The 56,251-nt window shown below is 68.8% G+C and carries 46 protein-coding genes and 1 pseudogene (2 of these 47 running past the window's edge); 21 read left to right on the forward strand and 26 right to left on the reverse strand.

Annotation, left to right across the window (positions count from 1 at the left end; genetic code table 11):
• Positions 1–363, forward strand: partial view of a YbaK/EbsC family protein gene (locus AUL32_RS12005; protein WP_062115205.1) — the 3' portion only. Its footprint begins 138 nt before the window's first position; only the last 363 of its 501 coding nucleotides appear in the window; its start codon lies beyond the left edge, outside the window; the stop codon is at positions 361–363.
• 165 nt (positions 364–528) lie between these two features.
• Positions 529–1,095, forward strand: coding sequence for a GNAT family N-acetyltransferase (locus AUL32_RS12010; protein WP_062115208.1), 567 nt, complete (start codon positions 529–531; stop codon positions 1,093–1,095).
• Positions 1,096–1,568: 473 nt separating this feature from the next.
• Here AUL32_RS12010 and AUL32_RS12015 read toward each other — a convergent pair whose 3' ends face one another.
• Complete coding sequence (locus AUL32_RS12015) at positions 1,569–3,626, reverse strand: thioredoxin domain-containing protein (protein ID WP_062115211.1); 2,058 nt, start codon at positions 3,624–3,626, stop codon at positions 1,569–1,571.
• A gap of 123 nt (positions 3,627–3,749) precedes the next feature.
• Between AUL32_RS12015 and AUL32_RS12020 the strand changes: the two genes are divergently transcribed.
• On the forward strand, positions 3,750–4,121 hold the full coding sequence (locus tag AUL32_RS12020) for a hypothetical protein (protein ID WP_062115214.1): 372 nt from the start codon (positions 3,750–3,752) through the stop codon (positions 4,119–4,121).
• Between the two features lie 277 nt (positions 4,122–4,398).
• On the opposite strand, the gene AUL32_RS12025 is transcribed toward AUL32_RS12020, so the two are convergent.
• Entirely contained in the window at positions 4,399–5,088 is a 690-nt protein-coding gene (locus tag AUL32_RS12025; protein ID WP_244497840.1) for a PadR family transcriptional regulator, read from the reverse strand.
• Between the two features lie 249 nt (positions 5,089–5,337).
• Between AUL32_RS12025 and mnmE the strand changes: the two genes are divergently transcribed.
• Both mnmE and AUL32_RS12035 read left to right on the forward strand, forming a co-directional pair.
• A complete protein-coding gene (gene mnmE / locus AUL32_RS12030) occupies positions 5,338–6,660 on the forward strand; it encodes a tRNA uridine-5-carboxymethylaminomethyl(34) synthesis GTPase MnmE (protein ID WP_082659593.1) in 1,323 nt (440 codons plus the stop codon).
• Between the two features lie 2 nt (positions 6,661–6,662).
• On the forward strand, positions 6,663–7,175 hold the full coding sequence (locus AUL32_RS12035; RefSeq protein ID WP_062115217.1) for a GNAT family N-acetyltransferase: 513 nt from the start codon (positions 6,663–6,665) through the stop codon (positions 7,173–7,175).
• Here the strand turns inward: AUL32_RS12035 and AUL32_RS12040 are convergent.
• On the reverse strand, positions 7,172–7,729 hold the full coding sequence (locus tag AUL32_RS12040; protein ID WP_062115219.1) for a Uma2 family endonuclease: 558 nt from the start codon (positions 7,727–7,729) through the stop codon (positions 7,172–7,174). The two genes, AUL32_RS12035 and AUL32_RS12040, sit on opposite strands and share 4 nt — an antisense overlap.
• 131 nt (positions 7,730–7,860) lie before the next feature.
• Between AUL32_RS12040 and mnmG the strand changes: the two genes are divergently transcribed.
• From mnmG to AUL32_RS12060, 4 genes are all read left to right on the forward strand, one after another.
• The gene (mnmG, locus tag AUL32_RS12045) at positions 7,861–9,744 is read left to right on the forward strand and encodes a tRNA uridine-5-carboxymethylaminomethyl(34) synthesis enzyme MnmG (RefSeq protein ID WP_062115221.1); all 1,884 of its coding nucleotides are present in this window, start codon (positions 7,861–7,863) and stop codon (positions 9,742–9,744) included.
• 58 nt (positions 9,745–9,802) lie between these two features.
• Entirely contained in the window at positions 9,803–10,465 is a 663-nt protein-coding gene (rsmG, locus tag AUL32_RS12050) for a 16S rRNA (guanine(527)-N(7))-methyltransferase RsmG (protein ID WP_244497843.1), read from the forward strand.
• A 73-nt stretch (positions 10,466–10,538) separates the two neighbouring features.
• Positions 10,539–11,351, forward strand: coding sequence for a ParA family protein (locus AUL32_RS12055; RefSeq protein ID WP_061973243.1), 813 nt, complete (start codon positions 10,539–10,541; stop codon positions 11,349–11,351).
• Positions 11,352–11,439: 88 nt separating this feature from the next.
• On the forward strand, positions 11,440–12,423 hold the full coding sequence (locus tag AUL32_RS12060) for a ParB/RepB/Spo0J family partition protein (protein WP_062115226.1): 984 nt from the start codon (positions 11,440–11,442) through the stop codon (positions 12,421–12,423).
• Between the two features lie 211 nt (positions 12,424–12,634).
• Here AUL32_RS12060 and AUL32_RS12065 read toward each other — a convergent pair whose 3' ends face one another.
• From AUL32_RS12065 to leuS, 5 genes are all read right to left on the reverse strand, one after another.
• Positions 12,635–13,546 (reverse strand): LysR family transcriptional regulator, encoded by a 912-nt coding sequence (locus AUL32_RS12065; RefSeq protein ID WP_082659595.1) that lies wholly within the window; start codon positions 13,544–13,546, stop codon positions 12,635–12,637.
• Between the two features lie 24 nt (positions 13,547–13,570).
• Positions 13,571–14,011: a lysozyme inhibitor LprI family protein gene (locus AUL32_RS12070; RefSeq protein ID WP_156421447.1), complete on the reverse strand. Its 441-nt coding sequence runs from the start codon at positions 14,009–14,011 to the stop codon at positions 13,571–13,573.
• A gap of 235 nt (positions 14,012–14,246) precedes the next feature.
• On the reverse strand, positions 14,247–15,293 hold the full coding sequence (gene holA, locus AUL32_RS12075; RefSeq protein WP_062115232.1) for a DNA polymerase III subunit delta: 1,047 nt from the start codon (positions 15,291–15,293) through the stop codon (positions 14,247–14,249).
• 28 nt (positions 15,294–15,321) lie between these two features.
• A complete protein-coding gene (locus AUL32_RS12080) occupies positions 15,322–15,891 on the reverse strand; it encodes a hypothetical protein (RefSeq protein WP_062115235.1) in 570 nt (189 codons plus the stop codon).
• Entirely contained in the window at positions 15,878–18,511 is a 2,634-nt protein-coding gene (gene leuS, locus AUL32_RS12085; protein WP_062115238.1) for a leucine--tRNA ligase, read from the reverse strand. The genes AUL32_RS12080 and leuS overlap by 14 nt, the downstream gene beginning before the upstream one ends.
• 393 nt (positions 18,512–18,904) lie before the next feature.
• On the opposite strand from leuS, the gene AUL32_RS12090 reads away from it, so the two are divergent.
• Positions 18,905–19,573: a YggS family pyridoxal phosphate-dependent enzyme gene (locus AUL32_RS12090; protein WP_062115241.1), complete on the forward strand. Its 669-nt coding sequence runs from the start codon at positions 18,905–18,907 to the stop codon at positions 19,571–19,573.
• 28 nt (positions 19,574–19,601) lie between these two features.
• On the opposite strand, the gene AUL32_RS12095 is transcribed toward AUL32_RS12090, so the two are convergent.
• The 3 genes and pseudogenes from AUL32_RS12095 to AUL32_RS26435 form a co-directional block, all read right to left on the reverse strand.
• On the reverse strand, positions 19,602–20,222 hold the full coding sequence (locus AUL32_RS12095) for a DedA family protein (RefSeq protein ID WP_062115245.1): 621 nt from the start codon (positions 20,220–20,222) through the stop codon (positions 19,602–19,604).
• Positions 20,223–20,359: 137 nt separating this feature from the next.
• A complete protein-coding gene (locus tag AUL32_RS26430) occupies positions 20,360–20,503 on the reverse strand; it encodes a hypothetical protein (RefSeq protein ID WP_244497844.1) in 144 nt (47 codons plus the stop codon).
• 24 nt (positions 20,504–20,527) lie between these two features.
• Positions 20,528–21,245, reverse strand: a pseudogene (locus tag AUL32_RS26435) (phosphotransferase); the annotation flags it as partial.
• Between the two features lie 211 nt (positions 21,246–21,456).
• On the opposite strand from AUL32_RS26435, the gene AUL32_RS12100 reads away from it, so the two are divergent.
• The 5 genes from AUL32_RS12100 to AUL32_RS12120 all read left to right on the forward strand — a co-directional run bounded on the left by AUL32_RS12100 (position 21,457) and on the right by AUL32_RS12120 (position 27,148).
• Positions 21,457–22,539: an AI-2E family transporter gene (locus tag AUL32_RS12100; protein ID WP_061973256.1), complete on the forward strand. Its 1,083-nt coding sequence runs from the start codon at positions 21,457–21,459 to the stop codon at positions 22,537–22,539.
• A 107-nt stretch (positions 22,540–22,646) separates the two neighbouring features.
• A complete protein-coding gene (acs, locus tag AUL32_RS12105) occupies positions 22,647–24,605 on the forward strand; it encodes an acetate--CoA ligase (protein ID WP_062115248.1) in 1,959 nt (652 codons plus the stop codon).
• Positions 24,606–24,913: 308 nt separating this feature from the next.
• The gene (locus AUL32_RS12110) at positions 24,914–26,356 is read left to right on the forward strand and encodes a PTS galactitol transporter subunit IIC (protein WP_062115251.1); all 1,443 of its coding nucleotides are present in this window, start codon (positions 24,914–24,916) and stop codon (positions 26,354–26,356) included.
• Positions 26,357–26,381: 25 nt separating this feature from the next.
• Positions 26,382–26,834 (forward strand): PTS sugar transporter subunit IIA, encoded by a 453-nt coding sequence (locus AUL32_RS12115; protein WP_062115254.1) that lies wholly within the window; start codon positions 26,382–26,384, stop codon positions 26,832–26,834.
• A 29-nt stretch (positions 26,835–26,863) separates the two neighbouring features.
• Complete coding sequence (locus AUL32_RS12120) at positions 26,864–27,148, forward strand: PTS sugar transporter subunit IIB (RefSeq protein WP_061973263.1); 285 nt, start codon at positions 26,864–26,866, stop codon at positions 27,146–27,148.
• Between the two features lie 693 nt (positions 27,149–27,841).
• Here AUL32_RS12120 and AUL32_RS12125 read toward each other — a convergent pair.
• Positions 27,842–28,066 (reverse strand): hypothetical protein, encoded by a 225-nt coding sequence (locus AUL32_RS12125; protein ID WP_062115257.1) that lies wholly within the window; start codon positions 28,064–28,066, stop codon positions 27,842–27,844.
• 53 nt (positions 28,067–28,119) lie between these two features.
• Here AUL32_RS12125 and AUL32_RS12130 point away from each other — a divergent pair, with 53 nt between their 5' ends.
• Positions 28,120–28,638: a DUF1003 domain-containing protein gene (locus AUL32_RS12130; RefSeq protein WP_062115260.1), complete on the forward strand. Its 519-nt coding sequence runs from the start codon at positions 28,120–28,122 to the stop codon at positions 28,636–28,638.
• Between the two features lie 70 nt (positions 28,639–28,708).
• Here the strand turns inward: AUL32_RS12130 and AUL32_RS12135 are convergent, their stop codons facing one another.
• From AUL32_RS12135 to AUL32_RS12160, 6 genes are all read right to left on the reverse strand, one after another.
• Positions 28,709–30,301: a DHA2 family efflux MFS transporter permease subunit gene (locus AUL32_RS12135; RefSeq protein ID WP_062115262.1), complete on the reverse strand. Its 1,593-nt coding sequence runs from the start codon at positions 30,299–30,301 to the stop codon at positions 28,709–28,711.
• Positions 30,302–30,305: 4 nt separating this feature from the next.
• The gene (locus tag AUL32_RS12140) at positions 30,306–31,547 is read right to left on the reverse strand and encodes an HlyD family secretion protein (RefSeq protein WP_062115264.1); all 1,242 of its coding nucleotides are present in this window, start codon (positions 31,545–31,547) and stop codon (positions 30,306–30,308) included.
• Between the two features lie 135 nt (positions 31,548–31,682).
• Positions 31,683–32,981 (reverse strand): SAM-dependent methyltransferase, encoded by a 1,299-nt coding sequence (locus AUL32_RS12145; protein WP_062115267.1) that lies wholly within the window; start codon positions 32,979–32,981, stop codon positions 31,683–31,685.
• A 70-nt stretch (positions 32,982–33,051) separates the two neighbouring features.
• On the reverse strand, positions 33,052–33,372 hold the full coding sequence (locus tag AUL32_RS12150) for a DMT family transporter (protein ID WP_062115270.1): 321 nt from the start codon (positions 33,370–33,372) through the stop codon (positions 33,052–33,054).
• Between the two features lie 805 nt (positions 33,373–34,177).
• Positions 34,178–34,657 (reverse strand): thermonuclease family protein, encoded by a 480-nt coding sequence (locus AUL32_RS12155; protein WP_062115273.1) that lies wholly within the window; start codon positions 34,655–34,657, stop codon positions 34,178–34,180.
• 625 nt (positions 34,658–35,282) lie between these two features.
• A complete protein-coding gene (locus tag AUL32_RS12160) occupies positions 35,283–35,489 on the reverse strand; it encodes a DUF1674 domain-containing protein (RefSeq protein WP_062115276.1) in 207 nt (68 codons plus the stop codon).
• Positions 35,490–35,659: 170 nt separating this feature from the next.
• Here AUL32_RS12160 and htpX point away from each other — a divergent pair, with 170 nt between their 5' ends.
• Positions 35,660–36,640, forward strand: coding sequence for a zinc metalloprotease HtpX (gene htpX / locus AUL32_RS12165; RefSeq protein ID WP_062115279.1), 981 nt, complete (start codon positions 35,660–35,662; stop codon positions 36,638–36,640).
• 9 nt (positions 36,641–36,649) lie between these two features.
• Here the strand turns inward: htpX and nhaA are convergent, their stop codons facing one another.
• The 3 genes from nhaA to AUL32_RS12180 all read right to left on the reverse strand — a co-directional run bounded on the left by nhaA (position 36,650) and on the right by AUL32_RS12180 (position 39,032).
• Entirely contained in the window at positions 36,650–37,864 is a 1,215-nt protein-coding gene (nhaA, locus tag AUL32_RS12170) for a Na+/H+ antiporter NhaA (protein ID WP_082659599.1), read from the reverse strand.
• Positions 37,865–38,016: 152 nt separating this feature from the next.
• The gene (locus AUL32_RS12175) at positions 38,017–38,499 is read right to left on the reverse strand and encodes a DinB family protein (RefSeq protein ID WP_082659601.1); all 483 of its coding nucleotides are present in this window, start codon (positions 38,497–38,499) and stop codon (positions 38,017–38,019) included.
• Positions 38,500–38,522: 23 nt separating this feature from the next.
• Complete coding sequence (locus AUL32_RS12180) at positions 38,523–39,032, reverse strand: ankyrin repeat domain-containing protein (protein ID WP_062115289.1); 510 nt, start codon at positions 39,030–39,032, stop codon at positions 38,523–38,525.
• A gap of 286 nt (positions 39,033–39,318) precedes the next feature.
• Here AUL32_RS12180 and AUL32_RS12185 point away from each other — a divergent pair, with 286 nt between their 5' ends.
• Together AUL32_RS12185 and AUL32_RS12195 are read left to right on the forward strand one after the other, a co-directional pair.
• On the forward strand, positions 39,319–40,743 hold the full coding sequence (locus AUL32_RS12185) for an RsmB/NOP family class I SAM-dependent RNA methyltransferase (protein ID WP_062115292.1): 1,425 nt from the start codon (positions 39,319–39,321) through the stop codon (positions 40,741–40,743).
• Between the two features lie 1,031 nt (positions 40,744–41,774).
• Positions 41,775–43,460, forward strand: a complete 1,686-nt coding sequence (locus AUL32_RS12195; RefSeq protein WP_062115298.1) for a heparinase II/III family protein — start codon at positions 41,775–41,777, stop codon at positions 43,458–43,460.
• Between the two features lie 926 nt (positions 43,461–44,386).
• Here the strand turns inward: AUL32_RS12195 and AUL32_RS12200 are convergent.
• Positions 44,387–44,782: an NUDIX domain-containing protein gene (locus tag AUL32_RS12200; protein WP_062115301.1), complete on the reverse strand. Its 396-nt coding sequence runs from the start codon at positions 44,780–44,782 to the stop codon at positions 44,387–44,389.
• 376 nt (positions 44,783–45,158) lie between these two features.
• Here AUL32_RS12200 and purH point away from each other — a divergent pair, with 376 nt between their 5' ends.
• Positions 45,159–46,772, forward strand: a complete 1,614-nt coding sequence (purH, locus tag AUL32_RS12205; RefSeq protein ID WP_062115304.1) for a bifunctional phosphoribosylaminoimidazolecarboxamide formyltransferase/IMP cyclohydrolase — start codon at positions 45,159–45,161, stop codon at positions 46,770–46,772.
• Positions 46,773–46,856: 84 nt separating this feature from the next.
• Here the strand turns inward: purH and AUL32_RS12210 are convergent, their stop codons facing one another.
• A complete protein-coding gene (locus AUL32_RS12210; RefSeq protein WP_082659605.1) occupies positions 46,857–48,404 on the reverse strand; it encodes an MFS transporter in 1,548 nt (515 codons plus the stop codon).
• 289 nt (positions 48,405–48,693) lie between these two features.
• Here AUL32_RS12210 and AUL32_RS25240 point away from each other — a divergent pair, with 289 nt between their 5' ends.
• Positions 48,694–48,939 (forward strand): hypothetical protein, encoded by a 246-nt coding sequence (locus tag AUL32_RS25240; protein WP_156421450.1) that lies wholly within the window; start codon positions 48,694–48,696, stop codon positions 48,937–48,939.
• Positions 48,940–49,042: 103 nt separating this feature from the next.
• On the opposite strand, the gene AUL32_RS12215 is transcribed toward AUL32_RS25240, so the two are convergent.
• The 3 genes from AUL32_RS12215 to AUL32_RS12225 all read right to left on the reverse strand — a co-directional run.
• A complete protein-coding gene (locus AUL32_RS12215; RefSeq protein WP_062115307.1) occupies positions 49,043–50,122 on the reverse strand; it encodes an acyltransferase family protein in 1,080 nt (359 codons plus the stop codon).
• Between the two features lie 474 nt (positions 50,123–50,596).
• Positions 50,597–55,474 carry an NAD-glutamate dehydrogenase gene (locus tag AUL32_RS12220; protein ID WP_062115310.1) on the reverse strand — a complete coding sequence of 1,626 codons (4,878 nt, stop codon included), beginning with the start codon at positions 55,472–55,474 and terminating at the stop codon, positions 50,597–50,599.
• A 192-nt stretch (positions 55,475–55,666) separates the two neighbouring features.
• Positions 55,667–56,251 carry the 3' portion of a TPM domain-containing protein gene (locus tag AUL32_RS12225; protein ID WP_062115313.1) on the reverse strand. The gene runs 48 nt beyond the window's last position, so only the last 585 of its 633 coding nucleotides appear in the window; its start codon lies beyond the right edge, outside the window; the stop codon is at positions 55,667–55,669.

Genomic DNA, 56,251 nt, shown 5'->3' on the forward strand with positions numbered 1-56,251 from the left:
GCCGAGGTCGGGCAGATCGTCAAGAGCCTCGTGTTTCGCGGCGCCGAAAGCGGGCGGGCCTATCTTCTCCTGGTGTCGGGCGCCAACCGGGTGGACCAGGCGCTGGTGGCCGGCGCGATCGGCGAGGCGCTGGAGCGGCCGGATGCCGATTTCGTGCGCGAGCACACGGGTTTTGCCATCGGCGGCGTCGCGCCGCTCGGCGCGAGTTCCCCGCTGCCCGTCTTCATGGACGAGGACCTCCTCGGTTTCGACGCCGTCTGGGCGGCCGCCGGCACGCCCTATCACGTCTTCGAAACGACACCGCGCGATCTCGGCGCGGCGACGGACGCGGTGATGATCCGCGTCCGGGCCACAGGCGCCTGACGCCGGCTCGCGAGGGCGTCGGTTCGGCTCGGGCTTGTCCCGATGGTTTGGGCCTGCGCCTTCGAACCCTTCCCTTGGCTCCATGAAACCTCATGCCCTATCCCTCGCCCCCCTCCCTCACACTGAGATCGCGCGGGGCAGTTCGAAACGGCCGGAGCGATCCGCATGACACCCTCTTTCTCCCTTCGCCCCGCCACGCCCGAAGATGCCGAGGCGATCGCCGCGCTACATGTCGCCAGCTGGCGCGAGACCTATGCCGGGCTTCTGCCCGAGGCCATGCTGGCCGAACTTTCGGTGGAAAGCCGGGCAGAGCTTTGGCGGCGCATCCTGGCGCCGGCCCATGCCGCGTCCGGGGCGGCGGTCTGGCTGGCGGAGGAGAACGAGAAGGGTCTGCTCGCGGGCTTCGGTGCCTGCGGGGCGCAGCGCGACGCCGAGCTGCGTCAAACCGGCTTCGATAGCGAGATCGGCGCGCTCTATGTTCTCCGCGCGTTTCAGGGCCGAGGCCTGGGCCGGCGCCTCATGGTGGCGCTGGCCGGCCATCTTGCCGGGAGCGGACGAAGCGGCGCGGCGCTTCTGGTGCTGAGAGATAACGCGCCGGCCCGGCGCTTCTACGAGGCGCTGGGCCGGCGCATGGTCGGCGAGCGGAGCGAGTCCGGCCCCGAAGGTGAGATCGTCGAGATCGCCTATGGCTGGGCGGATCTGCAGGCTCTGGTCGAAGCGGCGTCGAACTAGACACCGCGTCGCAACGGAGCCACGGCGCGGCGAGGAACCCGCCGCTTGAGGTCGGGGCTTTGGTCAGCACGCCTACCCATCCTCCTTGGAGAGGTGCTCGGGTAGATTGTCTCAAAGCGCCAGCACTTCTTCCGACGGGCGGCAGAGCCGTGCGCCAGCTCCGTCGCCATAGTGGACCTGTTGACGAGAACGGGACGAGCGAGTGTGGCAGCGATTGGCGCGGCAACCGAAAGCGACGGATCGCGAGGTCGGCACGGGGTGCGTTGTTTTCCCGCAAAAGCGGGGGGCCGATGCCCATTAGCGCGAGAAGCTTCAGCCGCCGTTCGGGCGGGGCGGCGGCGTCTTCAGCGACCCGATCACCCCGAGCGCCCGTCAGAGTGCGGGACCGGCACCGGCACGTCGCGCAACGTGCCGCAGGCGGGGTCGCGATCGATCATGACGGAGGCATACGGGCTCCCTGAGTCAGGGCAGTCTCAGGAAGCCGCCGTCCCGCCCTCCAAAAGGGCGCGCAGCGCCTCCGGCTCGAACACGGGCGGATGGCAGGTCTGGTTCCGGCAGAGCGTCACGGCGGGATAGCGCTCGGGGCGCAGCGCACTGAGGGCGAGCGTTTCGGGCAGGCGGTCGGGGTCGTTCAACACGAGATCGACGCGGTTGAGATCGACATGGCCGCGCACCATCGCCTGCACGGCGCCATAGCCGGGATTGGAGCGAAAGCCGAACAGCGCCAGTTCCGAGCCGCGCTGGAGTCGATCGAAACCCGCGAGAAGGCCGGGATAGGCCATGCCGCCGGCGCCGATGCGCCCCTGTGCGAGCGCTGCCGCGCGCTCGGCCCGCGTGCGGATCGCTTGGCTGCCGCCGACCTGCGCCAGCAGCGCCAGCCCTTCCACCACCAGCGCGGTGGAGCCCGGCACTGCCTCGTCCGGGTCGCCGCGCGGACGAAGCAGCATGTCGTCGGCATCCGAGGCCGTCATGAAATGCCCGCCCTCGCCATCCCCGTGCCAGCGCTCCAGCGCCTCGGCCAGCGCATGGGCCGTATGGAGGAATTGCGGGTCGAGCGTCGCGGCAAAGAGCGCGGCGCCGGCGGCGATCATCGCGCCATAGTCGCCGCTGAGGGCGGGGCCGGACAGGCGCCCGTCGCGGGCGGCATGGTGGAGGCGTCCCTCCCGCATCATCTGCGTGGTGACGAAGCGGAAGGCTTCGCGCGCCAGGAGCAGCGCGTCCGGGTGGTGGAACGCGGCGCCGGCTTCGGCCAGCGCCCGGATGGCCAAGCCGTTCCAATCCGCCAGGATCTTCTCGTCCCGCCCCGGCCGGGGCCGCGCGGCGCGCGCCTGAAACAGGCGGATGCGCGCTTCGCCGAAGGCCTCCGGCGCCGCCTCGCCCGAGCCGCCGAGCCGCTCCAGGATCGTCTTGCCCTCCCAGTTTCCACGGGGCGTGACGTTGTAGCAGCGCTTGAACGTCTCGATCTCGGGCAGGCCGGCGAGCGCGGCGTCGATCTCGCCTTCCGTCCAGACATAGAAGGCGCCCTCTTCCATGCGAGCGCCCTCCACCGGGCCATCGGCGGCGGCGCTGTCGGCGTCCAGCGAGGCGGCCAGGCCCCCGCCCGGCATCTGAAGCTCGCGGCGCAGAAACGCGACGGTCTCGAAAGCGCGCTGGCGAAACAGCGGCTCGCCCGTCGCGCGCCAGCCGATCGCGAGATGGCGCAGAAGTTGCGCTTGGTCGTAGAGCATCTTCTCGAAATGCGGCACCAGCCAGCGCGCGTCCGTGGCATAGCGGTGGAGCCCGCCGCCGACATGGTCGAAGATGCCGCCCTCGCACAAGCCGCGCAGCGTCACGAGAAAGCCCGCCCGATGCGCCTCCGGCCCACCCGGAAATCCGGATCGGGCGAGGAGTTCGAGATAGGGAGCGTTGGGGAATTTCGGCGCGCCCCGGATGCCGCCGAGCTCGAGGTCGATCATCCCGCCGATGCGCGCGGCGGCTTCCTCCAAGGCGCCCTCCGGCAGGTCCGCCGGTGCGCCGGAGGCGCAGAGGAAGCCTCTCAGATGCGTCCGCATCTCTCCGGCCGAGCGCAGCAGGCCTTCGCGCTTGGTGTCCCAGGCGTTGCGCACGGCCTCCAGAAGCTGCGCGAAGCCGGGCCGCCCTTGGGCTGCCTCGGGCGGGTAGTAGGTGCCGCCATAGAAGGGCTCGCCCTCCGGCGTCAGGAACATCGTCATCGGCCAGCCGCCTTGCTCGCCCATGGCCTGCAAGGCGGTCATGTAGAGATGGTCGATGTCGGGCCGCTCCTCGCGGTCCACTTTGATGTTGACGAAGTCGCGGTTCATGATCGCCGCGACGCCCGCGTTCTCGAAGCTCTCATGCGCCATGACATGGCACCAGTGGCAGGCGGCGTAGCCGACCGAGAGGAGGATCGGCCTGTCCTCGCGCCGGGCTTCCGCCAGCGACTCGGCCGACCATTCCCGCCAGTGGACGGGATTGTCGCGGTGCTGCTGGAGATAGGGGCTGATCGCCTCGCCCAACCGATTGCCTTGCGCCATGACCCACCCTCCTTTCGCCTGTTCCGGCTTGAGTTAGGGCGCGAGCCGGCTTCCGCGACCGGGCGGCGGCGTGATAGACAGCGAGCCGCCAAACGATCAGCGCTCCGGCAAGGACTCTCAGCCATGCGAACCATCGTCGCGTTCCCTCTCCTCGTCTCTCTCTGCGTCGCGGCCGGTCCCGGCCTTTCCGCCGGTCTCCACACCGACGTCGCGAAGGTCGGCAAAGGTCGGGCGCTCGGGGGCGGGGCCTCGCTCGTTCTCGTCGGGAATGACGCCAATGGCGGGGCCGGGGGCGCTGGGGGTAGCGGCGGCGCAGGTGGGCGCGGCGGCGTGGGCGGGCAGCCGGGCAAGGGCGGCAAACCGGGAATGCCGGGGTGCGACGGCGGCACGAGACCGGCGGCGGACGGCAAGTTCTATCGGCCCGGCACCCATCAGGAATGCAATCCGAGCGACACGGATCGCAAGCGGTTCAAACCCCTGCCGCAGGCGCTTTAGCATCGGGGGCGAGACCTGCCGGAGTTAGAGGCCCGGTTCTGTCGCGGACTCACGTCGTTGCGAAGGCTGACGCTCTGCCGCTGGTCTTGCTTGCGCTTCGGGCGTCGTGAACCGGTGACGTTCGCTCGCGTATTCTCCCACTCGAGTCTTTTTTCGGATCACGTGAGGCTTGGGGGTGCGCCCGCGCCGAGCGATCCGGCGCTCTTACAGCCGAGGAGGCCGGGCCGACCCTCGCGGGATCGGCCCGAACCCAAGTCCTCGCGATGGCCGGATCGCGTCAGGCGTCGTTTGAGCCACCCTGCCCCCGGTCGAGATCGTCGGCCGCTTGGAGCAGAAGCCGGATGATCTCGCCCGAGCGCTTCTCGTCCGCCGCCAGCGCGCGGGCGGCCACGTCCCGCAGGTTCAGCATCGCGGCCTCGACGCCGCGCGGCAGGCCCGGCTTGCTCTCCTCGCCGCGATGACCGTGGCGCTCGCGCCGCTCCTTCAGGCGTTCGGACACCTGTGCCAGACGCCCGAGACTGGCGTCGGCCAGGGTCCGGTTGCCGTCGAGATAGGCGCGCCCCTCGTCCGTGATGGCATAGCGCTTCTTGTTGCCGTCGCTTTCGGCCAGGATATACCCGGCTTCTTCGAGATAGCTCAGCGTCGGGTAGATCACGCCAGGCGAGGGCGCGTAGAAGCCTTCGGTCATCTCTTCGATATGCTTGATGATCTCGTAGCCGTGGCGCGGCTCCTTCTCGATCAGCGCGAGCACGAGAAGGCGAAGATCGCCCTGCAGCAGGAAACGGCCGATCCGGCCGTCCCCTCCCTCTCCGCCCAGCCCGTCGCCGCCCATGTCGCCATGTCCGCCATGGCGATGGCCACGCCCCGGTCCGCGTCCGAACGGGCCGCGCCCCATGGCGAAGAGCCCGACCAGCCCATGCGAGCAAGACCGGCCGTGCCGGCCGCGTGTTTCGAATTCCTGTCTCATTTCGATCACTCCATTTTAGTCTAAGATATATCTTAGATACGAGACGGCTCGCCGCCGCGCAAGAGAAAAAGATACATCGAAACATATCTAAGATTGGACGAGCATCGGGATGGGTTTTCAAAGTGCGGGGAAACCCTCTTCCAGAGGGAGGCGGCTTGGCGCGTTTTGTCCCTTGACGCCCATCCCGCCGGATGTGCGAACCAGAGGCGAACCGATCCGCCTTGCGACCGCCTGAATGTCAGGGACGTCATGACCGCCTCGATGCTCGACGACACGATCCTCGCTCTTTCCTCCGGTCCGCTCCCGGCGGGCGTCGCCGTGGTGCGCGTCAGCGGCCCGCTGGCGTCGGAGGCTTTGGCGGCGCTGGCGGGGGGCGTGCCGGAGCCGCGCCGCGCCAGCCTGCGGCGGCTTCGGGCGGCCGATGGTGCCGAGATCGACCGGGCGCTGGTGCTCTTCTTTCCCGGCCCCAACACGGCGACCGGGGAGGATCTGGCCGAGTTCCACCTGCATGGCGGGCGGGCGGTGGTCGCGGCGTTGACGGCGGCCCTTCTGGAGCGGCCGGGATTTCGGTTGGCGGAGGCGGGCGAGTTCACCCGCCGCTCCTTTGCCAATGGGCGGATCGACCTGACCGAGGCGGAGGGGCTGGCCGATCTCCTGGCGGCCGAAACGGAAGGCCAGCGCCGGCAGGCTCTGGCGCAGGCGGGCGGCGCGGCGCGGGCACTCTATGAAGGCTGGATGCGTCAGCTCTCTCGCATTCGCGCGCTGCTGGAAGCCTCGTTCGATTTTTCCGACGAGGGCGACGTGTCGGAGGATGTGTCCAGCGGCACGGCGCAGGCCGTGGGGCGGCTGCAGGGCGAGATCGCGGCGCATCTTGCCGGCGCGCACCGGGCCGAAATCTGGCGCGATGGATTTCGCGTCGCCATCGCCGGGGCGCCGAATGCCGGAAAGTCCAGCCTTCTCAACGCGCTCGCCGCGCGCGAGGTCGCCATCGTCTCCGCCATTCCCGGTACGACGCGCGACGTGATCGAGATCCGGCTCGACATCGAAGGCATGCCGGTTCTCCTGTCGGACACGGCGGGCCTGCGCGAGACGGCGGACGAGGTCGAGGCGATCGGCGTCTCGCGCGCCCGCGAGCGCATCGGCGCGGCCGACCTCGTCCTGTCACTGATCGATCCCGGCGCGCTGGCGGAGGAACCGCTCATCGAGGCCGGAGACACGCCGGTTCTGCGGATCACCACCAAGAGCGACCTCTACTCCGCTTTGCCGGCTAAGTTCGATGCGGCGCTCTCGGCGCGGACAGGCGCGGGGCTCGACGCGCTGACGCGGCTGATCGGCGCCCGAGCTCGCGAGGCGGCGGGCGACCCGTCCGATCTCCTGCCGGCCCGCACGCGCCACCGCGATCTGCTGCGCCAATGCCTGGAACTGCTGGACGGCTACGACCCCGCCCTGCCGCCCGAGCTTTACGCTGAAACGCTGCGGCAGGTGTCGGACCGGCTCGGCACGCTGACCGGCCGCGTCGGCGTGGAAGAGCTTCTCGGCCTGATCTTCTCTGAATTCTGCATCGGGAAATGACGATGGATCTCACCATACGGGCGGCCGAACCGCGCGACCTCGCCGCCTTGACCCTGCTGATGAATCTGCCGGACTACCGCTTCGGCACGCTGCGTCTGCCCTTCGAGAGCGAGGAGAACGTGCGCAAACGCCTGTTCGAAGGCGGTGCCAACATGGTTCTCCTCGTGTCGCTGCTGGAGGACGAACTGGTCGGCACGGCGAGCCTTCATCGCATGACGGGGCGGCGCGCGCATGTCGGCGCCATCGGCATGGGCGTCCACGACGCCTATGCCCGACGAGGCATCGGCCGCCGGCTCTTGGAGACCGTTCTGGACATGGCCGACAATTGGCTCGGCCTCAGGCGGTTGGAACTCTCGGTCAATGTCGACAACGCCCCGGCCCTGCATCTCTACCAGAGCTGCGGCTTCGACATCGAAGGGCGCGAGCGCCAATCTATCCTCCGCGATGGGCTACTGATCGACGCCTTCACGATGAGCCGCCTGCGCGAGCCGCCCCGTCCGGCCGTTGCGGATTAGGCGAGGACGCGATCGTAGACTTCGCGCAGCGGCAGTTCGACGTTGATGGCCGGCAGCGGAACCGTCTCGTCCAGCCCCTCGATCCGCCGCTCGTCCCAATGCGAGCCGGCAAGGCGCGACCAGAGTAGCGCGACGGGCTGGTCTTGTTCGAGCAACACGATATGGCGGAGGAAGGGCATGGCCTTGTGCTCGCCGATTTTGCGCAGCCGGTCGAAGTCCTGCCTCTCCAGAATGTCGAACAAAGTCAGCGGTGTGCCGGCGAGAAAGCTGTCCGGTGCGGTCGGCCCGGCATCGACGCCGAGATCGGGGCGGCGGATCTGGCCGGGCCGGGTCTCGACGCCGCATCGCCGGCTGAAGAGCGCGAAGGGCGATCCCCGCAGCGCCCCGCCGAGAAAAGCGACGAGGTTCACCACCATCCTGTCGTGCCGACGCGGCAGCCCGTCGGCCAAGCGCAAGGGAAAGCCGTCCACCAGCTCGTAAAGCCCCTCCTCGCCTGCCTGCCAGTCGGGAAACTGCGGGATGCTCCAGGGCGTGGCGGGTTGGGTCGGACGCATGGCGGGGCCGGCTTTTCGGTCGCGGGAAGCGGGTGGAACCCTATCGCGAAGCACAGGCGGGAACCAGAGTTTGGCGCTCGGGACCGTGCCCTCCGTTGACAGCGACCCCGCCTCGGGGCTTAACCCCTCCTATGACCCAGAATTCTTGCGACCTTTCGGTCGACGTCGTGGTGATCGGCGGCGGCCATGCGGGCGTCGAGGCAGCCTGCGCCTCCGCGCGCACCGGCGCGCGCACGGTGCTTCTGACCCACAGTTTCGACACGGTCGGCGCGATGAGCTGCAACCCGGCCATCGGCGGTATCGGCAAGGGCCATCTCGTGCGCGAGATCGATGCGCTCGGCGGCGTCATGGGCGAGGCGGCCGATCGCGGCGGCATCCAGTTTCGCCTGCTCAACCGGCGCAAGGGCCCGGCCGTGCGCGGCCCCCGCACCCAGGCCGACCGCAAGCTCTACAAGGCGGCCGTGCAGGCCATGGTGCGCACGCAAACCTCGCTCGAGATCGTCGAGGGCGACGCCTTCGACCTCGCTTTCGGCGAAGGCAACCGCATCGAGGCGGTGATCCTGGAAGATGGCCGGCGCATCGCTTGCGGCGCGGCGGTCATCACCACCGGCACGTTCCTGAACGGCCTCATCCATATCGGCGCGGTGAAAATCCCGGCGGGGCGCGTCGGCGAGAAGCCCTCGCTCGGCCTGTCCGCCACGCTGGCGCGCCTCGGCCTGCGGCTCGGGCGCTTGAAGACCGGCACGCCGGCGCGGCTCGACGGGCGCACGATCGACTGGGCGAGCCTGGACAAACAGGGGCCGGACGAGACCCCTTACGCCTTTTCCTATCTCACCACGCGGATCGAGAACCGGCAGATCGACTGCGGCATCACCCGCACGACCGATGAGACGCATCGCATCATCCGCGACAATCTCCACCGCTCGGCGCTCTATGGCGGCGAGATCGAGGGCGTCGGCCCGCGCTACTGCCCCTCGATCGAGGACAAGATCGTCAAGTTCGGCGACCGCGACGGGCATCAGGTCTTCCTCGAGCCGGAAGGGCTGGACGACGACACGGTCTATCCCAACGGGCTTTCCACTTCGCTGCCGGAGGATGTGCAGCGGGCCTTCCTGCGCTCGCTGCCGGGCCTGGAACAGGTCGATATCCTGAAGCCCGGCTATGCCATCGAATACGACCATGTCGATCCGCGCGAGTTGACACGCGGTCTGGAAGTCTCGAAGGCGCCGGGCCTGTTTCTCGCCGGCCAGATCAACGGCACGACGGGCTACGAAGAGGCCGCCGCGCAAGGCCTGCTGGCCGGGCTCAACGCCGCGCGCAGGGCGTCCGGCGCCGAGCCGGCGGTGGTCGGACGGGGCGAAGCCTATCTCGGCGTCATGGTGGACGATCTCACCCGCACCGGCGTCACCGAGCCCTATCGCATGTTCACCAGCCGGGCGGAGTTCCGCCTGTCGCTGCGCGCCGACAATGCGGACCGGCGCCTCACCCCGCTCGGCCTCGAATGGGGTCTGGTTGATAGCGGCCGCGCCGCCGTCTTCGCCCGCAGCGAGGCGGCTCTGAGCGCAGCGCGCGCGCTGCTGGAGCGCTCCACCATCACCACGGCGGAAGCCGCGCGCCAAGGGCTCGCGGTCAATCAGGACGGGCGAACCCGCTCGGCCTGGACGCTTCTGTCCAACGCCGACACGACGCTTGAAATGCTCCTGCCGGTCTGGCCGGAGCTGGCCTCCATCACCGGCGAGGTGCGCGAGCGGATCGAGATCGAGGCGGCCTACGACGTTTATCTCGAGCGCCAGCGGCGCGACCAGATCCGCCTCAAGCGCGAGGAGGAGCGGGCCATTCCCGCCGATCTCGACTTCGACGCCTTGAAGGGCCTGTCCAACGAAATTCGCCACAAACTGCGCGAGCGCCGCCCGGCCAGTGTCGCCGAAGCGGAGCGGATCGACGGCATGACCCCCGCTGCGCTCGCTATCATCCTCGTGGCCATCAGAAAGATCGACCGTGCGCAAGCAGCCTGAACGTTCCGTCCGACCTTTCGCCCGCACGGCCGTCGCGCGTCCGGCCACACGCCCTCGCATGGGCAAGGCGGCGACCGATGCCAAGCTCGCCGAAGAGCGCAGCCTCGTCCTGTCGCGCCATGGTGTTTCACGTGAAACAGTGGAAAAGCTCGACGCCTATGTCGAACTCCTGCGCACGTGGCAAAGCCGCATCAACCTGATCTCGCCCTCGACGATTCCCGAAATCTGGACGCGCCATCTGGAGGACGGGCTCTGGCTCTCCCATCTCGCGCGGGCCTCGACACGCTGGGTGGATCTAGGCTCCGGCGCGGGTTTTCCCGGTCTAGTTCTGGCCATCGCGCTGCACGGGCGCGAGGGTGCCGAGGTGCATCTGGTGGAAAGCAACACCAAGAAGGCGGCCTTCCTGCGCGCGGTGATCCGCGAATTGTCGCTGCCTGCGGAGGTGCATGCCGAGCGGATCGAAGACTGCGGCGAGGCGCTGGCCGGCGCGCAGGCTGTCAGCGCCCGGGCTCTGGCTCCCCTCAATGATCTCTTCGGCCTCGTCGCCCCGCATATCGGACCAGAAACGGCGCTGTGGTTTCCCAAGGGGCGAAACCACGAGGAGGAAATCGCGGAAGCTTCTGCCCATTGGCGCTTCGACATGGTAAAGCATTCCTCACAGATCGAGGATGGCTCGGTGGTGCTGGAAATCCGGCGGCTGACGGCTCTGGCGGGAGCCTAAGCCTCGCTTTTCGAAGTGTCGGATGCGTTGCCCTCCAGGCGACGCCGGTTCCCGGGCTGAGGAACGAGACGGTATGGATACGCTCCCGGTTTCGCGCATGCGCGTCATCACCATCGCCAACCAGAAGGGCGGCGTGGGCAAGACCACGACGGCCATCAACCTGGCCACGGCGCTCGCCGCGATCGGCAAGCGCACGCTGCTGATCGACCTCGATCCGCAAGGCAACGCCTCGACCGGGCTCGGCGTCGAGCGCGACGACCGCGCGGTGTCCTCCTACGACGTTCTGGTGGAGAGCGCGACGATCACCGAGGCGGCGATGCCGACGGCGGTGCCTGACCTTTCCATCATTCCCTCGACGCTCGATCTTCTCGGCGTCGAGATGGAGATTTCGGGCTCCTCCAGCCGCGCCTATCGGCTGCGCGACGCGCTGCACTTCCACAATGAGGACGCCCCGCTTTTCGACTTCGTGCTGGTGGATTGCCCGCCCTCGCTGAACCTCCTGACGGTCAACGCCATGGCGGCGGCGGACGCGATCCTCGTGCCGCTTCAATGCGAGTTCTTCGCGCTGGAAGGCCTCAGCCAGCTTCTGGAGACGGTGGAGCAGGTCCGCGATACGCTGAACCCCTCGCTGTCCCTCCACGGCATCGTGCTGACCATGTATGACGGGCGCAACAACCTCGCCTCTCAGGTGGTGCGGGACGTGCGCTCCTTCATGGGGGACCATGTCTACGAGACCATCATTCCGCGCAACGTGCGCATTTCGGAAGCGCCGAGCTTCGGCAAGCCGGCGATCCTCTACGACGTGAAATGCTCGGGCAGTCAGGCCTATATCCGGCTGGCGTCCGAGGTGATCCAGCGCGAGCGGCAACTGGCGGCGGCGGCCTGACGCCGCCTCGTTCCGCACCCGAAACGAACAGGACGCGGCTGCGAGCCGCCAAGGATAGAAGCGGAGCCATCCGCAAGGAGCCAAGAGAATGAGCGAAGACAAGGGACGCCAGCGTCTGGGCCGGGGCCTCGCCTCGTTGATCGGCGGCTCGGCCTCCTCCGCCGTTCCCTCCCGCGCCGCGACCCCCTTCCCGCTGCCGGGTGCGGCGCGTGTGGAGGAGCCGGGCGAGCGCAAGATCGCCGTGGGCGAACTCGTCGCCAACCCGCGCAATCCGCGCCGCCGCTTCGACGAGACGGACCTGTCGGAACTCACCGCCTCGATCCGCCAGCATGGCGTGGTCCAGCCGATCCTCGCCCGCAAGCTGGCGAGCGGCCGCTTCGAGATCGTGGCTGGCGAGCGCCGCTGGCGCGCCGCGCAGGAAGCGGGCCTTTCGCAGGTGCCCGTCGTGGTGCGCGAGATCAGCGACCGCGAGTCGCTGGAAATCGCCATCATCGAAAACGTCCAGCGCGCCGATCTTGACCCGATCGAAGAGGCGATGGGCTACCAGATGCTGATCGACGAGCATGGCTACACGCAGGCCGACCTCGCCGACATCCTGGGCAAGAGCCGCAGCCATGTCGCCAACACGCTGCGCCTTCTGAAACTGCCCGACAGCGTCAAGGACATGGTGGTCAAGGGCGAGCTTTCCGCAGGCGCCGCCCGCACCGCCGTCTCTCAGGACGACCCGGAAGCCTTTGCCCGGCAGATCGTGGACGGCGGCCTCAGCGTGCGCGAGGCCGAGACGCTGGCGCGCGGCGAGCCGCTGGCGCCCCCTGCCCCGCCGCGCGGCGGCGCACCCAAGCGCCGCGTCTCCACGCCTCAGCCCTCGCTAGCCGACGTGCGCGACAGCGACACGCAGGCGCTGGAGAAGCTTCTCTCCGACACGCTCGGCCTGCCTGTTTCGATCGAACTGCGCGCCGAAGGCGGCACCATGCGCCTCGACTTCCGTCATCTCGACCAGCTCGACCATCTCTGCCGCCTGCTCCAGACGCGGGTCGGCAGCGAGTCCGAGCCGCGCGTTCGCAGCCTGTAAGGGCGCGAGGGCGAGCCAAGGCGGCGAGCTATCCCTCGCCCGTTCCGGCGTTGTGGCCGGTCTTGGCTGGCGCCCGATCCGATCGGGTTCGACCCTCTCCGGCGTCGAGCCGACAGAACGACGGGACGGTCTCGCCCGCGTCGCCGCGCGATAGGCGCAGATGATCGGAAACCGAAGCGTGCAGCGGCTCGGGTGCAGCCGCTCGAACCGTTCAGCCGATGACCCGCGCCAGAGGCTCGGCTGCCGCGATCTCCTCCAGGCGGCGCAGGAAGAGGCGCAGGCCCCGGTCGCGGATCTTGGAGGCGCGGAGCGTCAGGCCGAGTTCGCGGCAGAGGGGTGGGTCGAGGGGACGGCAGATCGTGCCGGGGATGGGCTCGGCCAGCGCCAGACCGGGCAGGATCGAGGCGCCGAGCCCGACCGCCACCATGCGCTTGATCGTCTCCACGCTGCCGAGTTCCATGATCGGGCTGGGGGCAAGTCCGGCCTCGCCGAACCAGCGATCGAGCCCGCCCCGCGTGTGACCGCCGGACTCGTAGAGAATCAACGGCTCGGCCGCCATAGCACTTGGGGTCACGTGATCGGGCACGGCGGCACCGGCCGGAAATAGGGCCAAAAGCGGCTCGCGCATCAGAAGCGTCGTCTCCAGCGCCCGGCTGGAGGGCGCGGGCAAGGTGACGAGACCGACATCGATCTCCCCCGCCTCGACGCGCGGCAGGATGTCCACCGTGTTGCCGATGGCGACGGTGATGTCCAGGCCCGGCATGTCGCTCTTAAGATTGGAGAGAACCGGCGGCAGGAGGAAAGTGCAGGCCGTGGCGCCCGTGCCGATGCGTAGCCGCCCGGCCTCCTCGCTGCCGAAGCGCGACACGGCCTCCACCGCGTCTTCCATCGCGGCTAGCGCCCGGCGCGCCGGCTCGAGCAGCGTCTCGCCCGCCGGGGTCGGCTGCGCCCGCCCCGCCGCGCGGTCCAGAACCCGCACGTCGAGAAGGCGCTCCAGCTCCTGCAATTGCTGGGAAACGGCGGGCTGGGCCAGGTGGAGACGCTTTGCGGCCAGCGACAGCGTGCCGGTTTCCACCACGGCCAGGAAGGTGCGCAGCTGCGACAAGCTCGGCCATCTCGCCATGAGGGACGCCTCTTGGTAAGCCGGCTAATTCGCTTGCGAGGCGGCGGCCGGGACGGGGCAGCTGAGGTCCCCTTCCTCGCAGTTCGCGTAGCTTTCCAAGTGCTCGATCCGCTGTTCCGTCTCGGTCCTGAGGCAGTCTGCATGCACCATGGACTGGACGCTGCCGCCTTCGGTGGCGGAGGCGACAAAGTCGCATTCGGCGTCGCGAAAGGCGATCCAAGCACGCTGCGCGGAGACCAGCCTTGCCAGCCTGTCGTGGTCGCCGGCGAGCCGGTCCTTCAGCGTGCGATAAAGATCGTTCAGCTTGTGATCGACCTCGCTATAGGCGCGTCCCGCGCAAAAGTTGAGACTCGCCTGGTCCTGCGCGCTGTCGCAGTCGAGCGCCCTGGCCGGCGCGGCGGTGAGCGTCAGCCCCAGCGTGAGGAGCAGGATGGTAGTGGGTCCCAGCGATGCGAAAGGGGGCATGGCTTCGTCTCCTGGTCTGTTGGCGATCTCTCGGGGTGATCGAGAGGATAAGGTCCGGCGCGCGGACGGGTCGATGGGAGTGCGGGCCACGTTCACCGCTCAGTTGAGCCGAGCTTTGGGCAGTTCGCGTCTTCACGGTCTTTCCCACGAATCCGGATTTACGGAACGGCCTCCATGTTTCCCGACCTTTCGCACTGTCCAACAGCGAAACCTGTCCGCTTTGCCCGGATGGGTTCTAGCGTCGTCCGCGCGTGCGCAGCTTGGCCGCTTCCACGCTGATGTCGGTCAGCGTCCGGCGCATCACGGTGACGGCCAGCGCGCTTTCGCGGCGCGAGAGGAGAATGTCGGCCTCGATGCGCTGGAGTGTGCGGGCTATGGCCTCGCCTGTCCAGGCTCCGAGCGCGGCTTCGAATGCGGGCTTGCGGCGAAAATGCGGGCGGCGGCGCTCCACGGCGGCCGAGACGGTCGCGCCCCCCTCCTCCACCTCGGCGCGCATCAGCTGCAACCCGTGGAAATGGCGCAAGAGCGCGGAATGAAGCTGGAAGGTCGATGTGCCCGACGCCAGAAGACGCTCGATCAGTTCGGGCAGCTTCTTCACCTCTCCCGAGGCGGCGGCATCGATCGTCTCGTCCACCGTATCGGCCGACACATCGCCGACAATGGTCTCGACATCCTCCTCGGCGATCTGCCCCTTGCCGAGCGCGTAGAGGCAGAGCTTCTGCACCTCGCCGCGCGACGCCAAGCGATTGGCGCCCAGCCGGTCGCGCAGCGCCTCGCGCGCGGGACGGTCGATCGTCAGGTTGGCGGCGGCGAGTTCCTCGTCGATCATCCGGTCGAGCGCGCGCGCCTCGTCCTGGTAGCAGGGCAGCGCCATGGCGGCGCGCCCGCGCTCGATCTGCTGGCGCAGGGCCGCGGTCTTCTTCAGGTCCCCCGCCTCGATCACGATCGTCGCCCCGGCAGGCGGGTCGGCGGCAAGGTCGGCCACGGCGTCGGCGAGGTTCTTGCCCGCGCCCGCGCCGCGCACGCGGATCAGCCGGCGCCCGCCGAAGAGCGACATCGTGCGCGCCTCGTCGAACAGGCGGCCGATGTCGCGCTCGAGATCGTCGGCGTTCAGCACCACGGTGCTGAAGGGATCGGCGAGATCGGCCCCGCTGAGCTTGGCGACGGTCGCCGCGCGCTCCGACACTAGCCCCGGATCGGGGCCGTAGAGCAGCACCACGGGAAAGGACGTGTCGGGGCGAGACAGGAACGCCTCGACTTCGCCGGCCTTCTTCTGGGCCATGTGCCCTGCCCTCGCTTCGCCCGCGCGCCTACTTGGTCACAGCCGGCGCGCCCGTCGCGTCGCGCTGGAGCACGGGCGCCACCACGGCGAGAATGCGCTCGGCCACGGCCTTGCCGGCCTGCTCGCGCGCGTCGATCACCGCGCGCTCGGCGGCATAGAGCTGCTGCGTGCGGTCATAGGGCACCATGGCGAAGCGCTGGCCCTTGGTGAGCGAAACGCCATCGCGGAGGCGCACGAGATCGTAGTCCACCGTCATGCGGTAGAGGCTGGCGGCGGGCGCGCCGGTGCCCGCTTCCAGCGAGGTGATCTGGTCGGACGCGGTGACGACGGGGCGCAGCTCGTAAAGCGGCTCGCGCACCGGATCGGCGCCGTTCAACGCATAGAGCATGGCGTTGCGGAAGACCTGGGCGGTGCGCGTCTGCGCCGGGGTGATGGAGATGCGCCCCTTCAGCCCGACCAGCGCATTGGCGCGCGCGCCCGTCGCGGGGTCGAGATGCGTCGTGCCGTAGAGCGGGCCGGCGGTGCAGCCGGCCAGGAGCCAGGCGGCTGCCACCAGCGGCAGGACTTTCAGCGAGCGGCGGACGCTAGACGACGACATTGACGATCCTCCCGGGCACCACGACGATCCGCTTGGGCGCGGCGCCGGCGAGCGCATCTTGCACGAAATCGAGCGCCAGGGTGGCCGCTTCGATCTCGCCCTTCTCGGCTTTGGCGGGAACGGTGATGTCGCCCCGCTTCTTGCCGTTGATCTGCACGGGCAGCACGATCTCGTCGTCGACGAGCAATGTGGCGTCGATCGTCGGCCAGCCCTGCGCGGCACAGAGGCCGGGCTCGCCCAGCGCCTGCCAGCATTCCTCCGCCAGATGCGGCATCATCGGCGCGACGAGGCGCACGAGGATGGAGAGGGATTCGCGCGCCGCCACCCGCAGGCTGCTGTCGGCGGCCAGCGCCTCCGGCGTGAAGGCGGCGGACAGCGCGTTCACCAACTCGTAGAGCCGCGCCACGCCCTTGTTGAAGGCGAGCCGCTCGATATCGTCTCCGACGCCCGCCGCCGTGCGGTGCGCCGCCCGGCGGACGAGCTTGGCCGCGTCGCTCGGGGTGGCGTCCGTGTCCGCGCCGGCGGGCCCGAGATGCTCGGCCGTTTCGGCCACGAGGCGCCAGACGCGCTGGACGAAGCGATGCGCGCCCTCGGCGCCCGCCTCGGTCCAGATCACGTCGCGCTCAGGCGGCGAGTCGGAGAGCATGAACCAGCGCGCCGTGTCGGCACCGAGCGAGGCGATGATGTCGTCGGGGTCCACGACGTTCTTCTTGGACTTCGACATCTTCTCGATCGAGCCGATCTCGATCTCGGCCCCGGTGGACAGGCGCCTGGCGCGGCGCACGCCGTCCACTTCCTCGATCACCACGTCGGAAGGCGGCACCCACTCACGGGCTCCGTCCCCCAGGGCGCGATAGGTCTCGTGCACCACCATGCCTTGCGTGAACAGGCCCTTGAACGGCTCGTCCAGATCGACATGGCCGGTGGCGCGCATCGCCCGCGTGAAGAAGCGGGAATAGAGAAGATGCAGGATCGCGTGCTCGATGCCGCCGATATACTGGTCCACCGGCAGCCAGGCATTGGCGATCTGCGGGTCCGTCGGCTCGTTCGCGTGCGGCGCGGTGAAGCGCGCGAAGTACCAGGACGAGTCGACGAACGTGTCCATCGTGTCGGTTTCGCGCAGGGCCGGGCCGCCGCATTGCGGGCAGCTTGTCTGGCGCCAGGTCGGATGGCGGTCGAGCGGGTTGCCCGGCTTGTCGAAGTCGATGTCGTCGGGCAGGCGCACGGGCAGGTTTTCGCGCGCTTCCGGCACCACGCCGCAAGCCTCGCAATGGAGAACCGGGATCGGGCAGCCCCAATAGCGCTGGCGCGACACGCCCCAGTCGCGCAGGCGGAAATTGACCTTGCGCTCCGCCTGCGGACGGCCGTTCAGCACCGCGCTCTCCAGGCGCCGGGCGACCTCGGCAAAGCCCTCTGCCGGCGTCATCCCGTCGAGGAAGCGCGAGTGGAACAGGCGACCTTCGCCGTCATAGGCGGTGTTGTCCACCGTGAAGCTCGCCGCGTCCGCGCCCTCTGGCAGGACGACGGGCGTCACGGGCAGGTCGTATTTGCGGGCAAAGTCGAGATCGCGCTGGTCGTGCGCGGGGCAGCCGAAGATCGCGCCGGTGCCGTATTCCATGAGCACGAAATTCGCGACATAGACCGGCAGCGTCCAGCCGGCGTCGAACGGATGCGCGACGCGCAGACCCGTGTCGAACCCGCGCTTTTCCGCCGTTTCGATCTCGGCCGCCGAAGTGCCGCCGCGCTTCACGTCCTCGATGAAGGCGGCGAGCTCGGGATTGCTCGCGGCCGCCCGCTTGGCCAACGGATGGTCGGCGGCGACCGCCAGGAAGCTCGCGCCGAACAGCGTGTCGGGCCGCGTGGTGAAGACCTCGACCTCGGTCAAGTCGGCGCTTGCCGAGCCCTCGGCCAGCGCCCAGCGGACCAATAGACCTTCCGACTTGCCGATCCAGTTGCGCTGCATGGTGCGCACCTTTTCCGGCCAGCCGGGCAGGTGGTCCAGCGCGGCGAGCAGGTCGTCGGCATAGTCGGTGATGCGGAAGAACCACTGCGTCAGCTCACGCTGCTCGACCAGGGCGCCCGAGCGCCAGCCGCGCCCGTCGATTACCTGCTCGTTGGCGAGCACGGTGTTGTCGACCGGGTCCCAGTTGACCTTGGACTTGCGGCGATAGGCGAGGCCCTTCTCGAGCAGGTCGAGAAACAGCATCTGTTGGCGGTGGTAGTAGTCGACGTCGCAGGTCGCGAACTCGCGCGACCAGTCGAGCGACAGGCCCATGCTTTTCAGCTGCCCGCGCATGGTGGCGATGTTCTCGTAGGTCCACTTGGCCGGGTGGACCTTGTTCTGCATCGCGGCGTTCTCGGCGGGCATGCCGAACGCGTCCCACCCCATCGGGTGCAGGACGTTGAAACCCTTGGCGCGCTTGTAGCGGGCGACGACATCGCCCATCGCGTAGTTTCTGACATGGCCCATGTGGATGCGCCCCGAGGGATAGGGGAACATTTCCAGCACGTAGTATTTCTCGCCCGGCGCGTCGCTCCGCGTCTCGAACAGCGTCTCGGAAGCCCAGCGCTCCTGCCAACGGGGTTCTGCGGCGCGGGGATTGTATCGTTCGATGGCCATTGCGGAAGACGTCTCGTGCGGATGATGCGGGCGGGCGGGGGCGCCGAAGCGTGGCGCGGGGTGCCCTGTCAATATTGCCTAAACCCGCCCTTCACAAGCTTTGCGTCAGACCGCATAACCGGGACCGGATGGAAGAAGCAGACGCGTGCCGCCAGCCTCGCGCACCATGGAGGATGAGCCACCGTGGCCTCGGCATGGGCTTTGCCTTCCAGGGAGTGACAAGCGATGTGGATGATTCCGCTGAGCGTCACGCTTGAGATGAAACGGACCCGGAGAGGCTGGCAAGTCTGTCTCCGGGTCCGACTGATCATCTAAGGCGAAGGGTGTCGGAGTTAGCGCTCCGGCACCCACTCCTCAACATAGAGAAAAACCGCCTTTTCTTCAAGGAATGCCATGAGCGAGACCGCCGTCGACCGCCTTCACGAAATCCGCGCCCGCATCCGCGAGGCGGAAGCCGAGGCCCGGCGCCTGGCGGGCAGCGTCCAACTCGTCGCCGTGTCGAAGACCTTCGAGGCCGAGGAGATCCGCCCCGTGCTGGAGGCCGGGCAGCGCGTCTTCGGCGAGAACCGGGTTCAGGAAGCGCAGGGCAAGTGGCCGGCGCTGCGCGAGGCCTTTCCCGATCTGGAACTCCACCTCATCGGCCCGCTCCAGTCCAATAAGACGGCCGAGGCTGTGGCGCTGTTCGACGTGATCGAGACGGTGGACCGCGAGAAAATCGCCGCCGAGATCGCCAAGGAAATGCAGAAGCAGGGCAGGGCGCTTCGTCTCTACGTCCAGGTCAATATCGGCGAGGAAGCGCAGAAGGCCGGCATTCCGCCGCGCGAGGCGGTGGCTTTCGTCAAGCACTGCCGCGAGGCGCACGGCCTCGCGGTCGAAGGTCTCATGTGCATTCCGCCTGCCGAGGAGCATCCCGGTCCCTATTTCGCGCTGCTCGAGAAGATCGCGGGCGAGGCGGGAGTGGAGAAGCTCTCCATGGGCATGTCCGGCGATTTCGAGCGCGCCATCCCCTTCGGCGCCACCAGCGTGCGCGTCGGCTCGGCGATCTTCGGCTCACGCTCGTAAGCCGGAGCTTCGCGCGATTAGACGACGCTCAGGCGCGGCTGCGGCGTCGGCTGCGCCAGAACCAGACGGCGCCGACGATGACGGCGAGGATCACCAGCGCGTCGGCCACGTGGAAAGCGGTCTTGACCCAGGGCGTGTCGTTCCAGTGCTCGCCGAGGCGCGCGCCGAGCCAGGCGAGGGCGTAGCACCACAGAAACGAGCCGGTGAACGTGTAGAGGTGGAAGCGCCAGAGGTTCATCCGCGCGATGCCGGCGGGCAGCGACAGGAAGGTGCGCACCACGGGCAGGAGGCGGCCGATGAAGATGGCGAGCGAGCCGTAGCGGGCGAAGAACCGGTCCGACAGCGCCAGCTCCTTGGTGCCCCAATGCGCCCGGCGGATCAACCGCTCCACGAAGGGCCGCCCGCCCCGCGCGCCGATCTCGTAGGCGAGATGCGAGCCGATATTGCAGCCGATCGCCCCGGCCAGCGCGGCCGCCAGAAGGCTGAACTGCCCGGTCGAGGCGAGATAGCCGGCAAAGGGCATGATGATCTCGGAGGGTAGCGGCAGGCAGGCCGATTCCAGCCCCATTAACACGGCGACGCCGACCAACCCGCCGGCGGACATGACGGTGACGAGGCTGGCGACGAGGGGAGCAAGCACGGCTTCCATGGAACGGCGATCCTTCACTGTCTCACCCTGCCCGTAACAGAAATGTGAGCCGCTGTAACGTTGCTGCCGTTCCGTCCCGAGAGCGAGCCGGTTTCAGCCGTTGGACGACCGATAGACGATCCGACCCCTTCACGGGATCAGAGCAACAGGTCCATGCGCGACAGGGTCAGCCGCGATTGCCGGCACAAAGCCTCGTTCCGACCGTCCCGATAATAGGCGAGGGCGATGACGGCGGCATAGAGCGCCCAGCCCTTGGCCCGGAGCCAATCGCTCTCGCTCAACGCGCAGGCGTCGCGAAACGTCTCGCGAGCGAATGGATCGACCCAGGACCATGCACTGGCATAATCGGCCGCTGGATCGCCCACCGCCGAAAGGCCCCAATCGATGACGCCCAGCGAGGACCCCGTCCCGCGCGAGAAGATTATCGGCCTTCAGATCCCCGTGCAGCCAGACGCTCGGTCCCATGTAGCGCTCACAGCAAGCCCGCTCCCAAAGGATATGGGCCCGGGGCGCGTCGATCTCGTCCGCGACAGCCTCGATCGCTGGATGCGTTCGGTCCGAAAGCTCCGCAAGCGGAACGCCGCGCCGGCTGTTGCGCTCGCCTGCCAGGGGCGCGCCTTCGCTGGGTATGGACTGGAGGGATTGCAGAAAGCCAGCGAGCGCACGGGCGGCGGCTGCGGGGTCGGCGATGGCGTCGGGAGAGGCGATCCGACCTTCCATCCAGTCGAAGAGGCCGAACTCGCAGGGCAGACCCAGATCGACCCGTCCGCGCAATCGCAGACGAGGAACGGCAAGCGGCAGGCCGCGCAAGCGCGGCAGCCAGTCCAGTTCCTTGGCAAGAAGCGGCACCGCCGAAGCACGACGGGGCAGGCGGAGAACTGTGCGATCCCCGATGCGAAACAGCGCATTGTCCGTTCCCGAAGAAACGACAGGGCGGATCGGCAGTCCGGCCCAGTCGGGCGCCTGCTCGCGCAACAGCCGGTGGAGCACAGCTTCGGAAGGAGGCAGGTCGTCATCGTGCATGCGGCAGGCCTAGCGGGATTTGGCAAAGCGGGGATGACGGCCCGGCCGGTAAACGACCAACCGCTTCACCCGTCGGTGGCCTCACTGTCCCGCGGCTCAACCCGAACGGCGCCACTCTCGATTTCGCCGATGCGAGAGCAATATTGGTCGCACTGCCGGCGCGTTTCCGGCCGCGTCGTTCGGGCGCGTGTTTTGTCAGGAGTGCGGCCGCGTGCAGAATCCCTTTTCCAGCTCCTCGTCCGGCCCCGCGCCCACGCCGGCCGCGACGCCGCGTCCGGTGGCCTATCGCACGGTGTCGATCGCGGCGATCGTGCTCGGCATGATCCTGGCCGTCGTGGTGTTCTCCTATGCCGCCACGGGCTTCTTCCTGATCTTCGCCTCGCTGCTGCTGGCGGCGATCTTCTGCGGCGTCGCGCGCCTGTTCCAGCGCCTCGGCCTGCCGCGCTGGGCCTCGCTGCTCCTGGTCTATCTCCTGACCTTCGCCATGATCCTCGCCCCCGTCGCCTGGGGCGGCATCGCGCTGGTGCAGGAGTTCAACAATCTTCTGGCCGGCGTGCGCGAGCAGGCCGACAAGCTCCTGCATTCGCTGCAGCAAATGGGCCTGCCGGTGGACCCCGGCTCGGGCTCGAAATCCTTCGAGGATCTCCTGCCGTCGGGCCTTGCTTCCTCGGCGGGGCAGGCGCTGTTCGGCGCGCTGGGCGCGGTGGGCAATTTCTTCGTGGTGCTGTTTCTCGCCATCTTCGTGTCCTGGCAACCAGGCGTCTACCGCGACGGGGTCGTGTCGCTGTTTCCTAAGGAGAAGCGGGCGCGCGTCTCGGCGGTTTTGAAGAAGGCCGCCCATTCGCTGATCCTCTGGGTGGCGGGCGACGCCATCTCCATGGCGCTGATCTTCACCGTCTCCTGGGCGGGACTGCTTCTGATCGGCGTCAACAACGCCTTTCTCCTGGCGCTCCAGGCCGGCCTTCTCGCTTTCGTGCCGACGGTGGGCGCCTTCGTGGCAGGGGCGATCATCGTCCTGGCCGCGCTCGCGCAGGGCGTCGACATGGCGCTCTGGGCGCTCGGCCTCTACCTTCTGATTCAGGGCGTGGAGAGCAATGTCGCCCAGCCCATCGCCCAGCGCTACACGACCTCGCTGCCGCCAGCGCTGACGCTCGGCGCGCAGGTGATCTTCGGGCTTCTGTTCGGGCTTCTCGGCTTCGTTCTCGCCGTGCCCGTGGTCGCCGTGGTGCGCACGCTCGTGCGTGAGTTCTATATCGACGACGTGCTCGGCGGCCCGGTGAAGCGGGAAGACTGATCGGGTCGCGGCACAAGGTTTCCTCGCCGCTTGAAGCGCTCTAGACTCCGCCGGAGGCTGAGTCGCGCGCCAACGCGCGCCGCCGATGTCTGGGAGGAAACGAGACGATGACGACGCTGCCCGTCAAGGACGAATGGAAGGCCGGCGCGCTTTTGACGCAAGCCGACTACGCCAGCTGGTACGAGAAGAGCGTCGGCGATCCCGACGGGTTCTGGCGCGAGCACGGGCAGCGGCTGGACTGGATCAAGCCCTATGCCAAGGTGAAGAACACCTCCTTCGCGCCGGGCAACGTCTCGATCAAATGGTTCGAGGACGGCACGCTCAACCTCTCAGCCAACTGTCTCGACCGGCATCTCGACAAGCGCGGCGACCAGACCGCCATTCTCTGGGAAGGGGACGATCCGTCCGAGTCCCGCGCCATCTCCTACCGGGAGCTCTACGGCGAAGTCTCCCGCATGGCCAACGTCCTGAAGGACATGGGCGCCCGGCGCGGCGACCGGGTGTCGATCTACATGCCGATGATCCCCGAGGCGGCGGTGGCGATGCTCGCCTGCGCGCGCATCGGCGCGGTGCATTCGGTGGTGTTCGGCGGCTTCTCGCCCGATGCGCTGGGCGGGCGCATGGAGGGCTCGGGCTCCAGGATCCTCGTCACCGCCGACGAGGGCCTGCGCGCCGGGCGCAAGGTGCCCTTGAAGAGCAATGCCGACAAGGCGATCGAGATCGCCGCCAAGAGCGGCCACGCGGTCGAGAAGGTGCTGGTGGTCCGGCGCACCGGCGCCGAGGTGCCGGTCACGCCCGGGCGCGACGTCTGGTGGCACGAGGCGCGCGAAACGGTATCCGCCGACTGCCCGCCGGAGGAGATGGGGGCCGAGGACCCGCTCTTCATTCTCTACACCTCGGGCTCCACCGGCAAGCCCAAGGGCGTGCTGCACACGACGGGCGGCTATCTCGTCTGGGCCTCGATGACGCATCAATACGTCTTCGACTATCGCGAGGGCGAGGTCTTCTGGTGCACGGCCGATGTCGGCTGGGTCACGGGCCACAGCTACACCGTCTACGGCCCGCTCGCCAACGGCGGCACGACCCTGATGTTCGAGGGCGTGCCGAACTATCCCGACGCCGGGCGCATGTGGCAGGTGGTCGACAAGCACGGCGTCAACATCTTCTACACCGCGCCGACCGCCATCCGCGCCCTGATGGGGGCGGGCGACGAGTTCGTCACCAAGTCCTCGCGCAAGTCCATCCGCGTTCTCGGCTCGGTCGGCGAGCCGATCAACCCGGAAGCCTGGAACTGGTATTATCGCGTGGTGGGCGAGGAGCGCTGCCCGATCGTCGACACCTGGTGGCAGACCGAAACGGGCGGCATCCTCATCACGCCGCTGCCCGGCGCCACCGATCTCAAGCCAGGCTCGGCGACGCGCCCCTTCTTCGGCGTCCAGCCGCAGCTGGTGGACGGCGAGGGCAAGGTGCTGGAGGGCGCGACCGAAGGCAATCTCTGCATCACCGACAGCTGGCCTGGCCAGATGCGAACCGTGTTCGGCGATCACGAGCGCTTCGAGCAGACCTATTTCTCGACCTATCCCGGCAAGTACTTCACCGGCGACGGCGCGCGGCGCGACGAGGACGGCTACTGGTGGATCACCGGCCGGGTGGACGACGTCATCAACGTGTCGGGCCACCGCATGGGCACGGCCGAGGTGGAGTCGGCGCTCGTCTCGCACCCCAAGGTTTCGGAAGCGGCGGTGGTCGGCTATCCCCACGACGTGAAGGGGCAGGGCATCTACTGCTACGTCACGCTGATGGAAGGCGAGGCGCCCTCGGAGGAGCTGAAGAAAGAGCTCGTCGCCCATGTGCGAAACGAGATCGGCCCCATCGCCTCGCCCGACAAGATCCAGTTCGCGCCCGGCCTGCCCAAGACGCGCTCGGGCAAGATCATGCGCCGCATCCTGCGCAAGATCGCGGAGGACGATTTCGGCGCGCTGGGCGACACCTCGACGCTCGCCGACCCCGCCGTGGTGGACGATCTCGTCGGCAACCGGCAGAACCGCAAGACCGCTGCTGCCTGAGCCGGGCCGAACCCAAGCGCTAAGCGGGAAGGGGGCTTCGGCCCCCTTTTTCCATGGACGCTCGGCCTCTGAGGAAAGGGCCGGCTTGCCACCGCCGGGCCGGCGACGCGCTTTGACCGATATCCCCGGCCGACCGGGCCGTCAGGCGATTGAGCCGAAGGCGAGACGCGCAAGGGAAAAGCGGGGACTCGTCTGTTTGAACAACTTGATAACCATCAGGACAAGTGTTCCACTTCCTCTTGGGGAGGAAAGACGGAAAGCTTGAAGCCGCGCCGCCCCGGCAAGCCTTTGTGCTTCGGGAGGACACGATGAACGACATGCTCGGCCTGTTGAAGGGGGTCGTGGACGCGCTCGGCGCGACCGTCCTCCTTCCCATTCTCATCTTCGCGATTGCCCTCGTGCTCGGCGCCAAGCCGGGCCGGGCCTTTCGCGCCGGCCTCACCATAGGCGTCGCCTTCGTCGGCATCAATCTCGTGCTCGGCCTGATGCTGACGACGCTGGGGCAGGTGGCCCAGGCCATCGTCACCAACACCGGCATGCAGCGCGACATCGTGGATGTCGGCTGGCCTTCGGCCGCCGCGATCGCCTTCGGCTCCTCGGTCGGGCTCTGGGTCATTCCTATCGGCATTCTCGTCAACGTGGCGCTGCTCTTTTCCGGGCTGACGCGCACGCTGAACGTCGATGTCTGGAACTTCTGGCACTTCGCCTTCGTCGGCTCGCTGGTGACGGCGGCGACGGGAAGCCTCGGCTACGGACTCCTCGCCGCCGCCCTCATGGCGGCCCTGTCGCTGGTGCTGGCGGACTGGACTGCCAAGGGCGTGCAGCGGTTCTACGGCGTGCCGGGCGTCTCCGTGCCGCATCTCGCCTCCGCGCAGATCGTGCCGGTCGCCATCGGGCTGAACTGGCTGATGGACCGCATTCCCGGCATCCGCGACATCCGCATCGACACCGAGACCGTGCAGCGCCGACTCGGCGTGTTCGGCGAGCCGATCGTCATGGGCCTCGTCATCGGGCTGGTGCTCGGCCTCGTCGCCTATGCCGGCAGCGCGGATGCCGGCACCGTCATCACCAAGGCGTTGCAGACGGGCGTCAATCTTGCCGCCGTCATGCTGCTTCTGCCGCGCATGGTGAAGATCCTGATGGAAGGGCTGATCCCGGTCTCGGAGGCGGCGCGCTCCTTCGTGCAGAAGCGGGCGGGAGACCGCGAGATCCATGTCGGGCTCGACTCCGCGATCCTGATCGGCCACCCGGCGGCGATCGCGAGCTCGCTGATCCTCGTGCCGATCGCCATTCTCCTGTCGCTGATCCTGCCGGGCAACCGCATCATCCTCTTCGCCGATCTCGCCGTCATCCCCTTCGTGGTCGCCATGGCCGCGCCCATCGTCAACGGAAACGTCTTCCGCATGGTGGTGATCGGCACGGTGACGCTGACGCTCGGCTTCTATGTCGGCATGGCGCTTTCGCCGCTGATGACGGCGACCGCAGCGGGATCGGGCTTCGCCATTCCCCCGCAGGCCAGCGCCATCACCAGCGTCGTGGACGGGTTCCTCTACCTCCCCTATCTCGTGATCCGGGCGGCCGAGGGATGGGGGCTGATGGGTCTCGGCCTCGTGCTGGTGGCGATCCTCGCGCTCCTGTTCGGCTACCGCGCCGCGCCCCGTGCCTTCGACAGGCTGGCGGGCGGCGAGGAGCCGGCGGAACCCGCGCCGCTCTCGCGCGGCCCCGGCGCGCCCGCCGTCACGCCGCGCTGATCCACCGACCCGTCGAGGAGACACCATGCTGCGAACTCATCTCGACCCGTCGCTGATCCTCCTGGGGGCCGAGGCGCGCTCGGCGGAGGAAGCCATCACGCTTCTGGCGGAGCGACTGGAGGCGGCGGGGCGGGTGCGGCCGAGCTACGGCCCGGCCGTGATCGAGCGCGAGCGCACCATGCCGACCGGCCTGCCGCTCGGCGCGATCAACGCCGCGATCCCGCACACGGACCGGGAGCATGTGATCGCCCCCGCCGTGGCGCTGGCGGTTCTGCGCGAGCCCGTCCGCTTCGCCAGCATGGACGATCCCGACGAGGCGCTGCCCGTGCGCATCGTCTTCGCCCTCGCGATTTCGGACAAGAACGGCCAGATCGCCCTTCTCCAGGCGATCATGGGCTTCCTGCAGGACCAGCGGGCGCTGGAGCGCATCCTCACCGCCCAGACGCCCGACGAGGTTCTTTCCCTCGTCGCCGCCTGACCTCTTCCCTTTCAAGATTGGACGACCCCATGCGCAAGAAGACCATTCTGATCGCCTGCGGCACCGCCGTCGCCACCTCCACCGTCGTCGCCGTGGCAATCGAGGAGGCCATGCAGGAACGCGGCATTCCGGTCGAGATCCGGCAATGCAAGGCGACGGAGGTGCGCAGCTTGGCCGAGGACGCCGACCTCGTGGTCGCCACCACTCCGGTGCCCGACGACATCGGAAAGCCGGTCTTCAAGGGCCTGCCCTTCCTGACGGGCATCGGCCGGGACGCGCTGATCGAGGAGATCGCGGCGGCGCTGAAGGCGTGAGCGGGAAAGACACCGCGCTTCCGGGCGGCGCTACCGGCCGCGGGCGGACGTCTCGTTCACTTCGGCCCGGTGGGGCAGACCTTGGAAGGGGACGTGGAACCTTTGCCGATCGCCGGCATCTTCGAGCTCGCGACCCTTGCCGAGGCGTTGGCCTTTTACCGATCGGCCGAATAGGCACCGATCAAGATCGAACGCGGCGAAGCACAGGAAGCGCGCATATTCATCGTGGATGCGGGCTAGGACGCCCGTCATTCTCATGAACCTCTGAAGACGCAGGACGGGTGGTTTGTGTCCAAATCCGCCTCCCGATCGCAGTTTCGATACCGATGCCGTGATGAACGCAAAAAGCTCCACTCGCTCGACTCAGATGCGCAACCCCGCCCCAACGCCCTGCGAAGCGCCGGCCAAAAGAGGCGGGGCGCGATGACGCACTCTTGGGCCTTGCGCATCGCTTCGCATCACCCCATTCTCTGTCTCGTGTTCAACGAAGCGAAAGGAGGTGATCCAATGTCGAGTGATTTCCAAATGCCGGTTGGGTCTTTGTATCTCACGGGTTTGCAGGAGCAGCCTCTTTCGAACGCGTAAACGATATGTCGATCCGGCAGCGGTCCGACGACCCCCGGCATGACTGATATCACGGAGGCCGCTTCCCGAAAGGGGAGCGGCCTTTTCGCTGGGCGCTCGCCCGGCCGGTCAGCCGAGGCCGCTCGGCGACGCCCTTTCTAAATTTTCGGACAGCTTGGCGCGAGGCCGCAGGACGGGCTTGACCCGGCCCGCGTTCGGGTTCATTTCCCCCTTGCGCTGCAAGCCTTCGCGCCCGGCGCTCCCCATTACCAACCGGTCCCCAAGGATCATGCCCAGCAACAACGATCCCAGTCGATCGCGTCTGCCGCAGAGCCTGTCGCTGAGCTGATCCATCCGGCTCACCTCGCGACCGGTGCTGCGGCCCGTCGCGACATGTGAGGTGAGCCATGAACACGGCAATCCGTTTCGTCGCCTATCAGCTCCGCCGTGCCTCCCGCATGCGCGATCCCAACGAGATGTTCAACGACGGCATGACCTTCGGCGAGCGTCTGGCGGACCGGGTCGCCGTGATCGGCGGCTCCTGGAGCTTCATCATCGGCTTCACCGTCTTTCTGGTCGGCTGGGCCGTCCTGAATACGGTGGTGCTCGCCGCCAACGCCTTCGATCCGTTCCCCTTCATCTTCCTGAACCTCGTGCTCTCCATGGTCGCGGCGCTGCAGGCACCCGTCATCATGATGAGCCAGAACCGGCAGGCGGCGAAGGATCGGTTCGAGGCCCGTCTCGACTACGAGACCAACCTGCGCGCGGAAGCCCAGATCACCTTGCTCGGCGAGGAACTGGCCCTGCTGCGCGAGGAGATCCGCTTCCTCGTCCGGGCCGAAACCCGGCGCAGCGGCGCGGAGCTCGGCTTCGCGGACGAGGGCGATGCGGCCGAGGCGCCCCGCGCCCGTCCCATCCACGCCTGACCCTGGTCTCTCCAGTCTACGCTGAAAGAAGCCCCGCTCCGGCGGGGCTTCTTCGTTTCCAAACAGGCTCTCAGTGCCCGCCCGCCGGGGCGCCGCCGCCGAGCTTCACGTTGCGCAGGATCAGGGCCAGCGGCACGGCGGCGGCCGAGATCAGCATGAGCACGTGGAAGACGTCGATATAGGCGAGCGTGCCGACCTGGCGTTGCAGAGTCTGGCCGATCACGGCGATGGCGCCGGACTGCGCGTCGGCCGCCGACAGGCCTTGCGAACGCAGGTAGGAGGTCAGCGTCTGCATGGTCTGCTGATAGGCCGGCTCGCTCGGCACGATATGCTCCACCAGCCGGCTCTGGTGGAACTGCTCGCGGAAGGCCAGCGTGTTCTGCGCGATCGAGACGCCGATCGAGCCGCCGACATTGCGCGCCACGTTGATGAGCGCCGAGGCCTGGTCGGTCTTGTCCGGCGGAATGCCGTCGTAGGACGCCGTGGTGATGGGGATGAAGATCAGCGGCAGGCCGAGGCCGACATAGATGCGCGACCAGACGAAGAAGCCGAAGTTGAGATCGGGGAACAGGCGCGTCAGGTCCCACATGGCGCCGGCGACGATCGCGGCCCCCAGCGCGATCAGATATTTCGGCTGCACCACGCTGGTGAGACGCCCGACCACGAACATCATTGTCATGGTGACGACGCCGCCCGGCGAGAGCGCAAGGCCCGCCCAGGTCGCGGTGTAGCCGTAGAAGGTCTGCAGAAGCTCGGGCAGGAACTGCGTGGTGGCGATCAGGATCGCGCCCGTCGCCATCATCACGAGGAAGCAGGAGCCGAACTGCCGGCTCCAGATCATGCGGATGTCCACCACGGGATTTCGGTGCTTCAGCTCCCAAGGGACCATGAACAGGAAGGCGAGGACGCAGACCGCGGTGGAGACGATGATGAAGGTCGAGCCGTACCAGTCCTCCGTCTGGCCGCGGTCGAGGATCAGCTCCAGCGCGCCGAGAAAGGTCGCGACTGAGAGGAAGCCGACGAGATCGAACGGCACGCCCCGGCGCTTCAGCTCCGCCCGCTCGCGCCGCGTCTCGTCCGACTCCGTCACCAGCTGCCAGACGAGCGCGAAGGCCAGGATGCCGATCGGGCCGTTGATGAGAAAGCACCAGTGCCAGGAGTAGTTGTCCGACAGCCAGCCGCCGAGCGTCGGGCCGATCACGGGCGCGACCACGACCGCGACGCCGAACAGCGCGAAGGCCTGGCCGCGCTTTTCCGGCGGAAAGCTGTCGGCGAGGATGGACTGCGAGATCGGCACCATGCCGCCGCCGGCAAAACCCTGGAGCACGCGGAAGAAGAGCAACGACTCGATGTTCCAGGCAAGGCCGCACAGGACGGAGGAGACCGTGAAGAGCGCGAGGCACGCGAGATAAAAGCGCTTGCGCCCATAGCGCTTGGCGATGAAGCTGGAAGCGGTGAGCACGATGGCGTTGGACACGAGATAGGTCGTGACCACCCAGGAGGCCTCGTCCGAGGACACGCCGAGCCCGCCCGAGATGTAGCGCAGCGCCACGTTGGCGATGGTCGTGTCGAGAACCTCCATAAAGGTCGCGATCGACACGACCACGGCGATCAGCCACGGATTGCTCGGCCGCCCGGCCGAGGCGCCTGCCGCTGCGGCCATCGGATCAGTCCCTCGGGCGCACGGTGATGGTGGGCACCACCGACATTCCGGGGCCGATCGACACGTCGGTCGGCCAGTTGTCGGCGACGATCTTCACCGGCACGCGCTGCACGACCTTCACGTAGTTGCCGGTCGCGTTCTCGGCCGGCAGGAGCGAGAAGGCGGTGCCCGAGCCCGGCTGCACGGAATCCACATGGCCCCGGATTTCGTGGTCGGGATAGGCGTCGATGCGGATGTCCACGGGCTGGCCCGGGCGCATGTCGGTGATCTGCGTTTCCTTGAAATTCGCGGTCACCCAGATCTCGTCGGGCACGAACATGGCAAGGCTCTGCCCGGCCTGGACATACTGGCCGACGGCGCCGGTCAGGCGCACGAGGCGGCCGGGCTGCGCGGCCTGGACGGTGACATAAGTGAGGTTCAGCTCGGCCTGCATCTGCTGCGCCTCGGCCTCGCGCAGGTCGGCGAGCGAGGTCGCCTTCTGCGCCTGGAGCGAGCCGACCTGCTTCTGGGCGGAGACGACGCCCGCGCGGGCGCGGGTCAGCGCCGCTTCCTGCTGCTGAAGGTTCGAGGTCTGCTGCTGGGCCGTCTGCACCGTGCCGGCGCCCGAGCGAACGAGTTCCTGCGCGCGGGCGGCTTCCTGCTTGGCGAATTCGAGGCTCGCCTGCGCCTGCTCGACCTGCGAGCGGGTTTCCTCGACCTGCGCCTGCTGAGCGGCGATCTGCGCGTCCGCCCCGTTGACAGCGGCCTGCGCGGCGGCGACGCGCGCCTTGGCCTCCGCCAGCGCGGCTTCGTAGTCGCGCGGGTCGATGCGGAACAGCGTGTCGCCGACATTCACATGCTGGTTGTCCTCCACCGGAACCTCGACGATGGCCCCGGGGATCTTCGGCGAAACGGCGAACTGGCGCGAGTCGATGAAGGCGTCGTCGGTGGTCTCGAAGGGATGGGAATAGACCAGCCAGTACCAATAGCCCCCGGCGCAGGCGAGCGCGACGAGGAGGACGGCGAGGAGAATGCGGAACGGATGGCGCCTCAGGAGGGACGGGCGCTTGGCATTAGTTTCTGCATCAGCGTCGGACTTGGACGCGTCGCTTTCCCCGGCGCCTTCGCTCCGGCCTGGCTTGGGCGCGGGATCGCGCCGAGGCGGGGCGTCGCCGGTGCGGGACTCGAGATTGCCCTCGTTCCAGGGATAGCGCTCGCCCTCGCCGTTCGACCTCGGCGCGGCTCCCGGCCTTTCCTCGTCCAACATGCCAACCCTCCGGCTCGCCTCGCGCGCTTCGCGCTCACGCCGGGATCAACTCTTCGGGAGCCTTCCTGTTCCCGCAGCGCAGCGATGCGAAGGGCCGACGAAACCGCTTACGCCAGAAAGGCGGAAGGGCGGGCGTCAGCGATAGAGATCGGCGCGGGTCGGCGGCAGACCGGAGGGGCCCTTGTCGCGCTTGGAGGCCAGCGTCTGGTTGATCATCACCGTGCCGCGCTCGAAGGCCAGGGCGCAGCCGGCTAGATAGAGCAGCCAGAGCCGGGCCTGCGGCTCGCCGACCTCGGCCACCGCTTCGTCCATCCGCGCCTGAAGACGTAGCGCCCAGAGCCGGCAGGTGCGCCCGTAATGCTCGCGCCAGTTCTCGACGTCGTGCACCTCGAACCGGTTCGCCTCCAGCTTCTGGAGCGAATGGCCGATCCAGTCGAGCTCGCCGCCGGGGAAGATGTAGCGCGTGAGCGCGCGGTACTCACGCGAGCCCTTGGTGAAGGTCTTGAAATCCTTCTTCGCGGGCCGGGCGATCGTGTGGTGGAGATAAAGGCCGCGCGGGCGCAGCAGCCGTTTCACCGCGCCGAAATAGGCGTCGTGGTTGGCAAAGCCGACATGCTCGAACATGCCGATGGAGGAGATCTTGTCGAAGGTCCCCGTCAGTTCCTGAAACGGTTTCAGCTCGATCGTGATCCGATCCTCTAGGCCGGCGGCGCGCACGCGCTCCGTGGCGAGGTCGAACTGCGCCTGGCTGAGCGTCACGCCATGGCCGGTGACGCCGTAGGTCTGGGCGGCGTGGATCAGCAGCGCGCCCCAGCCGCAGCCGATGTCGAGCATCCGCTCGCCCGGCTGGAGCCGTAGCTTGCGACAGATCATGTCGAGCTTGTCGCGCTGGGCGCGGTCGATATCGTCGTGCCACTCGGTGAAATAGGCGCAGGAATAGACCATGCGCTCGTCCAGAAAGAGGCCGTAGAAGCGGTTCGACACGTCGTAGTGAAACTGGATCGCCGCCTTGGTGGAGCCGCTGGCCCCGGCATCGGCGCCGACCTTCGCCTCGTCCGCCTCGGCCTTGGCGAGCCTGCGCAGGGAGAGAAGCGCCGGCAGAGCCTTGGCGAGGCGCCACTTGTCCAGCCGCTTGAGCACACCGCGCGAGCTCGTTCCCGCGCGCGCCTCGGCGATGTCGAAGATCGTGCCGTCCTCGATATCGAGGCTCTTGTCCATCCACAGCGCCACCAGCGTGTCGATCCGTGGGCGGAAGGCGAGGCGGGCGAGGGTGGTGGCGCTGCGAATGGTGAGAACGGGGCCGCTGGCCGGCCCGATGCGCTCGCCCGTCCACAGGCGGACGGCGAAGCCCGGCGCGAGCGCCTCGACGGCCTGTCGAACCACGTCCGCCAGCTTGGCTTCGACGATGTGCGTGCGGGAGGAGGAAGACGTCATGCAGGTCCCCGGTGTTTCACGTGAAACCTTCTAGCCGCCCTCGTCCGATGGAACCAGCCGTTCTCACGCATCATGCGGGCGTCGACACCTTCATGAGCACGAGACCCCCGAGAATGAGTAGGGCGGCCAGAAGCCGCATCGGATTGGCGCTTTCGCCGAGCACGAGAATGCCAACCAGAAAGGCACCGAGCGCGCCGATGCCGGTCCAGATCGCATAGGCCGTGCCGAGCGGCAAACTGCGCATGGCCAGCGACAGAAGCGCGAAGCTCGCCGCCATGAGCGCGAAGGTCAGGAGCGTCGGCCCGAGGCGCGAGAACCCGTCCGACTGTTTCATGGAGAACGCCCAGCCGACTTCCAGAAGGCCGGCGACGAGAAGAAGGAGATAGGCCATGGGAGGACCCTTTTTGAAAAGGCCGGGTCGTCCCGAGCGGATCAGCCGTCCCGGCCGAGGCCGGGCGGGAAGGGTCGTCCCTCCGTGGCCAAGAGATAGCGATCGGGGCTGGGGAGGCAAGGGTGGGAAGGGAGGGAAGGGAGGGAAGGGGCGGCGTCTGGTCCTCCCGATAGAACAGCGCGTCTTCCAAAGAGAGCGATGCCGCCATTCACGGGATGGCGTCTCGCAAGGTGCGCCTCAGCGTCTACATGATGTTTAGCGTGTGTCGGCTGCGATGTACCTTTGGTTGGGCTGCGTCGGTTGGAGTCCGCTCGGAGCTTTGGTCCATCGGTGCCTCTTCGCCTTCGCTCGGGGGGAAAGGCGTGTCGCGCAAGCGGATCAGACCTGCGTAGGCGCATACGAAGTTTCGCCCTTCCGCTTGGAGGGTTGCCGATCCTTGCCGCTGCGCCTTCTCATCCCGAAGCGGCGCGCCTCGTAACATCCCACATCTCGCGCCCGCTCTTTGCCCGCCAATTCCCAAAACGGTTCGAGGGGCGTTAGGCGGGATGTTCGTCTTGGCCAGGAGAGGGCGGCGGCATGCGCGCGGCAAGTTCCTAGCGCGGCAGCAGTCTGCGGCAGGCAGGCTAACCGCTCTTTCGGCTCGCCCGTCGGGACCCAGCGTCGAGCGAGGGGCGCATAGCGAAGCGTGGCGGTTTCGAAAGCCGATCCTCGCATTCGATTCCTCTAGCAGTTTTTCCGCTGCATGCTGGACGTGAGCGGCAATAGGCGAGAGCGGCCCGATCATCTCGCACCCAGCGAAGCGCCGTCAGCCTCTGGTCGGCGGCGTCTGTTTCAGGGCGCCGACCGTCGCGCACCAGTTGCGGCGCCGTCCGCCGTCATAGGCGTCCACCAGCCCTTCGCGCAGGAGCCGCGTGGCGATGTCGGGCTCGGTCGGGCTGGAGAGATCGGCCAGGACCCGGCCGAAATACTTGTCGCCGGAAATGCGGCGGAGCTGCACCGGGCCGTCGCCGACAAGGGCGGCGAGGCGCTCGCGCGCCTGCCAGGCGCTGGCTCGCTCCGCCTCGCATTGGCCCCGGAGCTCGGGCGCGTCGACATTGCGCAGGCGCACCGCGACGGTCACGCTTTGGAGCGGCCAGATATAGGCCTCGACCTCCACCGTGTCCCCGTCGCGAACCTTGATGACCCGCGCCGTGACCGGCCCCGCGATCTCGCGGGGCGGCGTTTCCTCGTCGGCGGCGAGGGCGGGCGTGAGACCGAGAAAGAGAACGAGGCAGACCAATCGCATGGAAGCGCTCCTAAGCCCCAAAGATTAAATTCCTATTCTCAAACGTGCAAGGTCTGGTTCGTCTTCCTCAAGAGGCTTCGAAAGAGAGCACATAGAGGTCGAAGGGGTCTGCGCCATCTGCCACCTTGGGTGGCCGCGCAAACCATCGCACCTGATCGCCGTAAGCCAGCCCGGAAGTGGCTTGGCCGGCGTCGGTTTCTCGTGAGTGCAGGCCTCGCGTCCATGGCCAAGACGCCTGCCTCATTCATCGATCTCTCCCGGCCCGCTGGAGCCGTCCCGCCCCATTACAAAGCGCCAATCAGCAAGCGCTCGGCCGGCGTCCCTATCGCAGATGCTCTTACGATCGACGCTTCGGGGAATTGCGTCACCCTCGGACATCGCCCGCTTTCCCGGAAGAGCTATGAGCAGCAAGGCGGACGCCACCTCTGCTACGGCCGCCCGCTTGAAATTCAATCGGTCCCTTGGGGGCTTTCGTCGCTCATATCCCGGCCCTCGACGCCATCGCAGTCAGGGGCGAACGCCTGTCCGCTCCATGTCGCCCAACTCCCAAAGCTCTCTCCGGAGAACGCCCGACCGAGGGGAAGGCTGCGTCCGCTCCCCGGCAACCGGTGCGACGAGCCGCCGATCAAAAGTCCGAGATGATGCCGTTCTTTTCCCAGTCGCCGTAGCGGGCCGGCTCGGCGCCGCCGCGCCCGCCTTGTTCGGGCGGCCGCTCGCTGCCGTTCAGCTTTTCCGCCTCGCCGCGCGCCCGGCGCGCCTCGGCCTCCGCCAGCGCCCGCTGCGCGGCGGGGGAAAGAACGCGCTCGGGGGTCCGGTCGGCTTCGTCGGTCATCGCGATGGCTCCTCGTGAGCGGAGCGGCTGGCCTCTCCGGCCGGCGCGCTTCGTTGACGGGCCGGCAGGTCGGCCCCACATCCTCTGCCGTGGCAGATCGGTCGAAACGGCGCCGACCGCAAGCCCCCAAAGGATTTCACGGCGTGCCGGGGCGAGGAACGATCCGACCCATGAACCAGATCAAGACGGCCATGCTGCTTGCCGGGATGACCGCCCTCTTCATGGGCGTCGGCTTCCTGCTCGGCGGGCGCGGCGGCATGATGATCGCCTTCCTGTTCGCCCTCGCCACCAATCTCTTTTCCTACTGGAACGCCGACAAGCTGGTTCTGCGCATGTACGACGCGCACGAGGTGGACGAGCGCACCGCGCCCGATCTCTACCGCATGGTGGCGGTGCTGTCCGAGCGCGCCGGCCTGCCCATGCCCCGCGTCTATCTCATCGAGAACGACCAGCCCAACGCCTTCGCCACGGGCCGCAATCCGCAAAACGCGGCGGTGGCCGCGACGACCGGCCTCCTGGCTCGCCTGACGCCGGACGAGGTCGCCGGGGTCATGGCACACGAACTCGCCCATGTGCAGAACCGCGACACGCTGACCATGACCGTCACCGCGACGCTGGCCGGCGCGATCTCCATGCTCGGCAATTTCGCCTTCTTCTTCGGCGGCCATCGCGAGAACAACAATCCGCTGGGCCTGATCGGCATCCTGGTGGCGACTCTGGTCGCGCCCTTCGCGGCGATGATCGTGCAGATGGCGATCTCGCGCACGCGCGAATATTCCGCCGACCGGCGCGGCGCGGAAATCTGCGGCAACCCGCGCGCGCTCGCCTCGGCCTTGGCCAAGATCGCCGGCTCGGCGGGGCACAGTGTTAACATGGAGGCCGAGCGCAATCCCGCGACCGCGCATATGTTCATCGTCAACCCGCTGAACGGGCAGCGCATGGACAGTCTCTTCTCCACCCATCCCGACACGCAGAACCGCATCGACGCGCTTCTGACGATGGAAGGCGAGGGCGGCTTTTCCGGCGGCTTCATCCCGCCCGCCGCCGCCGCCCCGCCCCGGCGCGTCGCCCGTTCGGGGCCCTGGGGCCGGGGCTCCGTGCCGCCGCGCGGCGGCTCGGGTGGCGCTGGCGGGCCGGGGCCTTGGGGCTGAGAAGGCGCCTTAAGCTGCCGGCAGGCGCGTCGGCACTAGCCGCAGCACCAGCGCGCCGAGGCACCCCGAGGCGAGCGAGCCGAGAAGCACGCCGAGCTTCACTTCGTCCTGCAGCGTGGGCGAGGCGGGAAAGGCGAGAAGGCCGATGAAAAGGCTCATGGTGAAGCCGATGCCGCAGAGGAGCGCCACGCCGTAGACCTGCGCCCAGGTGGCGCGCTCGGGCACGCTGGCCCAGCCTGCGGAGACGGCAAGGCGCACCATGGCGAAGACGCCGATCTGCTTGCCGAGAAACAGCCCCGCCGCGATGCCAAGAGGCACGGGGTCGAGCAGCGCGGTCGGGGAGAAGCCGGCAAAGGACACGCCCGCATTGGCGAAGCCGAAGAGCGGCACGATCAGGAAAGCGACCGTGGGCTGGATCGCGTGTTCCAGCCGCAGAAGCGGCGGGGCCTCGCGCTGCAGGCCGGGTGTCGCGACCTTGAGCGGGATGGCGAGCGACAGCACGACGCCCGCCAGCGTCGCGTGGATTCCCGACAGGAAAACCAGCGCCCAGAGAACCGCACCGAGCGCGAGATAGGGCGCGAGATGCGTGACGCCGCGCCGGTTGAGAAGCGCGAGCAGCACGACCACGCCGCCCGCGCCGGCCAGCGCGAGAAGGTCGAGTTCGGCGGTGTAGAAGAGCGCGATGATGAGAACCGCGCCGAGATCGTCGAGGATCGCGAGCGCCGCCAGGAAGACCTTCAGCGACGGCGGCACGCGCGAGCCGATAAGCGACAGGACGCCGAGCGCGAAGGCGATGTCGGTTGCCGCCGGAATGGCCCATCCGCCCCGGCTCTCCGGCGAGGCGGCGTTGAAGGCGAGATAGATCAGCGCCGGCGCCGCCATGCCGCCGAGCGCGGCCAGCCCTGGCAGAACGCGCGCCTGCCAACTGGCAAGCTGCCCGCCCCGCACCTCCCGCTTGATCTCCAGCCCGACCAGCAGGAAGAACAGCGCCATCAAGGCGTCGTTGATCCAGTGGAGCAGCGACAGCCCGCCGAGATCGGCATGGAGCGCCCCGAAGTAAAGCGGCGCCAGCGGCGAGTTGGCCACCACCAGCGCCAGCGCCGCCGCCGCCATCAGCACCAAGCCCGCCGCGCTTTCGCTTGCCAGGAAGCGCGAGAGCGCACCGGCGGGGCGCGGCGCGGCTGGGGGCGGCATACGTGGTTGAGACGGATCGCGTGAGGACATGGCTTCGCCTTCCCTGAGGAGGGATTGAATCAAGTCTCCGTCGGTTTAGGGAAGCCCAAGGCGCACGCAGCACACGCCCTTAGGATGACACATAGGAAGACCGGCCGGCCAAGGCCAGCCGGATCGCATGCGATCGTCGCACCGGCTCGCCCTCAGGCGGTGGCCAACACCCGGCCTTCCATCCGACGTCGGGCGAGTTCAGCGCGGTGCAGATGGACCGCCAGCGTGTCCCACGGCAACGGGACGCCGATCTGGCCGAGGATGCGGGCGGCCTCGCCACGATGCACCGCGCCATGGAGCAGGACATGGGCCAGCATTTCCTCACGCGTCATGCAGCCCTTGTCGCCATCCGAGAAGGTGAAGCAGACCGGCTCCCTCAGCCTGTCGCGGTCCAAGCCTGTCACATAGGCGAGATACCATTGATGCGTCCGCTCCGTGGCCTCGCTGAGGGCGCCGAGCGCTGGCACCGGGTCCGACCGATCCCGCTGGATGCCGGATCGCCCTCGCGCTGAGCCTGGGTCAGAGGGCGATGCCGCTCCATGCCATGCTCCCCGTGGTCCCCTCTGTTTCCTGTTGGGCCGCGCGCCGGCGTCTCCAACGATCTCCGTGCGGTGACGGCTTCCCCGCCGTCGCATTCGCCACGGCGGGGCGCGCACCCTCAACCCTCGCGCGGTTCGTCCAAGAGAGCCGGCGTGTCGGCGGCGCCCATGGCGCGGGCGGCGGCGAGCGCGGTGAGGCCTTCGGGCGTCTGGCGCGCGGGGTCGGCGCCGTGGTCGAGGAAAAGGCGCACGAGCGCGACGCGGTTGAACATCGCGGCCATCATCAGCGGCGTGCGCCCGTCCGGCCCCGCCGCGTCCACCGCCGCGCCGCCCTCCAGGAGGGCCTGCGCGGTGGCCGCGTCGCCCTTGAAGGCGGTGCCGGCCAGCGGCGTCTGGCCCCGGTCGTTGGCGCGGTCCGGGTCGGCGCCGTGGCGCAGGAGCAGCGCGGCGAGTTCGGTGTGGCCGTGATAGCTCGCCAGCATCAGGAGCGTGTCGCCCTTGTCGTTGCAGAGATCGGCCGGCAGGCCATGCGCCAGCGCCCCTTCCAGCGTCGCGGCGTCGCCCTCCCGCGCAGCCTGGAACAGCCGGCCGGCCAGGGCCAGCGTCTCGTCGTCAAAGTCCGGTTCCATGCCCTGTCCCTTCCCGGTTTTTCGCAAGCAGTCCCCATTATGGGGCGGGCCGCGCCGTCCGCCCGCCCCAAACCGCGCTTCGGGTGTTTTGGCAAGAGGAGGGCGCTTCCATTGATTGGTCCGTGCCGCAAACGCGACCGGGAGACCGGCCATCAGACCTTGGGGCAGGACGTTCGGGCGGAGCATCACCGACACCTCTCCCGACCGGCCGCCCGGGCAGGGCGGTGCGGCCTTCCGTCCTGCCGCGCTCTTGCTCCCGGCCGCGCTCTTGCCCATAGACTGGCCGATGGAAACTCCCCGCACCTCCGCCCGCTCCGCCTCGTCCTCGGGCCGCCGCCCGTCCGGCCGAGGGGGGCGCCCGCCGTCCAACGAGAGCGGCGGCGAGCGCCCGGGCCTCGCCACGCGCCGCACGGCGGCCCGCCTGCTCGCCGCCGTGGTGGACGCCAAGACCTCCGCCGACGGGCTCACCGATCGCCGCCACGGCCATCCCGACATTCTCAAGCTCGACGCGCGCGACCAGGGCCTGGTGCGCGCCATCCTGCTGACCGCGCTGCGCCGGCGCGGCACGATCGAGGCGATCCTCTCCGACTGCCTCGACCGGCCGCTGCCGGGCCGGGCCGACCAGTTGCGCCATCTTCTTCACGTCGGCGCGGCGCAGATCCTGTTTCTCGACGTGCCGGATTCGGCGGCGGTGGATCTCGCCGTCGCCCATGCCTTGGCCGATCCGCGCTCGGAACGCTTTTCGGGTCTCGTCAACGCCGTGCTGCGGCGCGTGGCGCGCGAGAAGGACGAGTTCCTCGCGCGCTTTTCCGATCCGCGCCTCGACTGCCCGGACTGGCTGTGGACGCGCCTTGCCGCCGCCTATGGCGAGGAGGGCGCGCGCGCCATCGTGGCCATGCACCAGCTGCCGGCGCCGCTTGACCTCACCGCCAGGGGCGATCCGGCGGGCGTGGCGCAAGCGCTTGGCGGCGAGGTCCTGCCCTTCGGCACGGTGCGCCGCCCGCCGGGCGACGAGTCCGTCAGCGATCTGCCGGGCTACGAGGCGGGGGACTGGTGGGTGCAGGACGCCGCCGCCAGCCTGCCGGTGCGCCTCATGGGCGAGGTGACGGGGCTGAGGGTGGCCGATCTCTGCGCCGCGCCGGGCGGCAAGACGGCGCAGCTCGCCGCGCGCGGCGCCAAGGTGACGGCGGTGGAAATCTCGCCCTCGCGCCTGCGCCGGCTGAAGGAGAACTTCGCCCGGCTCGGCCTGGAGGCTGAGTTCGTCGGCAGCGATCTCATGCGCTTCGAGACGGACGAGCGCTTCGACGCCGTGCTGCTCGACGCGCCCTGTTCCTCCACCGGAACGATCCGCCGCCATCCCGATGTCGCCTACACCAAGGACGCCGAGGAGGTGCGCAAGCTCGCCGAGGTGCAGGCGCGGCTTCTGGCGCGCGCGGCCGATCTCGTGGCCCCCGGCGGGATGCTTCTCTTCTCCAACTGCTCGCTCGACCCGTCGGAAGGCGAGGAGACGGTCTCGGCCTTCCTCGCCTCGCGCTCGGACTACAGCGTCGAGCCGGTGCGGCCCGACGAGGAGCCCGGCCTTGGCGAGGCCGTGTCGAAGGAAGGGTATCTGCGCACCACGCCGGCTATGCTGGCGCGGGACACGCCGGCCCTGTCCGGCCTCGACGGCTTCTTCGCCGCGCGTCTGCGGCGCAGCGAGCGGAGCGCCTGAGGGGGCGTTCCGAGGCTGTAAGGGCAGACCAGAAGGGTCGGTCTCGCCGGCGGTTGCGCTACGGGCGAGACCGGCGACGGGCTCAGGCGGACGGGCGGGCTAGCTGCGCGCTTTCGTGCGTCGCTAGCTCGCCCGGGCCGACACGAGACCTTACCCATGAGCCATAACCGCTTCGACGCGTTCGCAGGCTTCGGAGCGATCGGAAAGCAGTCGGCGGGCGTCTTCACTGAGGTTGCGGGGAGGGGCTGGATCCCATCCACCAGACCTCCATGGGTGAGGCCCTGCGGCCAGCCCGACTTTGAGGAATGGAAGAACCGTATGACCAGCGGCGCCCTTCCTCGGGAGGTCGGCTGACGAGATCCGATCGGAGCGTGTCGCCTGTCTGAGCCCGCCTGGAAACCAGGTTGGTTCGATCCTACTGGTCCTTCACCTCCGCCCGGAGCGAGCCACGCGGCCCGCCCGAGCGCTGGGACAGTTGCTGACCCTCTTCGATGCTACCGGCATTCGCTTCGGGCGGTGCGTCGCGAACGGTGAAAAACCGATCGCCAACTCTCCGCCGCCGAATGTCTCAGACGGGCTCCCGCTGGACCGGTGGAAGGACGCGTATCCAAACTGTCGCGCAGTGCCGGTCGGAGCGCGTCCGCCTTTCGCAGCCTTAGCCCACGCCAAAGCCTCCCAAACATTCGACATGTCGCAAGCGATGCAGCCGTCCTTGCGAGATGTGCGAAGGGGCTGGACGCGGGTTCGGCGCGATCCGTCTCTGAGGTCTCGCAGCCTCGAAAGCCGGCTCCGTCCGACCGGCCCCGAACGCAGCGGTTCACGATCCAGCCCCAGGCCAGCGCAAACGCCCGCTTTCACGTTTTCGCGTTCGCGCCAGCCCGTTTTGCGGTCCTGTCATCGATTCGTATTAGGGGCGCATTAACCCTGTTTGCCGAAAATCCGGAGCAACACGACGCGCTTGCCGCACCTCCACCCTGCGGCGCAGGCAGGATCGGGGCACAAGGCCGTTCGTGACGGTCGGGAGAGTTGCGATGACGACGGGATTTGTCGATGAGCCACGCCTCGCGGGACTGATGGTCCGCGAGACGCTGCGCCGCCTGCGCGGCGTCGCGCCGGCCATGGTCGCGCTCTCGCCGCTGGCCGGGCGGCGCGCCGGAAGTCTGGCGGCCGTGCCGGCCGACCTGCGCCGAGCCGAGCCGGGCCTCGTGGAAAGCTTCTATTCCGGCCATGTCAGGCTCGCCGGCCATGACGTGGAGTTCGGCAGCCGCTCGCCCTTCGCGCTGCGCCAGGCGCCGCGCAGCTGGATGGCGGAGCTGCACGGCTTCGGCTGGCTGCGCCATTTCACCGAGGCCGGCGACGCGCTCGCGGCCGAGCAGGCCCGCGTGCTGGTGGGCGATTGGCTCGGCTTCGAGCGCCGTGCCCTGCCGCGCCTCGCCTTCGACCACGAAGTCTCCGCCCGCCGCCTCGTCAGCCTCCTGTCCCATTCGCCGATCGTCCTGGCGCAGGCGGACGAGATGTTCGCGCGGCGCTTCGAGGCCGGTCTGGCGCGCCAGACGCGCCATCTCGCCCGCGCCGCCGGCTCGGCGCCGGACGGCATGCCGCGCCTTCTCGCCCGCATCGCGCTCGCCACGGCCGCGCTCTGCCAGCCCGGGCGGCGCTGCGCCGTGCGCGGCGCGGCCAAGCTGCTGGCCGAAGAGCTCGACCGGCAGATCCACCCCGACGGCGGCCACATCTCGCGCAATCCGGCCGCGATCCCCACGCTCCTGGCCGATCTTCTGCCGCTGCGCCAGCTCTTCGCCCATCGCAACCAGGCGATGCCGCGCGCCCTGTTCAGCGCCATCGACCGGATGCTGCCGGCGCTGCGCTTCTTCCAGCATGGCGACGGCGCGCTGGCCCTGTTCAACGGCGCGGGGCTCGCCGACCGCGCGCTGCTGCACCAGCTCCTGCGCTATGACGAGACCTTGGGCGAGCCGGTTTCGGCGCTGCGCCAGTCCGGCTACCAGCGTCTGGCCGCCGGCGGCACCGTGCTTCTGGCCGACACCGGCCTGCCGCCGGCGCCCGCCGTCGCGGGCGAGGCCCATGCCGGCACGCTGGCCTTCGAGTTCTCCTCCGGCCGTCGCCGCATGGTGGTCAATTGCGGCGCGACCGTTCGCGCCGAGGATGCCGGCCGGCGCCTGGCGCGCAACACGGCGGCGCATTCGACCCTGGTGCTGGGCGACCATTCCTCCTCGCGCTTCGCCAAGTCGCCGGCGCTGGACCGCTATCTCGGCGTGCCGCTCCTGCCGGGGCCGACCCGCGTTCCCGTCTCGCGCGAGGACACGGGCGAGGGCCAGCTTCTCACCGCCGCCCATGACGGCTACCGCGTCCCCTTCGGCTTCGTCCACGAGCGCGAGATCCATCTCTCACGCGACGGGCGGCGCATCGAGGGCATCGACCGCCTGTTCCAGGCGAACGGCCGCGCCCATCGCCTGGCCTCGGACGAGCCGCTGGGCATGCTGCGCTTCCATCTCCACCCCGACGTGACCGCCGACGAGACGCCGAGCGGCATCCGCCTCAGCCATGGCGAAGAGGTCTGGTGGTTCCGCAGCGAGGTCGCGGCTCGGCTCGAGGATTCCATCCTCTTCGCCGACCGGAGCGGCGCGCGGCCGACCCTGCAGATCGGCATCGTGTTCGACCCGATGGAGCGCACCGAACTCGCCTGGTGCTTCGAGCGCTGATAGGCGGTTCGATAACGCGGTCGGGTCGGTCCGCCGGCGCTTGTCCGCCGTCCCCTAGGGCGAGACATCTGCCGCGTGAGCGGCGCACGGGTGAGCCATCTGCGGTACTCGCGCCAATCCGACGCGCTGGCACTGCCCGTCCCGCCGTGCCCGGTCAGCGAAGAATCGCTGTCGGACCGACCCGACCGAGTTTCCAAACAGGCTTCGAGACCGGGCGCCCCGTTCGCTTCTGCCGCCCCTGCTTGCGGCGAAGACGCCATGGGGCTGAAAGCCGCCGCCGCCGGCTCTATGTCAGGGTGCGAACCCGGGAGCCCGTCATGCCTCGCCTGTCTTTTCTTCTCGCGCTGCTCTGTGCCGGTCTTGCCGGATGCGGGGGGATGAACCGTGCGGTCGGCGTCCTGCCCAACACGATGGATGATCTCGCCCGTCGCACCGAGCCGATGCGCCCCGGCCAACAGCCGGGCGACGAGGCGCTGTCGGCGACCCGTTGAATCCCCAAGCCGTTCAGTCACCGTGCCATTGGCTGCGCTCGACTGCATTCTTTGCGCCGTTGCCGCTTAAAACACTCAACGAAAATTTCGCGAGGGCGGCCGATCGGGTAATTTCGCTGTGCGCTTCGTTTCGAACGCTTGGCTCCGCCTCCAGCATCGAATGCATCTCGTTTCTTAACGGGGTACGGAAATTCCTCGGCCATCCTCCACACAGAGATTTTGTCAGCCGGCTTGGTTCAATGCTTGAAGCGAGATGGAGCCGGCTAAGATCGGGCCGAAGTTCCAGATGAAGGATGGGCGAGGATTGGGTCTGCTGAGGAGGGCGAGTGCCGTCGATGTTGGCGGCACGGCTTGAGTCGTTGCGGCGAAGCGCGCAGGCGAAAGACCCTGGCCCCGCCGAGCTGGCAGGACTTGAAAAGGCCCCCGGCGTCCGATCTACCTCGCCAGCACCTGTGCGGCCATGCGCACGGCTTCCGACAAGGGCTCAGGCAGCGCGTCCAGCGCGAACCAGCCGAGCCCGCCATGCTTCTCCGGCTCCAAAAGGCGCGGCTCGCCCTTGAACTCGGTGGCGAGAAAAACCGGCGAGACCCAGTGCGTGTCGCCCGCCCGGTCGATCAGGTCCACCAGGCAGAGCAGTTGCAGCGGCCCGACCGCGATGCCGAGTTCTTCCGCCGTCTCGCGCGCGGCCGCCGCGTCGGACGTCTCGAACAGATCGACCTTGCCGCCGGGAAAGCTCCAGCAACCCGCCTCCGGCGCCCGCAGCCGCTGAACCAGAAGAAGCTGGTTGTCCCGCAGGATCGCGATCCCGCAGCCGACGCCGGGTGAATTCATGGTCCGTCTCCTTTGCCAAGGCACCCTGAATAGGCATCGCCCAGCCGGCGTCAACCGGCCTTAGCCGGGCGCTCCGACAGTTGGCGCGCTCGACTGGGCTTCGCCACCATCGGCTTCCGCCCACAAGGGCTGCAGCCCCGACCCGCGCGACAAATGTCCGGTGCCGATCTTCGGCCCCGCCCTGTCGGCACCCGCTGCGAGGCAATGGCACGGCATCGGACCGCGCGGGCGCCGCGCGCTCCAAGCCCTCGCCGCATGGCCAAATGGCCGAAGACCGTTGTTCCCCGCCCTTTTGCGCTCTATGGGGAGGCGATCTGTCCGGGGCTTCTCGGGCTTTGCTGACCCTGACCGCCCCTTCCAGCCTGGAGTGCCGCCCATGGCCGTCGCCGCCAATCTCTACCCCGCCCCCGATCGCCATCCCGTGCGCCGCGCGCTTCTCTCCGTCTTCGACAAGACCGGCCTCGTGGACCTCGCCCGGGGCCTTGCCGCGCGCGGCGTCGAGCTGGTGTCCACCGGCGGCACGCGCGCCGCGATCGAGGCCGCCGGCCTGCCGGTGCGCGACGTCAGCGAGCTGACCGGCTTTCCCGAGATCATGGACGGGCGGGTGAAGACGCTGCATCCCGGCGTCCACGGCGGTCTGCTCGGCATGCGCGCCGACCCCGCGCATCAGGCGGCGATGGACGAGCACGGCATTTCCGGCCTCGACCTTCTCGTGGTCAATCTCTACCCCTTCGCCCAGACCGTGGCGTCCGGCGCCGACAAGGCGGCGATCATCGAGAATATCGACATCGGCGGCCCGGCCATGATCCGCGCCGGCGCCAAGAACCACGCCTATGTCAGCGTCCTGACCGACCCGGCCGACTACGACGGTTTCCTCGCCGCGCTGGAAGAGGGCAAGGGCGAGGTCGAGCTCGACCTGCGCCGCCGCCTCGCCGGCAAGGCCTATGGGCTGACGGCGGCCTATGACGCGGCGGTCTCGACATGGTTCGCCGGCGTCACGCAGGACGTCTCGCCCGCCCGCCGCGCCTTTGCCGGCACGCTCGCCTCCTCGCTGCGCTATGGCGAGAACCCTCACCAGAGCGCCGCCTTCTATCTCGACGGCTCCAACCGCGCGGGCGTCGCCACCGCCCGGCAGGTGCAGGGCAAGGAACTCTCCTACAACAACATCAACGACACGGACGCCGCCTTCGAGCTGGTGGCCGAGTTCGACCCCGCCCGCACGGCCGCCGTCGCGATCATCAAGCACGCCAATCCTTGCGGCGTCGCCGAGGGCGGCAGCCTGATCGAAGCCTATGGCAAGGCGCTGGCCTGCGATCCCGTTTCGGCCTTCGGCGGCATCGTGGCGCTGAACCGCCGGCTTGATGCGGCGTCGGCAGCGGAGATCGTCAAGGTCTTTACCGAGGTCATCATCGCGCCCGAGGCGGACGAGGAGGCGATCGCGCTGGTGGCCGCCAAGAAGAACCTGCGCCTGCTTCTGACCGGCGGCCTGCCGGACCCGCGCACGCCGGGGCTTCTCGTCAAGTCCGTGGCCGGCGGCCTGCTCGTCCAGAGCCGCGATGCCGGAACGGTGGACGCGCTGGATCTGAAGGTCGTCACCAAGCGCGCGCCGAGCGAGCGCGAGATGGCGGATCTGCGCTTTGCCTTCCGCGTCGCCAAGCATGTGAAGTCCAACGCCATCGTCTATGTCCGCGATCTCGCGACGGTGGGCATCGGCGCCGGCCAGATGAGCCGGGTGGATTCGGCCCGCATCGCCGCCCGCAAGGCCGAGGATGCGGCGCATGCGGCCGGCGGCGAGGTGCTGACGCGCGGCTCGGCCGTGGCGTCGGACGCGTTCTTCCCCTTTGCCGACGGGCTGCTGTCGGCGGTCGCCGCCGGCGCGACGGCGGTGATCCAGCCCGGCGGCTCGATGCGCGACCAGGAAGTGATCGATGCCGCCGACGAGCACGGCATCGCCATGGTCTTCACCGGGATGCGCCATTTCCGCCATTAGAGCATTTCCAGGCAAAGCGGACACGCGTTGCTTGGAATAATGCTGTCAAAACAAAGAGCTAAAGCCCTGTCGGTGAACCCGAATTCACCGGAAAGGTTTTAGAGGCGGATCGCCCCCTCCAGCCGCCCCCGGCGCGATGTGCCGGGGCAGCAGCAGGAGACCGGAGACGAAGAACAGGCCGATCACCGCCATGCCGATGCGCGTGGCGGTGGTGGGCTCGGTCCAGAGGCTGGCGAGCGCTGTCGCGCCCGCCACCATGAGTGGCGCCAGGAAGCCCGTGGCCCGACCCGCCAGCGCATAGAGCCCGAACCAGCGCGCCGCGTCCGCCACCGGGACGGCCATGGCCAGCGCCGAGCGCGAAGACGCCTGCACCGGGCCGAAGGCGATGCCGATCATCAGGCCATAAAGCAGGAACGCCTTCTCGGCCGGCTGGCCGAAGAGCCCCGCCGCGCCCTCGCGGGCCGCGAAGGAGACGAGGCCGAACAGGGTCGAACTGGGTCCGGTGGACACGATGCCGAGCGTCGCCAGCGTCAGCAGCGCCAGCCCAGCGAGGAGAACCGGGCGCGGGCCGAAGCGCCGGTCCAGAAACGCCGCGCCGAGGCAGCCGAAGGTCGCGGCGATGGCGAGAAGCAGGCCGAAGACGCCGCTTTCGGTCGTGGTCCAGCCGAAGGTCGCCGCCGCGAAGGCGCCGCCCAGCACGAGAAGCGCGTTGATCCCGTCCTGATAGAGCATGCGCGCGCCGATGAAGCGGGCAAGGCGGGGATGGGCGAGGAGGTCACCGCGCAGCGTGCGCCAGAAGGGTGCGGGCGTGTCCGTCTCAAGCCGCTCCACCGGCGCCCGGCGCGGCCGATCCGGCACGAAGAGAAACATCGGCCAGACGAAGGCGAGATACCAGAGCGCAGCGAGCGGGCCGCTGGCGCGCGCGCCCTCATAACTTGCGGGGTCGAGACCGAAGAGCGGGGCGAGGCCGAGCAGCGTCCGCCCCGTGTCGGGCTCGGCGGCGAGCAGGCCCAGCGTCACGATCAACGCCAGGATGCCGCCGACATAGCCCGTGCCCCAGGCGATGTTGGACACGAGGCCGAGCGAGGCGCGGGGCACGAGGCTCGGCAGCAGCGTGTCGTTGAGCACGACCGATAGTTCTGCCGCGACGCCGGCCAGCACCACGGCGACCGCGATCGGCAGCAGCGCCGAGCCGGGCGCGGCCGTCCAGAGGGCGAAACAGGCGACGACCTGCACCAGCGCCAGCAGGAGGAGGAGCGGCTTCACCGGCCCCAGCCGGTCGGCCCGCTGACCGAGAAGCGGCGAGGCGATGGCGACCAGAAGCCCCGTTGCCCCAGCCGCCAGCGCCCAGGCTGACTGGCCCCGGGCGGGGTCCTCTGCCAGATGCGCCACGAAATAGGGGCCGAACACGAAGGTCAGAACCACGGTGAAGAAGGGCTGCGCGGCGAAGTCGAAGCCGATCCAGCTCCAGACCGCGAGGCGCCGAAGCGGCTTGGCCGGAGGCTCGGGGCCATCCGGCGCGCCGGGCTCGGCACCGGCGTCGCGGCGTGGCCCGCCGGCCAGGCGCTCGGCCACCGGGTGGCCGATGCGCGGGGGCGCGCCAAGGGCGTGTTCGGGCAAGGGCTCTGTCATGCTCGGCTCCCGTCGATGGTCCGCGCGCCCCTCCCGGTTCGGGCGGGGTGGCCGGCATAGGCTCTAGAGGGTGTTTGGCGCCGTGGACAGGTTCTTGTGTCGGACCGGGCATCCTTGCCGATCCCTGCCGCGCCGGTGCGGCGGCGCCCTGGCCGCCCCGCGTCTGGGTTGCGCTCCGGCGGCTCGTGGCGGATGGCGCAGAACCGGTCTCGGAAGACTTGGCAGGCCGGGCCCGGCAGCGCGGGTCGACGGAAACGGTCAAGGCAGCGCTTCGCCTTGCCAAGACTTCATGCCCAGCGCCCGCAAGGCCTCTTGTGGCCCCGCGAAAAACAGCCCACAAAACCGCTTCGACCACGGGTTCAGTCCTGGAATTCCCGGACGCGTCGGTCAACGGGAGGACATCATGGCCAAGGGTCAGATGCGCAGCAACAAGGAAACGCGCAAGCCGAAGGCGGACAAGACCAAGAAGGTCGAGCCGACCGCGATTGGCGTCCCCGGCAAGTTCGCGACGCCCCAGAAGGACACCAAGAAGTAAGATGCCTTTCGCCGCGACCGGCGGCGCATGTCGCCGGTCGCTGAGACGGATTGGCTGAGTTCAGCCTCCGCCTCGCTCGATGCCGGCCTCTCTGGACAATCCGTTACGAACCGAGCGGTGCAGGGATCGGCGCTCCGGGGTCGATGTCGGTGGCGCTCGGGCGCCTTGTCCTCCGGCCGCGAACGAAGGCTTGGAGCGGCCTTTCGACGAAGCGATAGAGCAGCCAGCCCGCTCCGATCGACACGAGGATCGCCGTGCTCACCACGACGCCCTCGGCCAGGGGCGACGCGGCGGCGAGGCCGAGACGCCGGCCGACCTGACGGAACGCGGTCAGGACGAAGGGGTGGGCGAGATAGAGCGAGTAGGACGCATCCCCCAACTCGCGCAGCCAGGGCGCCTCGAAAAGCTGCCCCTGCCGCTCCCGGCACAGGCCGGCGAAGACGATCAGCGTGGCGCCCGACCCGAACCAGGCGACCCGCGAGAACCCGTCGCCGCTCTGCCGCTCCGCGCCAAGTCCCATCAGCAGCATGCCGACGAGCACGCAGCCGAAGAGAACCACGCCGGGCAAGACGGGAAAGCGCTCGGACCGCAGCGCGTAGCCCAGCACGGCGCCGGCCAGGAACTCCAGAAGAAACGGGTGTGTGTAGGTCTGCAGCACCGGGCTTTGCGGCGTCAGCAGGGCGCCGAGGGCGACGAGGCCCGTAATCGTGGCGAGGAGCGCCAGCATCCGTGGCCCCTTGCGCGGGATCAGCAGCATGATGGCGAAGAGGGCATAGAAGTACACTTCGTAGACCAGCGTCCAGCCGATCTTCAGAACCGGCGCGTCGTCATGCGCGATCAGCAAGAGCGACAGGACGGCATGGGAGAGCGTCGCCGACCCGTCGATAAAGGCGGAAGGCAGGACGACGTAGAGCCCCAGGCTCGTGAGCGTCAGCAGCCAATAGAGGGGATAGACGCGTTCGAAGCGCCGCCGAAGAAACGCGACCGGCCGCATCGGCCGGCCAAGCGTGGTGTGCATCATGATGAAGCCGCTGATGCAGAAGAAGAGATCCACGCCGGAATAGCCGAACTTGCGCGGCAGGCCCCAGGCATAATCGGCGAGATAGACCTTGGTGTGGAAGTAGACGACCAGGACCGCCGCCACGCCGCGCAGGTATTGGATCGATAAAAAAGTGCGAGGCATAGGCCGGATCTCGATGGGAGGAATTCCGGAACTCTATTGATCTGCTGATGGTTCGGAAAGGATACGACTTATCCTGTTCTTATAAGTCTAAAATCTATATTTTAAAAGACGAGTGAGTTCCGCTTTCCGGTTGCGACCCTTCCACCCGTCCCTGCGCTGTGGCGCGGTCATAGGTGAAGCGATCGTTATCCCGCGAGGGCAGTCCACCGATGGTCCGCCCTATGCGCCCGGTTGGTTGCCAGGCGGCCGACCGGCAAACCTCCCCCACGCCATAGGGTCGGCAGAGAGGTCGCAACTTGCGCGGAGGCGGGCCCTTTCGGTCCATCCCGGGCTTATCGTCGGGCCGCCAAGGCTCCTTTGTGAACCATCATGAGCATGGCCCTGCGTTTGCCGCGCTGATGCTCCAATCCTCTCTGGCAATGGGGCCGGCGCCGCATGCGCGCCGGCCTCGTCGATGCCTTCCCTCGACCCTGTCTAGTGCCCCAGATCCTGCAGCAGGCCGGCGGCGAGCGTCAGGCGGGAGACGGAGGTTTCGCCGGTGCCGGCGAGGCGGGCCATCTGCTCGCTGGCGTCGCGCAGGGCGTCGCCCTGGCTGGCGAGCCAGTCGGCCACCGGGTTCTCGCCCTCGCCCTTCTGAAGGGCGAGCGTGGTCAGGCGGCGGCGCTCGCGGGCGATCTGGCTGGCGGCGCGCTCCAACGCCAGTGTCTCGTAATAGTCGGTCGGGCGCAAAGTGCCGAGCGCGGCTTCCAATTGGCCGATGCGAAGGGCATGGGACAGTTCGAACGTGGCGCGCACCGTCGCTTCGATCGGCTGCGATGTTTCACGTGAAACGGCGTCCATGTCCGGCACTAAGGCCAGCAGCGGCAGGAGGGCGAGGTCGGCGGCGAGATCCTGCGGCACGCCGCGTTGGACGAACTCGGCCTCCGCCGCTTCCACGCCCTGCCGGGCGCGCTCGCTGGCGAGACTCGCCAGTTGGGGCTTCAAGCGTCGCACCCGCTCCTGAAGCGCCGCGACGGCCGGGCCGAGATCCACCGTGCCGGCCCGCACCAAGCCGACCGTGACCCGCTGAAGGAAGGTGGAGACGGCGGCATAGAGCTCGTTCTGCGTGTCGCCGGGCAGGGCGGCGTCGAGCGCGTCGATCCGGGCCAGGAGGTCGGCCATTTCGAACCCGTCCGCCGCCAGGACGAAGCCTTGGCAGACCGCGCTGGCGTTGCGGCCCGTCGCGTCGCGCAGCACCACGGCGAAACTCGGACCCAAGCGGTTGACGAGGTCGTTGGCCAGACCCGTCGCGACGATCTCGCGGCGCAGCCGGTGCCCGTCGATCTCGGCGGAGAAGCGCTGGCGCATGGCCGGCGAGAAGTAGGAGACGAGCCGCTCGTGCAGATAGGGATCGTCCGGCAGGGGGCCGGAGACGATGCCGTTGAACAGGTCGATCTTGGCATAGGCGAGGAGCACGGCGAGTTCGGGCCGGGTCAGGCTCTGGCCCTTGGCGCGAAGATCGGCGATCGCCGCATCGGTCGGCAGCGTCTCCACCGCGCGGTCGAGCGCGCCGGTCTCCTCCAGGACGCTCATCAGTCGCGCCTGGAGCGACAGGCGGGCCGCGCCCGCGCGCTGCTCCAACGAGAGCGCCAGGGTCTGCTCGTAATTGTTGCGCAGCACCAGCCGCGCCACGTCGTCGGTCATGGAGGCGAGCAACGTGTCGCGGTCGGGGCGCAGGAGGGAGCCGCCGGCGACCGCCGCGCGCAGCGCGATCTTGATGTTCACCTCGACGTCCGACGTGTTGACGCCCGCCGAATTGTCGATCGCGTCCGTGTTCAGCCGCACGCCCGCGCGGGCCGCCTCGATGCGGGCCTGCTGGGTCAGGGCGAGATTGGCGCCTTCGCCGACCACCTTGGCGCGGATCTCGCGGCCCGTGATGCGCACGGCATCGTTGGCGCGGTCGCCCACATCCAGATTGCTCTCAGCGCGGGCGCGCACATAGGTGCCGATGCCGCCGAACCAGAGCAGGTCCACCGGCGCGCGCAGGATGGCGGTGATGACCTCCTGCGGCGTGCCGGTGCGCTTGTCCCAGCCGATCGCCTCGGCGGCTTCGGCCGAGAGAGTGATGCGCTTTTCGCGGCGCGAGAAGACGCCGCCGCCTGCGGAGATTTTCGACCGGTCGTAGTCGTTCCAGGAGGAGCGGGGCAGGTCGAACAGGCGGCGCCGCTCGGCATAGGACGAGGCCGGGTCCGGCTGCGGGTCGATGAAGATGTCGCGATGGTCGAAGGCGGCGACGAGGCGCGTCTGGGTCGAGAGCAGCATGCCGTTGCCGAACACGTCGCCCGACATGTCGCCGCAGCCGGCTGCGGTGAAGGGCTCGGACTGGATGTCCCAAGCTTTGTCGCCGGCACCCATCTCGCGGAAATGGCGCTTCACCGCCTCCCAGGCGCCGCGCGCCGTGATGCCCATGGCCTTGTGGTCGTAGCCCGCCGAGCCTCCGCTAGCGAAGGCGTCGCCCAGCCAGAAGCCGCGCGCCTCGGCCACGGCATTGGCCGTGTCGGAGAAGGTGGCCGTGCCCTTGTCGGCCGCCACCACGAAATAGGGATCGAGATCGTCGTACCGCACGACACCGTCGGGCGTCACCGTCTCGCCCGCCGCATCGATATTGTCGGTGACCGACAGGAGCGAGGCGATGAAGACGATATAGGCCGAGCGGCCGGCCTCGAACCAGACGTCCCGCTGCGCGGGGTCGGGCAGGCGCTTGGGGTAGAAGCCGCCCTTGGAGCCGACCGGCACGATCACCGCGTTCTTGACCTGCTGCGCCTTCACGAGGCCGAGCACCTCGGTCCGGTAGTCCTGGGAGCGGTCGGACCAGCGAAGGCCGCCGCGCGCCACGGGGCCGAAGCGCAGATGCACGCCCTCGACGCGTGCGTCGAACACGAAGATCTCGCGGTAGGGCACGGGCGCGGGAACGCCCTCCAGAAGATGCGGGTCGAACTTGAAGGCGAGCGCCGGCTCGACCTGCGTCGGCCGCGAGTTGGGATCGGCCGAAACATGGGGCACGGCGTAGAAATTGGTGCGCAGCGTGGCGAGCACGGCGGAGAGGAGACGGCGGGCGACGCGGTCCTCGTCCAGCGTTTCCAAGGCGTCGAGCGAGGCGCGAAGGCGCAGGAGAACCGGCAGCGCGCCGCGCCGGGCGGCGCGCTCGGCCTCGCCGTCGCCCTTCAGCTCCTCGGGAAGGTCATCCGCCTGGTCGGCGCGCGCGGGGTCGAAGCTTGCGGCAAAGAGCAGGGCGAGATCGCGCGCGATCCCGGGCTGGCGTTCCAGCACCTGCGCGATGAAGGCGTCGGTATAGGCAAAGCCGGTCTGCCTGACATAGCGGGCATAGGCGCGCAGCAGATTGGCGGTGCGCCAGTCCAGCCCGGCGGCGAAGACCAGCGCGTTGAACCCGTCGTTCTCGATGCGCCCGTCTGTGACGGCGGCGAAGGTCGCCTCCAGCGCGGCGCCGCCATCGGGCAGCGCGATCTCGCCGCCCGAGCGCAGCGTCAGTTCCATGTCGTGCAGCCAGACGGTCGTTTCGTCCGGCCGGCGCATTTCGAAGGAGCGCTCGGCCACCGCCGAGAAGCCCATATTCTCCAGGATCGGCACGCGGCGCGAAAGGGACAGCGGCTGGGCGAGGTTGTAGAGGCGAAGCCGCAGAACCTCGGCGCTTTCGTTCGGCCGGCGATAGAAGTCGGCGGCGAGCCGCTGCGTGTCGGACAGAGCCAGCATGTGAAGCGCGTCGCCCACCGCTTCGTCTGGCGGCACGAGGTCGCGGTAGCCGTCCGGCAGGCCGGGCGCCATGGCCATCAGCTCGCCATGCCGGCCGGCGAGCGCGCTGGCGCGCTCGAAGCCGAGCATCCAGTCGCGGGCGAGATCGGTGATCGCGGCTTCCAGCTCGGCCGGGTCCGGCTGCGGGGTCGGGCCGCCGCGACGGCCGATGATGAAGTGGATCGAGGCGAGCGAGCCTTCGGGAAAGGCGGGATACCAAGCCGAGACATGGCCGTCGTAGCGCTCGGCCAGGAGAAGCCCGATCTCGTCGCGCAGCCGCGCGTCGTAGCGATCGCGCGGCACGAAGACGAGGACGGAGGCGAAGCGGTCGAACCGGTCGATGCGCGGCAGGACGCGGATGCGCGGGCGCTCGCCCAGCTCCGTCACGACGCCGATGAAGTCGGCGAGAAGATCGGTGTCGATCTGGAACATCTCGTCGCGCGAATAGGTGTCGAGCGCGACGCGCAGGGCCTTGGCCGAATGCGAACGGGGCGAAAAGGCGAAGCGCTCGATCACCGCCTCGGCCTTGCGGCGCAGAAGCGGGATGGAAAGAACCGAACTCGCATAGGCGTTGGAGGCGAAGAGGCCGACGAGCCGGGTTTCCCCGACGAGCCGCCCTTCCGCGTCGCGCCGCTTGATGCCGACATAGTCCATGTAGACGCGGCGATGAACGCGCGAGCGGGCGTTCGCCTTGGCGACGATGAGCGGGGCGGGGTCCTCCAGAAAGGCGCGGACTTCCGCGCTGGTGGCCGAGCCCGGCGCCTCGCGGCGCAGGACGCGCACCTCCGGGTCGGTCAGGATGCCGAGTTCGGAGCCCTCGACGCGGCGCAGCGCCTCGCCCTCGGGGAAGTAGCTGAAGTCGCGAAGGCCGAGGAAGATGAAGTTCTCGTCGCAGAGCCAGCGCAGGAGCGCGGCGCCTTCGCGCTCGGCATCGGCGCGGGCGCGGTCGCCCTCACTTGCGGCGCGCGCCTCGATCTCGCCGGCGGCGGCCTCGACGCGGGCCCGCATGGCCTGATGGTCGCGATTGACGACGCCGACTTCGCTGAGGATCGCTTCCAGGTCGCGGGCCAGCGCTTCTTCCGCGCGCGGCTCGGCGGTGGGCTCGATCGCCACCTGGATCAGGCTGACGCGCTCGGTCCCGCCTTCGCGCCCGGCGGCGTGGAACGCGGCCGGCGCGCCGGAGGCATCGCGCGACACGTCGAGAACGGGATGGGACACGGCGTGGATGGCCGGGGCGCGGGAGGCGATGGCCGCCGTCACGCTGTCGAACAGGAAGGGCATGTCGTCATGGACGAGCGTGACCAGCGTCACGGGTTCGCCGAGGCGCGCCGCCTCGCTGAAGCGCTCGACGCGGACCTTGGACCCGCCGGGGCGATGGCCGGCGAGAAGATCGGCGGCGCGCTCGGCCATGCCGGCGAGAAAGGCGGGGTCGAAGGGCGCGAGATCCTCGGCCGGCGGGCGCGCGAAGAGAAGAGGCGCGAGCCGGGCCGCCATGCCGCCGTCCGGCAGGCGTGACAGGGCCGCTTGGAGGATGGCGCGCTTCTCGCCGGTGGAATCGGGCATGGTGCTTCCTCGCTTGGAACCGCAGGGCTGTTCTCGCCCCGTTCGGTTGGGGAGGGACCCTGGCAAGACCGGCTGGCGCGGGGCTTTCCGCCGCCTCGGGCGTGCCGGTCCTTCTCTAATCGGCGTTCGCGACGGGCCGATGGCAGGCCCGTTCTCCGTTTGGGTGTCGCCACCAAGGATGGGACGGCGCGCTCAGATTTCCACCAGCCGGTCCGGAATGGCGTTGCGCCCCGTCGGGTCCGGCGGAAAGCGCGCGGCGAGCAGCGCGCCGCTGCGGTGCACCGCCGCCTCGAAGCCTTCGACCAGCCGGTCGCCCTTGGCGGCCTCCACCAGTCCGGCGACGATCCCGTCCCATTCGGCCTGGGGCACCTCGGCCGCGATGCCCTCGTCGGCGATCACCTCGGCATAACGTTCCGCTTCCGAAACGAACAGGAGGACGCCGGTGCGCTCGGGCGTGCGGTGGAGATTGTGGGCGAGGAACTGGGCCCGCGCCATGCGGGCGGCGCGCGCCCGGGCGAGGGCCGGGGGCACAAAGAGCATGGTGAGATGCGAGGAGCGCAGGAGAAGAAAGAGGATCGCCGCGCCCGCCAGCTGCGCGGTTTCCACCAGGAGGGCGGGGAGGGCGAGGCCCGACAGGGCGGCGACGAGCGCCGCCAGCCAGCCGAACAGGAGCGAGAGCGCCAGTGCCAGCGTGGCGGCGACGAAGCGATAATCGTCGCTCGCGCGGGCGAAGACGGCATAGATCTCGCCGCCGGTCTCCCGCTCCGCCGCCGCGAT

The organism is Aureimonas sp. AU40, assembly GCF_001463785.1.
Lineage (GTDB): Bacteria > Pseudomonadota > Alphaproteobacteria > Rhizobiales > Rhizobiaceae > Aureimonas.

Excerpts from the sequence above, each read along its gene's own strand:
- AUL32_RS12010 (WP_062115208.1), top strand. The coding sequence starts at position 529 with ATGACACCCTCTTTCTCCCTTCGCCCCGCCACGCCCGAAGATGCCGAG.
- AUL32_RS12015 (WP_062115211.1), bottom strand. The coding sequence starts at position 3,626 with ATGGCGCAAGGCAATCGGTTGGGCGAGGCGATCAGCCCCTATCTCCAG.
- AUL32_RS12020 (WP_062115214.1), top strand. The coding sequence starts at position 3,750 with ATGCGAACCATCGTCGCGTTCCCTCTCCTCGTCTCTCTCTGCGTCGCG.
- AUL32_RS12025 (WP_244497840.1), bottom strand. The coding sequence starts at position 5,088 with ATGAGACAGGAATTCGAAACACGCGGCCGGCACGGCCGGTCTTGCTCG.
- mnmE (WP_082659593.1), top strand. The coding sequence starts at position 5,338 with ATGACCGCCTCGATGCTCGACGACACGATCCTCGCTCTTTCCTCCGGT.
- AUL32_RS12035 (WP_062115217.1), top strand. The coding sequence starts at position 6,663 with ATGGATCTCACCATACGGGCGGCCGAACCGCGCGACCTCGCCGCCTTG.
- AUL32_RS12040 (WP_062115219.1), bottom strand. The coding sequence starts at position 7,729 with ATGCGTCCGACCCAACCCGCCACGCCCTGGAGCATCCCGCAGTTTCCC.
- mnmG (WP_062115221.1), top strand. The coding sequence starts at position 7,861 with ATGACCCAGAATTCTTGCGACCTTTCGGTCGACGTCGTGGTGATCGGC.
- rsmG (WP_244497843.1), top strand. The coding sequence starts at position 9,803 with ATGGGCAAGGCGGCGACCGATGCCAAGCTCGCCGAAGAGCGCAGCCTC.
- AUL32_RS12055 (WP_061973243.1), top strand. The coding sequence starts at position 10,539 with ATGGATACGCTCCCGGTTTCGCGCATGCGCGTCATCACCATCGCCAAC.
- AUL32_RS12060 (WP_062115226.1), top strand. The coding sequence starts at position 11,440 with ATGAGCGAAGACAAGGGACGCCAGCGTCTGGGCCGGGGCCTCGCCTCG.
- AUL32_RS12065 (WP_082659595.1), bottom strand. The coding sequence starts at position 13,546 with ATGGCGAGATGGCCGAGCTTGTCGCAGCTGCGCACCTTCCTGGCCGTG.
- AUL32_RS12070 (WP_156421447.1), bottom strand. The coding sequence starts at position 14,011 with ATGCCCCCTTTCGCATCGCTGGGACCCACTACCATCCTGCTCCTCACG.
- holA (WP_062115232.1), bottom strand. The coding sequence starts at position 15,293 with ATGGCCCAGAAGAAGGCCGGCGAAGTCGAGGCGTTCCTGTCTCGCCCC.
- AUL32_RS12080 (WP_062115235.1), bottom strand. The coding sequence starts at position 15,891 with ATGTCGTCGTCTAGCGTCCGCCGCTCGCTGAAAGTCCTGCCGCTGGTG.
- leuS (WP_062115238.1), bottom strand. The coding sequence starts at position 18,511 with ATGGCCATCGAACGATACAATCCCCGCGCCGCAGAACCCCGTTGGCAG.
- AUL32_RS12090 (WP_062115241.1), top strand. The coding sequence starts at position 18,905 with ATGAGCGAGACCGCCGTCGACCGCCTTCACGAAATCCGCGCCCGCATC.
- AUL32_RS12095 (WP_062115245.1), bottom strand. The coding sequence starts at position 20,222 with ATGGAAGCCGTGCTTGCTCCCCTCGTCGCCAGCCTCGTCACCGTCATG.
- acs (WP_062115248.1), top strand. The coding sequence starts at position 22,647 with ATGACGACGCTGCCCGTCAAGGACGAATGGAAGGCCGGCGCGCTTTTG.
- AUL32_RS12110 (WP_062115251.1), top strand. The coding sequence starts at position 24,914 with ATGAACGACATGCTCGGCCTGTTGAAGGGGGTCGTGGACGCGCTCGGC.
- AUL32_RS12115 (WP_062115254.1), top strand. The coding sequence starts at position 26,382 with ATGCTGCGAACTCATCTCGACCCGTCGCTGATCCTCCTGGGGGCCGAG.
- AUL32_RS12120 (WP_061973263.1), top strand. The coding sequence starts at position 26,864 with ATGCGCAAGAAGACCATTCTGATCGCCTGCGGCACCGCCGTCGCCACC.
- AUL32_RS12125 (WP_062115257.1), bottom strand. The coding sequence starts at position 28,066 with ATGGATCAGCTCAGCGACAGGCTCTGCGGCAGACGCGATCGACTGGGA.
- AUL32_RS12130 (WP_062115260.1), top strand. The coding sequence starts at position 28,120 with ATGAACACGGCAATCCGTTTCGTCGCCTATCAGCTCCGCCGTGCCTCC.
- AUL32_RS12135 (WP_062115262.1), bottom strand. The coding sequence starts at position 30,301 with ATGGCCGCAGCGGCAGGCGCCTCGGCCGGGCGGCCGAGCAATCCGTGG.
- AUL32_RS12140 (WP_062115264.1), bottom strand. The coding sequence starts at position 31,547 with ATGTTGGACGAGGAAAGGCCGGGAGCCGCGCCGAGGTCGAACGGCGAG.
- AUL32_RS12145 (WP_062115267.1), bottom strand. The coding sequence starts at position 32,981 with ATGACGTCTTCCTCCTCCCGCACGCACATCGTCGAAGCCAAGCTGGCG.
- AUL32_RS12150 (WP_062115270.1), bottom strand. The coding sequence starts at position 33,372 with ATGGCCTATCTCCTTCTTCTCGTCGCCGGCCTTCTGGAAGTCGGCTGG.
- AUL32_RS12155 (WP_062115273.1), bottom strand. The coding sequence starts at position 34,657 with ATGCGATTGGTCTGCCTCGTTCTCTTTCTCGGTCTCACGCCCGCCCTC.
- AUL32_RS12160 (WP_062115276.1), bottom strand. The coding sequence starts at position 35,489 with ATGACCGACGAAGCCGACCGGACCCCCGAGCGCGTTCTTTCCCCCGCC.
- htpX (WP_062115279.1), top strand. The coding sequence starts at position 35,660 with ATGAACCAGATCAAGACGGCCATGCTGCTTGCCGGGATGACCGCCCTC.
- nhaA (WP_082659599.1), bottom strand. The coding sequence starts at position 37,864 with ATGTCCTCACGCGATCCGTCTCAACCACGTATGCCGCCCCCAGCCGCG.
- AUL32_RS12175 (WP_082659601.1), bottom strand. The coding sequence starts at position 38,499 with ATGCGACGGCGGGGAAGCCGTCACCGCACGGAGATCGTTGGAGACGCC.
- AUL32_RS12180 (WP_062115289.1), bottom strand. The coding sequence starts at position 39,032 with ATGGAACCGGACTTTGACGACGAGACGCTGGCCCTGGCCGGCCGGCTG.
- AUL32_RS12185 (WP_062115292.1), top strand. The coding sequence starts at position 39,319 with ATGGAAACTCCCCGCACCTCCGCCCGCTCCGCCTCGTCCTCGGGCCGC.
- AUL32_RS12195 (WP_062115298.1), top strand. The coding sequence starts at position 41,775 with ATGACGACGGGATTTGTCGATGAGCCACGCCTCGCGGGACTGATGGTC.
- AUL32_RS12200 (WP_062115301.1), bottom strand. The coding sequence starts at position 44,782 with ATGAATTCACCCGGCGTCGGCTGCGGGATCGCGATCCTGCGGGACAAC.
- purH (WP_062115304.1), top strand. The coding sequence starts at position 45,159 with ATGGCCGTCGCCGCCAATCTCTACCCCGCCCCCGATCGCCATCCCGTG.
- AUL32_RS12210 (WP_082659605.1), bottom strand. The coding sequence starts at position 48,404 with ATGACAGAGCCCTTGCCCGAACACGCCCTTGGCGCGCCCCCGCGCATC.
- AUL32_RS25240 (WP_156421450.1), top strand. The coding sequence starts at position 48,694 with ATGCCCAGCGCCCGCAAGGCCTCTTGTGGCCCCGCGAAAAACAGCCCA.
- AUL32_RS12215 (WP_062115307.1), bottom strand. The coding sequence starts at position 50,122 with ATGCCTCGCACTTTTTTATCGATCCAATACCTGCGCGGCGTGGCGGCG.
- AUL32_RS12220 (WP_062115310.1), bottom strand. The coding sequence starts at position 55,474 with ATGCCCGATTCCACCGGCGAGAAGCGCGCCATCCTCCAAGCGGCCCTG.